Source organism: Embleya sp. NPDC020630, assembly GCF_044334985.1.
Classification (GTDB): Bacteria; Actinomycetota; Actinomycetes; order Streptomycetales; family Streptomycetaceae; genus Embleya.
This window is the reverse complement of record NZ_JBIRUB010000001.1, coordinates 57,672-115,342: the sequence shown is the minus strand read 5'-3', so window position 1 is coordinate 115,342 and position 57,671 is coordinate 57,672. Positions and strand designations below refer to the sequence as shown.

General features: G+C 72.0%; 44 protein-coding genes and 2 pseudogenes (1 of these 46 only partly in view). 14 read left to right on the top strand and 32 right to left on the bottom strand.

Annotated elements, in window-relative coordinates; all coding sequences use genetic code 11:
* Positions 1-40: 40 nt before the first annotated feature.
* Both ACH4XV_RS00465 and ACH4XV_RS00460 read right to left on the bottom strand, forming a co-directional pair.
* A complete protein-coding gene (locus ACH4XV_RS00465) occupies positions 41-718 on the bottom strand; it encodes a hypothetical protein (RefSeq protein ID WP_395785675.1) in 678 nt (225 codons plus the stop codon).
* A gap of 165 nt (positions 719-883) precedes the next feature.
* Positions 884-1,741, bottom strand: a complete 858-nt coding sequence (locus ACH4XV_RS00460; RefSeq protein WP_395785673.1) for an SDR family oxidoreductase — start codon at positions 1,739-1,741, stop codon at positions 884-886.
* A 135-nt stretch (positions 1,742-1,876) separates the two neighbouring features.
* Here ACH4XV_RS00460 and ACH4XV_RS00455 point away from each other — a divergent pair, with 135 nt between their 5' ends.
* A complete protein-coding gene (locus tag ACH4XV_RS00455) occupies positions 1,877-2,626 on the top strand; it encodes a TetR/AcrR family transcriptional regulator (RefSeq protein ID WP_395785671.1) in 750 nt (249 codons plus the stop codon).
* Positions 2,627-2,674: 48 nt separating this feature from the next.
* Here ACH4XV_RS00455 and ACH4XV_RS00450 read toward each other — a convergent pair whose 3' ends face one another.
* Together ACH4XV_RS00450 and ACH4XV_RS00445 are read right to left on the bottom strand one after the other, a co-directional pair.
* The gene (locus tag ACH4XV_RS00450) at positions 2,675-3,004 is read right to left on the bottom strand and encodes a helix-turn-helix domain-containing protein (RefSeq protein WP_380008390.1); all 330 of its coding nucleotides are present in this window, start codon (positions 3,002-3,004) and stop codon (positions 2,675-2,677) included.
* Positions 3,001-3,372 (bottom strand): type II toxin-antitoxin system RelE/ParE family toxin, encoded by a 372-nt coding sequence (locus ACH4XV_RS00445; protein ID WP_380008393.1) that lies wholly within the window; start codon positions 3,370-3,372, stop codon positions 3,001-3,003. The genes ACH4XV_RS00450 and ACH4XV_RS00445 overlap by 4 nt, the downstream gene beginning before the upstream one ends.
* Positions 3,373-3,514: 142 nt before the next feature.
* Between ACH4XV_RS00445 and ACH4XV_RS00440 the strand changes: the two genes are divergently transcribed.
* Entirely contained in the window at positions 3,515-4,828 is a 1,314-nt protein-coding gene (locus ACH4XV_RS00440; protein WP_395785668.1) for a DUF445 domain-containing protein, read from the top strand.
* A 30-nt stretch (positions 4,829-4,858) separates the two neighbouring features.
* Here ACH4XV_RS00440 and ACH4XV_RS00435 read toward each other — a convergent pair whose 3' ends face one another.
* On the bottom strand, positions 4,859-6,481 hold the full coding sequence (locus ACH4XV_RS00435) for an acyl-CoA synthetase (protein ID WP_395785666.1): 1,623 nt from the start codon (positions 6,479-6,481) through the stop codon (positions 4,859-4,861).
* 198 nt (positions 6,482-6,679) lie between these two features.
* Between ACH4XV_RS00435 and ACH4XV_RS00430 the strand changes: the two are divergent.
* A pseudogene (locus ACH4XV_RS00430) lies at positions 6,680-7,339 on the top strand (serine/threonine-protein kinase); the annotation flags it as partial.
* Positions 7,340-7,640: 301 nt separating this feature from the next.
* Positions 7,641-8,174 carry a hypothetical protein gene (locus ACH4XV_RS00425; protein ID WP_395787082.1) on the top strand — a complete coding sequence of 178 codons (534 nt, stop codon included), beginning with the start codon at positions 7,641-7,643 and terminating at the stop codon, positions 8,172-8,174.
* Between the two features lie 92 nt (positions 8,175-8,266).
* On the opposite strand, the gene ACH4XV_RS00420 is transcribed toward ACH4XV_RS00425, so the two are convergent.
* The 5 genes from ACH4XV_RS00420 to ACH4XV_RS00400 all read right to left on the bottom strand — a co-directional run bounded on the left by ACH4XV_RS00420 (position 8,267) and on the right by ACH4XV_RS00400 (position 14,469).
* Complete coding sequence (locus ACH4XV_RS00420; RefSeq protein ID WP_380008408.1) at positions 8,267-9,067, bottom strand: crotonase/enoyl-CoA hydratase family protein; 801 nt, start codon at positions 9,065-9,067, stop codon at positions 8,267-8,269.
* A gap of 85 nt (positions 9,068-9,152) precedes the next feature.
* Positions 9,153-10,283, bottom strand: coding sequence for an acyl-CoA dehydrogenase family protein (locus tag ACH4XV_RS00415; RefSeq protein WP_395785664.1), 1,131 nt, complete (start codon positions 10,281-10,283; stop codon positions 9,153-9,155).
* A 33-nt stretch (positions 10,284-10,316) separates the two neighbouring features.
* Positions 10,317-11,507 (bottom strand): acyl-CoA dehydrogenase family protein, encoded by a 1,191-nt coding sequence (locus ACH4XV_RS00410; RefSeq protein WP_380008414.1) that lies wholly within the window; start codon positions 11,505-11,507, stop codon positions 10,317-10,319.
* Between the two features lie 110 nt (positions 11,508-11,617).
* Positions 11,618-13,843, bottom strand: a complete 2,226-nt coding sequence (locus ACH4XV_RS00405) for an acyl-CoA dehydrogenase (protein ID WP_395785662.1) — start codon at positions 13,841-13,843, stop codon at positions 11,618-11,620.
* Between the two features lie 131 nt (positions 13,844-13,974).
* Entirely contained in the window at positions 13,975-14,469 is a 495-nt protein-coding gene (locus ACH4XV_RS00400) for a pyridoxamine 5'-phosphate oxidase family protein (protein WP_395785660.1), read from the bottom strand.
* A gap of 143 nt (positions 14,470-14,612) precedes the next feature.
* Here ACH4XV_RS00400 and ACH4XV_RS00395 point away from each other — a divergent pair, with 143 nt between their 5' ends.
* The 4 genes from ACH4XV_RS00395 to ACH4XV_RS00380 all read left to right on the top strand — a co-directional run bounded on the left by ACH4XV_RS00395 (position 14,613) and on the right by ACH4XV_RS00380 (position 17,156).
* On the top strand, positions 14,613-15,428 hold the full coding sequence (locus ACH4XV_RS00395; RefSeq protein ID WP_395785658.1) for an SDR family NAD(P)-dependent oxidoreductase: 816 nt from the start codon (positions 14,613-14,615) through the stop codon (positions 15,426-15,428).
* A 166-nt stretch (positions 15,429-15,594) separates the two neighbouring features.
* Complete coding sequence (locus tag ACH4XV_RS00390; RefSeq protein WP_395785656.1) at positions 15,595-15,828, top strand: type II toxin-antitoxin system VapB family antitoxin; 234 nt, start codon at positions 15,595-15,597, stop codon at positions 15,826-15,828.
* A complete protein-coding gene (locus tag ACH4XV_RS00385) occupies positions 15,825-16,235 on the top strand; it encodes a PIN domain-containing protein (RefSeq protein WP_395785654.1) in 411 nt (136 codons plus the stop codon). Before ACH4XV_RS00390 ends, ACH4XV_RS00385 begins: the two co-directional genes overlap by 4 nt.
* A gap of 63 nt (positions 16,236-16,298) precedes the next feature.
* Positions 16,299-17,156, top strand: coding sequence for a 3-hydroxybutyryl-CoA dehydrogenase (locus ACH4XV_RS00380; RefSeq protein ID WP_380008426.1), 858 nt, complete (start codon positions 16,299-16,301; stop codon positions 17,154-17,156).
* 67 nt (positions 17,157-17,223) lie between these two features.
* Here ACH4XV_RS00380 and ACH4XV_RS00375 read toward each other — a convergent pair whose 3' ends face one another.
* Complete coding sequence (locus tag ACH4XV_RS00375) at positions 17,224-18,855, bottom strand: MDR family MFS transporter (RefSeq protein WP_395785652.1); 1,632 nt, start codon at positions 18,853-18,855, stop codon at positions 17,224-17,226.
* Between the two features lie 171 nt (positions 18,856-19,026).
* Here ACH4XV_RS00375 and ACH4XV_RS00370 point away from each other — a divergent pair, with 171 nt between their 5' ends.
* Complete coding sequence (locus ACH4XV_RS00370; RefSeq protein ID WP_395785650.1) at positions 19,027-19,263, top strand: LapA family protein; 237 nt, start codon at positions 19,027-19,029, stop codon at positions 19,261-19,263.
* 22 nt (positions 19,264-19,285) lie between these two features.
* Positions 19,286-20,419, top strand: coding sequence for a hypothetical protein (locus tag ACH4XV_RS00365; RefSeq protein ID WP_395785648.1), 1,134 nt, complete (start codon positions 19,286-19,288; stop codon positions 20,417-20,419).
* A gap of 108 nt (positions 20,420-20,527) precedes the next feature.
* Here the strand turns inward: ACH4XV_RS00365 and ACH4XV_RS00360 are convergent, their stop codons facing one another.
* Complete coding sequence (locus ACH4XV_RS00360; protein WP_395785646.1) at positions 20,528-22,432, bottom strand: ABC transporter permease/substrate binding protein; 1,905 nt, start codon at positions 22,430-22,432, stop codon at positions 20,528-20,530.
* A gap of 250 nt (positions 22,433-22,682) precedes the next feature.
* Positions 22,683-23,888: pseudogene (locus ACH4XV_RS00355) on the bottom strand (glycine betaine/L-proline ABC transporter ATP-binding protein); the annotation flags it as partial.
* A gap of 622 nt (positions 23,889-24,510) precedes the next feature.
* Between ACH4XV_RS00355 and ACH4XV_RS00350 the strand changes: the two are divergent.
* The 3 genes from ACH4XV_RS00350 (at position 24,511) to ACH4XV_RS00340 (ending at position 27,672) form a co-directional block, all read left to right on the top strand.
* Positions 24,511-25,290 carry a hypothetical protein gene (locus ACH4XV_RS00350; protein ID WP_380008441.1) on the top strand — a complete coding sequence of 260 codons (780 nt, stop codon included), beginning with the start codon at positions 24,511-24,513 and terminating at the stop codon, positions 25,288-25,290.
* Between the two features lie 93 nt (positions 25,291-25,383).
* The gene (bioA, locus tag ACH4XV_RS00345; RefSeq protein WP_395785644.1) at positions 25,384-26,685 is read left to right on the top strand and encodes an adenosylmethionine--8-amino-7-oxononanoate transaminase; all 1,302 of its coding nucleotides are present in this window, start codon (positions 25,384-25,386) and stop codon (positions 26,683-26,685) included.
* Positions 26,686-27,309: 624 nt separating this feature from the next.
* Positions 27,310-27,672 (top strand): hypothetical protein, encoded by a 363-nt coding sequence (locus ACH4XV_RS00340; protein ID WP_395785642.1) that lies wholly within the window; start codon positions 27,310-27,312, stop codon positions 27,670-27,672.
* A 122-nt stretch (positions 27,673-27,794) separates the two neighbouring features.
* On the opposite strand, the gene der is transcribed toward ACH4XV_RS00340, so the two are convergent.
* Genes der through cmk form a run of 3 tightly spaced genes read right to left on the bottom strand, consistent with a single transcriptional unit; the run spans position 27,795 to position 30,693 of the window.
* On the bottom strand, positions 27,795-29,261 hold the full coding sequence (der, locus tag ACH4XV_RS00335) for a ribosome biogenesis GTPase Der (protein WP_078977813.1): 1,467 nt from the start codon (positions 29,259-29,261) through the stop codon (positions 27,795-27,797).
* Positions 29,262-29,314: 53 nt separating this feature from the next.
* On the bottom strand, positions 29,315-30,010 hold the full coding sequence (locus ACH4XV_RS00330) for a lysophospholipid acyltransferase family protein (RefSeq protein WP_395785640.1): 696 nt from the start codon (positions 30,008-30,010) through the stop codon (positions 29,315-29,317).
* Complete coding sequence (gene cmk, locus ACH4XV_RS00325) at positions 30,007-30,693, bottom strand: (d)CMP kinase (protein ID WP_395785638.1); 687 nt, start codon at positions 30,691-30,693, stop codon at positions 30,007-30,009. The genes ACH4XV_RS00330 and cmk overlap by 4 nt, the downstream gene beginning before the upstream one ends.
* Positions 30,694-30,871: 178 nt before the next feature.
* Between cmk and ACH4XV_RS00320 the strand changes: the two genes are divergently transcribed.
* A complete protein-coding gene (locus ACH4XV_RS00320; protein WP_395785636.1) occupies positions 30,872-31,957 on the top strand; it encodes a prephenate dehydrogenase in 1,086 nt (361 codons plus the stop codon).
* 536 nt (positions 31,958-32,493) lie between these two features.
* Here ACH4XV_RS00320 and ACH4XV_RS00315 read toward each other — a convergent pair.
* From ACH4XV_RS00315 to ald, 16 genes are all read right to left on the bottom strand, one after another.
* On the bottom strand, positions 32,494-33,633 hold the full coding sequence (locus ACH4XV_RS00315) for an RNA polymerase sigma factor (protein ID WP_395787028.1): 1,140 nt from the start codon (positions 33,631-33,633) through the stop codon (positions 32,494-32,496).
* Between the two features lie 13 nt (positions 33,634-33,646).
* On the bottom strand, positions 33,647-34,057 hold the full coding sequence (locus ACH4XV_RS00310) for a YciI family protein (protein WP_395785634.1): 411 nt from the start codon (positions 34,055-34,057) through the stop codon (positions 33,647-33,649).
* A 140-nt stretch (positions 34,058-34,197) separates the two neighbouring features.
* Positions 34,198-36,333, bottom strand: a complete 2,136-nt coding sequence (locus tag ACH4XV_RS00305; protein ID WP_395785632.1) for a hypothetical protein — start codon at positions 36,331-36,333, stop codon at positions 34,198-34,200.
* A gap of 2 nt (positions 36,334-36,335) precedes the next feature.
* Entirely contained in the window at positions 36,336-38,426 is a 2,091-nt protein-coding gene (locus ACH4XV_RS00300) for a hypothetical protein (protein WP_395785630.1), read from the bottom strand.
* A gap of 1 nt (position 38,427) precedes the next feature.
* Entirely contained in the window at positions 38,428-40,608 is a 2,181-nt protein-coding gene (locus ACH4XV_RS00295) for a hypothetical protein (protein ID WP_395785628.1), read from the bottom strand.
* Between the two features lie 67 nt (positions 40,609-40,675).
* Positions 40,676-41,755 carry a hypothetical protein gene (locus ACH4XV_RS00290; RefSeq protein WP_395785626.1) on the bottom strand — a complete coding sequence of 360 codons (1,080 nt, stop codon included), beginning with the start codon at positions 41,753-41,755 and terminating at the stop codon, positions 40,676-40,678.
* Positions 41,752-44,331: a hypothetical protein gene (locus ACH4XV_RS00285; protein WP_395785624.1), complete on the bottom strand. Its 2,580-nt coding sequence runs from the start codon at positions 44,329-44,331 to the stop codon at positions 41,752-41,754. The genes ACH4XV_RS00290 and ACH4XV_RS00285 overlap by 4 nt, the downstream gene beginning before the upstream one ends.
* Positions 44,328-48,434 carry a tubulin-like doman-containing protein gene (locus ACH4XV_RS00280; RefSeq protein ID WP_395785622.1) on the bottom strand — a complete coding sequence of 1,369 codons (4,107 nt, stop codon included), beginning with the start codon at positions 48,432-48,434 and terminating at the stop codon, positions 44,328-44,330. The genes ACH4XV_RS00285 and ACH4XV_RS00280 overlap by 4 nt, the downstream gene beginning before the upstream one ends.
* A 61-nt stretch (positions 48,435-48,495) precedes the next feature.
* Positions 48,496-50,838 (bottom strand): VWA domain-containing protein, encoded by a 2,343-nt coding sequence (locus ACH4XV_RS00275; RefSeq protein WP_395785620.1) that lies wholly within the window; start codon positions 50,836-50,838, stop codon positions 48,496-48,498.
* 400 nt (positions 50,839-51,238) lie between these two features.
* Positions 51,239-52,225 carry a pseudouridine synthase gene (locus ACH4XV_RS00270; protein WP_380008482.1) on the bottom strand — a complete coding sequence of 329 codons (987 nt, stop codon included), beginning with the start codon at positions 52,223-52,225 and terminating at the stop codon, positions 51,239-51,241.
* Complete coding sequence (gene scpB, locus ACH4XV_RS00265; protein WP_395787027.1) at positions 52,225-52,848, bottom strand: SMC-Scp complex subunit ScpB; 624 nt, start codon at positions 52,846-52,848, stop codon at positions 52,225-52,227. Before scpB ends, ACH4XV_RS00270 begins: the two co-directional genes overlap by 1 nt.
* A gap of 227 nt (positions 52,849-53,075) precedes the next feature.
* Entirely contained in the window at positions 53,076-54,128 is a 1,053-nt protein-coding gene (locus tag ACH4XV_RS00260) for a segregation and condensation protein A (protein ID WP_395785618.1), read from the bottom strand.
* 140 nt (positions 54,129-54,268) lie between these two features.
* On the bottom strand, positions 54,269-54,829 hold the full coding sequence (locus ACH4XV_RS00255) for a hypothetical protein (protein ID WP_395785616.1): 561 nt from the start codon (positions 54,827-54,829) through the stop codon (positions 54,269-54,271).
* Positions 54,814-55,788 carry a ParA family protein gene (locus tag ACH4XV_RS00250; protein WP_020555592.1) on the bottom strand — a complete coding sequence of 325 codons (975 nt, stop codon included), beginning with the start codon at positions 55,786-55,788 and terminating at the stop codon, positions 54,814-54,816. Before ACH4XV_RS00250 ends, ACH4XV_RS00255 begins: the two co-directional genes overlap by 16 nt.
* A 381-nt stretch (positions 55,789-56,169) precedes the next feature.
* Entirely contained in the window at positions 56,170-57,060 is an 891-nt protein-coding gene (locus tag ACH4XV_RS00245; RefSeq protein ID WP_395785614.1) for a tyrosine-type recombinase/integrase, read from the bottom strand.
* A gap of 312 nt (positions 57,061-57,372) precedes the next feature.
* Positions 57,373-57,671, bottom strand: the 3' portion of a protein-coding gene (gene ald, locus ACH4XV_RS00240; RefSeq protein ID WP_078977799.1) for an alanine dehydrogenase. It continues 820 nt past the right edge of the window; the window shows 299 of its 1,119 coding nt (coding positions 821-1,119); its start codon lies beyond the right edge, outside the window — the gene reads right to left on this strand; it ends in the stop codon at positions 57,373-57,375.

The window sequence follows — 57,671 nt, the reverse complement described above, 5'->3', positions numbered from 1 at the left end:
GGTTGCCGCTCCGGGCCCGCGGCGACCGTACCGCCACGCCCTACAGGCGGTCGTACCAGCCCGGGTGGCTGTTGTGCAGGGCCGCGAGGGCCAGGAGTATCCGGCAGTCGACGTGGCCCGGCGGCAACTCGTAGGAGTCGGTGGTACCGACGCTGCCCAGGTATTCGAAGACGCGCCTGCCGTCGTGACGCCAGATGGTGCGCAGCGGCAACCTCGGTGCCTTGCCGCCCAGTACGGCCACCGCCATCATCAGCCCCCACAACGGGGACAAGGCCCACCACGCGATCCAGCCGAACGTGGTGCCCTTGGCCGCGTGCAGCGTCGGTCCCTCGGCCGGGCGGATCGTCCAGGACGTGCGGCGCAGTCGGCGGATGCTGCCCTGCTCGCGATGCACCGTCGCCAGGTGCTCCCCGGCCGGTCCGGTGATGCTGTAGACCGCGTAGTCGGATGCGGCGGAGTAGGTGCCCACCGCGGCGATCCGCTGTCGGCGGGCGCGGTCGGCCCACAGGACCAGATGCCGCGAGGGGGAACTGCCCATGCCGTCGGTGGGCGCCGCGTCGATGTACGCGACGTCCTCGTAGTGCCGTTCGCCCTGCGGGCGGACCCGGACGATCGGGCCGACCCACGTATGGGCGGGCACGTCCCTGGCTTCATCAGCCTGGAGTGCGCGGCGTACCTCGATTGCGGCACCCGCGCCGGTGTGAAGCGCGACGGTCATGTGCGTCCAGAGTTCGGTAAACGGCCGGTCTGGACAGCAGGGTAGACAGCGCGGAGGCCCTGTGGGGAACGTGGGAGCGAGAACCCCACCAAAGCGTGCACCGGTCGGGCGGAATGTCCGTCCGACCGGTGGGTTTGTACCCATGTCGGGCTCTGCGCAGGCGACTTACCCGCGCGGGACGGCGAGTACGGCGAAGTCCTCGCGGTGGTCCAGGACCCAGGTGCGGAAGCTGCGCCCGGGCCGGCCGGTGATCGCCTCGGTGGCGCCGGAGACGGGCTCGGGGTCGACGGCGTGCTGCCACAGGTCGAGAAGGGCCTCGGCGTAGCCCTCGTTCATGTGCCGGGTCAGGCCCGCCAGCGCCTCCTCGCGGCTCACCTCGGCGAACGGGAGCGTGTGGCCGAGGACATCGGACAGGATCGCGATCTGCTCGGCGAAGGACATCGATTCGGGGCCGTTGAGGTCGATCGTCTCGCCGAGGCGGTCGCCGGCGAGCAGCACGGCGGCGGCGACGTCGGCGATGTCGTCCTCGTGGATCGGGGCCAGCTGGGCGTCGGGGTACGGGAGTTGAATGCTGCCGGCGCCGAGGATCTGGTACTTCCAGCCGATCGTGTTGCCGGCGAACGCACCGGGGCGCAACACCGTGTACGGGAGGCCGGATTCGGCGACGGCGACCTCGACCGCGTGGTGGCTCGCGGCGAGCGGGTTGGCGGCGGGGTCGGGCGCGGCGGCGGCGGCCGAGGACAGCAGCACGATGTGCCGGACCCCGGCGGTACGCGCGACCGCCAGGAAGTCGGCGATGCCGGCGGCCTCGGCGTAGAGGAAGACGTTGTGCACGTCGCGCAGCGCGGCGGCGGCGTCGGCGCCGGGCTCGCGCAGCGACAGCCGGACGGCTTGGACGCCGGGGGCCGGATCGAGGGCGGTCGGGTCGCTGCTCGCGATCCGCACGTCGCGGCCGGCGGCGAGGAGGCGGGTGACGACGCCGCGGGCAACACTGCCGCGAGCGCCGGTGACGAGGGTGGTCATGGTGATCGATGTCCTTGCGTATGCATGGGGCCGCCGTGGCGCATCGGCCGGGGGCCGTGCACTCCGAACGAACGACGTTCGTCACGAACAACGTACGTTTCGAACAGTGTTCCGTCAAGGCGTTATGCTCGGACCATGTCGAACCCTCCCGGCGCACCTCGACGGTCCGCCCCCGCCGCCCCGGTCAGCCGCCGCACCCGCCCGGCCAAGGCCGCGCTCAGCGCCGACGCACTCGTGTCCGCCGCGCTCGCGATCCTGGACGCGGACGGGCTGGAGGCGGTGACCATGCGGCGGGTCGCCCAGGCGCTCGACACGGGCGCGGCGTCGCTGTACGTCTATGTGGCGAACCGGGACGAACTCCTGGCGCTGGTCCACGACCGGGTGGTGGGCGAGATCCCGCTGCCCGCCGTCGGTCCGGTCGGCGCGCCGGTGCCGCACTGGCGGGCGGAGCTGACCACGCTGATCGGCAACGCCGTCACCGTCCTCGGCAACCGGCGCGGCATCGCGTCGGTTGCCCTGGGCGACGTCCCGACCGGCCCCAACGCACTGGCCCTCGCCGACACGATCCTGGCCCTGCTGGCCGGCGCGGAGATCGACGACCTCACCCGCTCGCTCGCGCTGGACCTGATCAACCTGTACATCACCGCCGCCGCGACGGAAGAGTCCGCCTACGCCGCCAAGGGCGAACAGGGCCAAACCGAGGAGAGCGCGGTGGCCGAGATGAACGAAACCTTCGCCCGCCTGTCCGCGACCGAATACCCCCACCTGGTCGCCATGCGCCCCACCCTCACCGAAGGCTCCGGCGACGAACGCGACGCCTGGGCCATCGAGGTCTTGCTCAACGGCATCCTCACCACCCCCGCCCACGCACCCCGATCCCCCTGACCCCAACCCCCACCGCGGGCCGATCCCCGGCAGGGCCGGCGTCGTCGTTCAGGCCACCCGAAACGACATGTCGCCGATGTTGACGGTGACGTCGAGCCGCCCACCCAGCGCGGCCGCATACGAGCGCAACGTCTCCAGTTCCATGGCCTCCAGGTCACCGGTCTCGATCTGGGACACGCGCGCCTGGGAAACCCCGAGGACCGCCGCCACCTCGGCCTGCGTTCGTCCCAGGGACTTGCGGAGTTCCTTCAGGTGGAAGCCGACGACATAGGCGTCCAGTTCCGCCCGGGCCCGCGACCGCACCCCGGGATCGGCCAGGTCCGGGTTGACGCGGTGGGCATCGGCCTTGACGTCCTGCCAGCGCCGTGCGGGACTCATGATCGCTGCTCCTTCTGCTCCTCGCGGTACTCCTGATACCGAGCCTCCGCGAGCGGGATCGCTTCCTCGTACCACCGTGACCACTGACCGGCCTTGTCGCCGGCCACGAGGAAGATCGCCTGCCGATCGGGATCGAAAACAAACAGTATGCGAATCTCGGTGCGCCGCCGGGAAGCCGGGCGCAACTCCTTGAGGTTCGGCAGGCGACTGCCCTGCAAGGTGTCGACGAGCGGACGGCCCAGCGTCGGCCCACGCTGCGCCAACAGATCGATGGCTTCCACGATGAGGGCTGCCGAATCCGCGTCGGTCTCGCACAGCTTCAGGAACCAACTCTCCACGGGTTCAAGAAGGCAGATCTCCCATGACACGCGTCGAATATAACATGTGGCTTATATTTTTCGAGGTGAAGCGCTTGACCATGGAGGTCTTACCGGGGGGCGTGAGGAGGGCCACCTGACTGGGTGGTGTCGTGGCGGCTATTCGGGTGGGCAGATCATCACAATGACCCTCATGGAAGATCTGGCCGAACCCGTGGCCCCGGCTCCACGTTCTCGACCCGTCGGCGGCGCCGATCGCACTGCCGCCGAGGTGGAGAAGTTGCGTGGGGTGCGGCGGATGAAGGTGATCGCCACCGGCTTTTTGGTTTTCGCCGTGGTGTTGTTCGTGCTGGCGCGGTGGGCCGAGGCTCGGGGGGCCGGGGCGTGGGCCGGGTACGTCCAGGCGGCGGCGGAGGCCGGGATGGTCGGCGCGATGGCCGACTGGTTCGCGGTGACCGCGCTGTTCCGGCGCCCGCTCGGGTTGCCGATCCCGCACACCGCGATCATCCCGACCCGCAAGGACGCCCTCGGGCGCAACCTCGGCGAGTTCGTCGGCGAGAACTTCCTCTCCGACGCGGTGGTGCGGCAACGCCTGGCCCGCATGGATGTCTCCCGACGCGCCGGCACCTGGCTGGCCGCCCCCGGGCACGCCGAACGGGTCACCGAGCAGCTGGGCGCGCTGGCCCGTGCCGCGCTGACCGTGCTGCGCGACGAGGACGTGCAGAACGTGTTCGGCCAGGCGATCACCCGTCGGATCTCCGCCCAGGCCGTGGCCCAGCCGATCGGCGAACTGCTCGACCGGCTCGTGCGCGACGGCGCCCACCACGGCCTGGTCGACCTGGTGGCGTCCAAGGCGCACGACTGGCTGGAGACGCATCGCGAGGCCGTACTGCGCGTGGTCAGCGAGGAGTCCCCCGGCTGGTCCCCGCGTTTCCTGGATCGGCAGATCGCCAACAAGGTGCACCGCGAACTCGTGCGCTTCGCGGGCGCGGTGCGCGACGACCCGGAGCACACGGCCCGACTCGCCGTGGACACCTTCCTCGCCGACGTGGCCCGCGACCTCCAGCACGACCCGGCGATGATCGCCCAGATAGAGCGCCTGCGCGACCGCACCATCGCGCACCCGGCCGTGCAGGACCTGATCGCGTCGGTGTGGGGCGCCGCGCGCGCGATGCTCGTCGAGGCCACCGAGGACCCCGACAGCGCGCTGCGCAACCGGGCCGGCGACGCGATCCGCTCGCTGGCGACCCGGCTCGCCGAGGACCCGCGCGTGCGCGGCAAGGCCGACCGCTGGATCGAGCAGGCCGCCGCCTATGTGGTGACCACCTACCGCGACGAGATCACCGCGCTGATCACCGACACCGTCGGCGCCTGGGATCCCCAGGAGACCAGCCGCAAGATCGAGATCAACGTCGGCCGCGACCTCCAGTTCATCCGGATCAACGGCACCGTCGTCGGCGCGCTGGTCGGCCTGCTGATCCACACCCTCACCCAGGTGCTCGGCTGAACCGACCCGGCCCCGACGACGCCGCCGCGCTCAGCTGCTCGGCCGCGCCGACTCCGACAGCTCCTCCGCCCGCGCCTTGGCCGCCCGCAGGTCCACCTTGCCCGCCGCCGTGCGCGGGATCGACTCGACGAAGTGGATGCGCTTGGGCGTCTTGTAGCCGGCGATCCGGGTCCGGGCGTGCGCGGTGATCGCCTCCGCCCCCGGGTCGGCGCCCTCGCGCAGCACCACGAGCGCGGTGACCGCCTGGCCGAAGCGCGGGTCGGGGACACCGACCACGACCGCGTCGAACACGTCCGCGTGCGACTTCAGCGCGTCCTCGACCTCGTCCGGGTACACCTTCTCGCCACCGGTGTTGATGGTCGCGCTGCCCCGCCCGAGCAGCAGGATGCCGCCGTCCTTGTCCAATTGCGCGTAGTCGCCCGGCAACACCCAGCGCCGCCCGTTCGCGTCCCGCACGAACGTGGCGCGCGTCTTCTCGTCGTCGCCGTGATACCCGAGCGGGATGTGCCCGCCGACGGCCAGTCGGCCCACGTCGCCCGAGCCCGGCTCGACCGGCACCAGGCGATCGTCCAGGACCGTCGTGGTCTCCGAGGAGGCGAACCGGGTGGCCGTGCCCGGCGCGCCGGTCTGCCGCATGGCGGCGCCGGTCTCCGACGCGCCGAAGCTGTCGATCACGAACATCCCGGCCTGTTCGAGCGCGGTCCGCACCGCCGCGCTCATCGGCGCCCCGCCGTTGCTGATCGCCTTGAGCGCGGACAGGTCGTAGGTGTCGGGGTTGGCCGCCAGCCAGTCCGCGAGGGGCCGGCCCATGCCGTCGCCGACCACGGCCATCGACAGCGCCTTCTCCCGCGACGCCAGCGCCATCACCGCGTCCGCCTCGAAGGCGCGCCCGGTCCACATCAGGAACGTGTTGCCCATGTAGAAGGTGTTCCACATCGACCACTGCCCGCCGCCGTGCATCATCGGCGCCAGGCCGAGCGTGGTCATTCCGGCCGACTCGCGCACCGTCTCCGCGAGTTCGCCCGGCGTGCGCAGCTTCGGCCGGGCGCCGCGCCCGGCCTGGAGGGCGGCGAAGAAGATGTCCTCGCCACGCCACAACACACACTTGGGCATCCCGGTGGTGCCGCCGGTGTACAGCCCGTACAGGTCGTCGGCGCTGCGCGCGCCGAAGCCACGCGCGGGCAAGGCCGCGGCGAGTGCGTCCTCGTAGCCCACGGTGTCCTCGGCCGGCTCGGTCGAGCCGTCCTCCAGGATCACCACGTGCCGCAGCGTCGGGAAGTCGGCCCGGATCGCCGCGGTCGCGCCGGCGAACGAGCGCTCGGCGATCACCGCGACCATGCCCGAGTTCTCGTACAGGTAGCGCAGCTCGGCCTCGACGTAGCGGTAGTTGATGTTGATCGGCACCGCCCGCGCCTTGTGGCAGCCGATCATCGCCTCGACCCACTCCGCGCGGTTCCACGCGTGGATCCCGACGAAGTCCCCGGGCTCGATCCCGGCCCCGAGCAGGTGGTGCGCGACCCGGTTGGCCCGCTCGTCCAGTTGACGGTATGTCAGGCGTACCTCGCCCGCGATCATCGCGGTGCGGTCGGGGATCGCGTCCACCACGATCTCGAACAGGTCGGCGAGGTTGAACGACGGGCTGACGGGCGTCATGGTCGGCTCCCACGGCGGATGTACGGATGCTCCCGACGCCGGGGATCCGGGGCCGAGGCGGGGATCCCATCCGGTCGGAAGCAGGGTCGGGCCAACTTACCCTTGACTCGATCAAAAGAATAGCCGCGCCATGATCCGGCAAAGCACTGTCGGAACCCGCCCGCGCGGCGGTACTTTCTCGCCACGAAGGCCCGGCATATGTCCCCGAACAGTCGGTTGCTCCACACTTGCGCGGCCACGCCCGACCCACGACCGAACTCCGGGGCAGACATGCGCGTTCTGGGTGGCAGATACGAATTGCTGGAGTCGGTCGGGCACGGCGGGATGGGCGTGGTCCGGCGCGGCGTGGACCGTGAGCTGGGCCGCACCGTCGCGGTCAAGGTGTTGCCCGTCGAGCTGACCCGGCAGCAGGAGTTCCGAGACCGGTTCCGGCGCGAGGCGCGCACCGTCGCCGGGTTGTCCCACCCGGGCGTCGCGACGCTGTACGACGTCGGCGAGGACACCACCGGCGCCGAGCCGATCCCGTTCCTGGTGATGGAGTTCGTCGACGGTCGCACGCCGGCCGAGACCCTGCGCGAGGGCCCGCTGCCGATCGGCCGCACCGTCTCGATCGCACACGACGTCGCCGACGCGCTCGTGCACAGTCACGGCCACGGCATGGTGCACCGCGACCTGAAGCCCGCCAACATCATGCTCACCTCGACGGGCGGGGTGAAGGTGCTCGCCGAGACCACCACCCGGCTGACCGCGACCGGGATGACCGTGGGCACTCCCGCGTACCTGTCCCCGGAGCAGATCGAGGGGCGCGACGTCGACGCCCGCACCGACCTGTACTCGCTCGGCGCGCTCGTCTACGAACTGCTCACCGGCCGGCCGCCGTTCCTGGCCGATTCGCCGTTCGCGGTGATGCACCAGCACCTGTCCAGGCCGCCGACCCCGCCGTCGGCGATGCGCCCGCAGGTGCCCGAGGAGCTGGACGCGGCCGACCCAGGTTCGGCCGCCCGACCCGGGCCCGCCGCCCCCGTTCGACTTCGGGCCGCCGCCGTGGCGGCCCGGTCTCCCGCCGGCCGTCGGCTCCGCACCGCAGCGCTCCGGCGGCCCCTGGGCGGTCCGCTTCCGGCTCGGCGCCGACGGCCTGCTCGCCGTCGCGGGCGGCGCGATGCTCGCGGCCGGGTGGCTGAGCACCCGGCCCGAGGGGTTCAAGGGGTTCAACTACCTGTGTCTGGCCTCGGCGGTGCTCGCCGCCGTCGCGCTGCTGTGGTCGGCGCGGCTGGCGGTGGTACTGGTGTGGGGACCGCTCGCGGTGTTGGCCGCCGCCCTGTTCGCGCCGGCCTACCGCCGAAGCTATCGACGGCAGCCGTTCCTCCCCTACCGCGACTCCGACAGTTGGAACGCGAACGACCTCACCGGCGACGAGTTCACCGCCATCGTGCCGTTCGCGCTGCTCGCCCTGGTCTTCCTGGTCGCGTTCCTTCGGCGCCGGGACGCCCCCGCCCTCTACATCGCGGCGTTCTGGCTGTTCGCGGCCCTGGCCGGCTGGTCGTGCACGTCGCTGAGCGACGGCACGTTGATGATCACCCTGTGGGTCGTGCTCACCCTGCCGGCCTCGATCGAAGTGGCTCGCGAGGTGCGCTCGCGGCGTCCGGCCGCGACATCGCCGAAATTTTCCGGTCGATCGACGCAACCCGCGTGACCGCACACGCGTCGAGATGATGAGGACCCGCCGGGGGATTGCCGTCCCTGACCCGGCGGGCCCGTTTCATGCCGAAGTTTTCCGATGGCACATCACGTGCCCTTGAACTCCGGGGTCTTCTTCTCCGCGAAGGCTCGCGGACCGATCTTGGCGTCGTCGCTCATGAATACCCGCATTCCGATCTGCGACTCCAGCTTGAACGCATCTTCCTCGGTCAACTGGTCGGTTTCACGCAGAACGCGCAGGACCGCCTGAACGGCGAGCGGACCGTTGGCGGCGATCTGGTGGGCGATCTCCTTCGCCTTCTCCAACGCGCCGCCATCGGGTACGACATGCCCGATCAGACCGAGCTCCTTGGCTTCGGGCGCCTTGATGTGGCGGCCCGTCAACAGCAGGTCGGCGGCGACAGTGTACGGAATCTGCCGGCGCAGGCGCACCGCCGACCCACCGAGCGGGAAAAGACCCCAGCGCACCTCGGAAACCCCGAAGCGGGCCGACTCGCCGGCCACCCGGATGTCCGTGGCCTGGAGGATCTCGGTGCCGCCCGCGATGGCCGGGCCCTCGATGGCGGCGATCAACGGCTTGGTGAGGGTGAAGCCCTTGAGACACCACTTCATCACGGACATGTCCATGGCCGGCCTGCCCTCGCCGCCCTTGAACGCGTCGCCGGGCGCGCGCCGGCTCATCGCCTTCAGGTCGGCGCCCGCGCAGAACGCGCCGCCGGCGCCGGTGAGGATGGCCACCCGGATCTCGGGGTTGGCGTTCACCTCGTCCCAGGCGGCCTCCAGGATCTCGACCATCTCACCGGTGACCGCGTTGCGGGCCTCGGGGCGGTTCATCGTGATGACCAGGACGGGGCCGTCCCGCTCGACCAGGGCGTGCGGTTCGCTCATGTCTGTTCGTCTCCAGAAGATCCGGGAATCACGGGATGCGGCGCCGGCGCGACCGCACCTGGGGTGGGCTGCTCGGTCGAGCCGGTCAGGCGAACTCCCCCGCCGGCGTGGCCGCGAAGCCGGCGCCGATCCGCAGCGCCTGCTCGGTGGCGCCGCCGAGGGAGAGTTCGAGCTGCTTGGCGTGGTTGAAGTAGCGGTGCACGAAGTGCTCCTCGGCCACGCCCATCCCGCCGTGCACATGCACCGCGGCGTGCGCGACGCGGTGGCCGCCGTCGGCCGCCCAGAACTTCGCGGTCGCGATCGCCTCGGCGGGATCCAGGCCCTCGGCCACCCGCCAGGCCGCCTGCCAGGTGGTCAGCCGGATCGCCTCGACGTCGATGTACGCGTCGGCGAGCCGGTGCCCCACCGCCTGGAAGGAGCCGATCGGCCGCTTGAACTGGACCCGCTCGCTCGCGTACTTCGCGGTCTCGCGCATCGCCTTCTCGGTCACCCCGAGCTGGGTCGCGCACAGCGCGAGTGTGGCCAGCTCGCGCAGGTTCACCGCCGCGTCGGGGCCGCCGAGCGCGGTCCCGACGGCCCGCTCCAGGGTGACCAGGCCCGCGACCTCCTTGGCCGTGGTCAGCTGGGCCTCGATCCGCACGCCGGGCGCCTTCGGGTCGACCAGGAACACCCCCGCGTGGCCGTCGCCGAGGTCCGCGGACACGAGGATCAGGTCGGCGACGGTCGCCGCCGGCACCCCGGTCTTGACCCCGTCGAGGTGCCAGACCCCGTCCGTGCACACCGCCTTCGTCGCGGGCGCGGCGCCGTCCCGGCCGTACGGCTCGGCGAGCGCGTAGGTCAGGATCCGCGAACCGTCCACCGCGCCCGGCAGCCAGGCCGCCTTCTGCTCGTCGGTGCCCATCCGACTCAGCAGCGACGCGGCGACCATGATCGAGGGCCCGAACGGCACCGGTGCGAGCGTGCGGCCGATCTGTTCCAGGATCAGACACTGCTCGAACACGCCGTAGCCGGAGCCGCCGAACTCCTCCGGCAGGCCGATCCCGAGGAGGTTGGCCTTGGCCAGCTCCGCCCACAACTCGCGGTCCAGGCGCGGCGCGCCGTCCTGCTCGACCCGCTTGTCCAGCGCGGTCAGCGCCTCGTGGGTGACCCGCTCGCCGAGGATTCGCCCCGCCAGGCCCACCAGGTCCTGCTGTTCTTCCGTGTAACCGAAGTCCATTTCACCTGTCCTTGTCAGCGTGGTGACGGCGGGTCAGCGCGGCGGCCGGGGCAGCCCGAGGCCCAGCATCGCGATCATGTCGCGCTGCACCTCGTTGGTGCCGCCACCGAAGGTGAGGATGAGCGCCGTGCGGTGCATCTTCTCCAGCCGGCCGCGCAACACCGCGCCCGGCGAGTCCTGCTGGAGGTAGGCGTCCTCGCCCAGGCACTCCATCAGCAACCGGTAGGCCTCGGTGGCGAATTCAGTACCGAAGATCTTGGTCGCCGAGGCGTCCGACGGGCCGACCTTGGCACCGTGGTCGACCGCCCAGGCGATCTTCCAGTTGATCAGCTTGAGGAACTCCACCTTGGCGTGCACCCGGCCGAGGTTGGCCTGGACGTGCTCCCGGTCGATCACGCGCGAGCCGTCCGGCAGCACCGCCCGCTCGGCCCAGCGCCGGGTCTCGTGCAGCGCGAGCTGGATGCCCGCGGCCGAACACAGCGCCACCCGCTCGCGGTTGAGCTGCCCGGTGATCAGCTTCCAGCCGCCGTTGAGTTCGCCGACCATGGCCGACGCGGGCACCCGGACGTTCTCGTAGAAGGTCTGCGAGGTGGTCTGGCCGCCCATGGTCTTGATCGGGGTCCAGGAGAAACCCTCGGCGTCGGTGGGCACCAGGAACATGGTCAGCCCCTTGTGCCGGGGCGCGTCCGGGTCGGTACGCGCGGCCAGCCACACGTAGTCGGCGACGTGGATCAGCGAGGTCCACATCTTCTGGCCGTTGATGATCCAGTCGTCGCCGTCGCGGACCGCCTTGGTGGTCAGCGCGGCGAGGTCGGTGCCGGCGCCCGGCTCGGAGTAGCCGATCGAGAAGTGCATGTCGCCGGCGAGAATCTTCGGCAGGAAGAAGTCGCGCTGCTCCTGCGTGCCGTACTCCATCAGGGTCGGGCCGACCGTGTTGATGGTCAGGAACGGCACCGCGGCGCCGGCCAGGGTCGCCTCGTCGGTGAAGATCAACTGTTCGAGCATGGTGCGGTCCTGGCCGCCGTACTCCTTGGGCCAGCCGATGCCCAGCCAGCCGTCCTCGCCCATGCGCTTGACGACGCGGCAGTACGCGCCGTCCTTGCCCATCAGGCTGGTCTCGCCCGCGGCCTGCTCGGCCCGGATCTCGGGCGTCATGATCCGCGCGAAGTATTCGCGCAGTTCCCGTCGCAGGTCCTCCTGCTCGGGTGTGTAGGCGATGTGCACGTGGTCTCCCTGATAGCCGTGGACCTGGTTGGCCGTGGACCTTGCCGGCCGTGGACGCTGTCTGTCGGTCGCGGGACGCGGGGTCGAGGACCCCCGGGCGGTCGCCGGGTTCACCCCCGGGGCAGGCCCAGGATGCGTTCGGCGACGACGTTGAGCTGGATCTCCCGGGTGCCGCCGCCGAGCAGGACCGCGGGCAGCGAGAGGTAGTCGGTGAGCGGTTCGCCGGCGGGGCCGTCGAAGTGTGTGCCGCCGGGGCCGAACCGCTCCAGGCGCGCGGTGACCACGGCCCGCTGGTGCTCGGTGACCGCGAGCTTGAGCACGCTGGAGGCGGCGCCCGGGTTGAGCCCGGACAGGCGCTGGAGGGTCGAGCGCAGGGTGAGGGCGCGCAGCGCGAAGTTCTCCGCCGCGAAGGCGCCGAGCCGGGCGAGCAGCGCGGGGTCGGCAGCGGGGGCGTCGGCGGCGGAGGCGTCTCCCGCGAGGTCGGCGACCAGCTTGCCGAACGCCTGCATGCCCGGACCGCCGGCGATCATCACCCGCTCGTTGGCCAGCGTCGTGCGGGCGATCCGCCAGCCGCCGTTCACCGCGCCGACCACGTGGTCGTCGGGGACGAACACGTCGTCCAGGTAGACCTCGTTGAACTCGGACCGGCCGTTGGCCTGTTTGAGCGGCCGCACGTCGATCCCGGGCGTGGCCATGTCCACCACGAAGTACGTGATGCCCTTGTGCTTGGCCGCGTCCGGGTCGGTCCGGGCCAGGCAGATGCCGAAGTGCGCCTCGTGCGCCTTGGAGTTCCACACCTTCTGGCCGTTCAGCCGCCAGCCGCCGTCGACCTTGGTGGCGCGGGTGGCCAGCGCCGCGAGATCGGAGCCGGCGCCCGGTTCGCTGAACAGCTGGCACCAGACGATGTCGCCGCGCAGGGTGGCCGGCACGTACGCGTCGCGCTGCGCCTCGGTGCCGTGCGCCATGATCGTGGGCAACGCGAACTCACCGATGATCGTGCTCGGCGGGGTCAGCCCGATGCGGGCGAACTCCTGCTGGATGACCACCTGTTGGGCCGGGTCGGCGGCGATCCCGTACGGCCTGGGGTAGTGCGGCGAGACGTAGCCGAGTTCGGCGAGGCGCTGCCGGCGGGCGGGCTCGGGCAGCACGTGTGCCGCCGCCAGGTTCGCCGCCACCTCGGTCCGGAAGGCCCCCGTGTCGCCCTCGTCGAGTTCGAGGTCGAAGCGCCGGGTGGGGCCGCCTGCGAGCGCGGCGCGGCCGAGCCGTGCGGTCCACTCCCCCGCCGGGCCGAGCCACTGGCCGAGGAAGATCGCCCGGCGCCAGTACAGGTGGATGTCGTGTTCCCAGGTGAAGCCGATGCCGCCGAGCATGGTGATGCAGTCGAGCGCCACCTCGCGGGCCAGGGGCAGGCAGAGCACGGCGGCCTCGGCGGCGGCCAGGGCCAGTTGTTCGTCGGCGTCCGGGGCGGTGTCGTCGGCGGCCCGGGCCGCGTCCCAGGCGGCGGCGCCCGCAAGTTCGAGCCGGGTGAACAGGGTGGCGGCCTTGTGCTTGATCGCCTGGAACGAGCCGACCGCGACGCCGAACTGCTCGCGGATCTTGACGTAGGCCAGCGCGGTCTCGAAGCACCAGCGGGCCACCCCGACGGCCTCGGCGGCGGCCAGCACGGCGGCGAGTTCGCGCACCCGGGCGGTGGTGACGCCGGGCAGCACCCGGGACGCGGTGATCTCCAGGCCGTTCGCGCGCACCCGGGCCACGCCGCGGGCCAGGTCGAGCGGGCCGAGCGCGGTGACCTCGACGGCCGCGCCGGGCTCGGCCACGAACCAGATCTCCTCGGCCCGCGCCGGGTCGGCGTCGGTGCGGGCGCCGAGCAGGAGGTAGGTCGCACCGATCGCGCCCGGGACCGGCTCGACGGTGCCGTGGATCTCCCAGCCGACCTTGGTGGCGCGCGCGGTCAGGCCCGGTACGACGGCGACCGCGCCGCGGGCGCCCTCGGCGAACGCGGGCAGAAGCGCCTTGGCCGGTTCGGGGCCGGCGTGGCGGGCCAGCACGGCGCTGGTGAGCACGCTGGGCAGGTACGGGCCGGGCAGCAGGCCGCGGCCGGTCTCCTCGACGGCGACGGCCAGTTCGAGCAGCCCGGCGCCCGCGCCGCCGTACTCCTCGGGCAGGTGCACGGCGGTCAGGCCCTGGCCGACCAGCGCGGTCCAGCAGTCCGGCAGCGCGCCGGCGGACAGGTGCTCGGCGGCGCGGCGGGTGCTCTCGATCGAGGCGTGGCGAGCGACGAAACCGGCTACCGATTCCGCGAACGCCTGATGCTCGGTGGCGAATCCGATCGGCACTGTGTACTCCCTCACCAATACTTGTCTCGATCAAGTAAGCAGACAGGCTACCTGACCGGATCCTGGGTGGCCAGATCCGCGCGGCCGGCCGGCCGGCGGTGCGTGGCGGGTGGGCGCGGGTGCGCCGGGGTTCAGCTCGGGCGGGTGGACGGCAGGCCCAGCTTGCGGTGGTCCCAGGAGACGATCCGGTCCGGGACGACCTTGATCACCACCCGCTTGTTCAGCATCATCTCCACGGCCGGGCGCAGCTCCTCGGTGTACGGCGCCGCGTAGCGGCTGAACACGCTCACCCCCAGCTCCCAGATCCGCTCCGGCTCCTCGACCACCTCGGCCCTGCCGACGATGGACACCCCGCGCAGTTCCTCGTAGTACTCGCCGGCCTCGACCAGGCAGGTGATCGTCGGATTGCGGCGCACGTTCAGCACCTTCTGCGCGCGGGCCTTGCTCTCCAGGGCGACGTCGCCCTCCAGGAAGCCGTACCACATGCCGATCGAGTGGATGCTGCCGTCGGCGTTGAGCGTGGACATCGTCATCGAGTGCCGCCCGGCCAGGAACGCGGCGACCTCCTCGTCCGTCATCCGGACCCGGTCCCGCTGCTTGACGCCGTGGCCCATGTGCTCGCCCATACCGCACTCCCCTTTTGATTGCCTGGGTCAACCATTTGTACACTGCCACGCCCGGAGCTCGATTGACAGACCGTCAGTTTTGGCATCACGCAGGCCCGGAACGATGATTGACACTGCGTCAGGTCCTGCCTAGCGTCGGCGCCATGACCCGAACCGACGACTCCGAGGTCCCCGACTACCCGGCCCGACTCCGGCTCGACGGGCGCGGCGTCGTGCTGCTCGGGGCGGGCCAGGGCATCGGCCGGCAGACCGCACACGCGCTCGCCCAGTGCGGGGCCCGGGTGTTCGCCGTGGACCGCGACCCGGACCTGGCCGCCGACATCGCCGGCGAGATCGACGGCATCGCCTGGTCCGGCGACGCGACCTCCCGCGCCGACGCCACGCGCCTGTGGGGCGACGTCGAGGCGCGCCTGGGCCGGGCCCACGCGATCGTCGACATCATCGGCATGAGCCGCTACGCCGACCTGCTCTCGATCACCGACGAGGACTGGACCTGGCACCAGGACGTGGTGCTGCGCCACGCCCTGCTCGCCCTGCAACTGGGCGGCGCCCACCTGGCCGCGCACGGCGGCGGCGCGATCACCTTCGTCGCCTCGGTGTCCGGCCTCACCGGCGCCCCGATGCACGCGGCCTACGGCGCCGCCAAGGCGGGCCTGATCTCCCTGGTCCGCTCCGCCGCCGTCGAACTGGGCCCACACGGCGTCCGCGTCAACGCGGTGGCCCCAGGCGTCGTCTGGACCCCGAGGGTCTCCGCCTACCTGGGCGAACCGGGCCGCAAGGCCAACACCGCCAACGCCCCCCTCGACGACGTGGCCCTCCCCGCCGACATAGCCGGCCCCCTGCTCTTCCTCACCACCGACCTGTCCCGCTACCTCAGCGGCCAGGTCCTCACCGTCGACGGCGCGGTAAGCGCCAAATTCCCCTACCCATTGCCCGACATGGACACCGCCCCGCACTGAAAACGGCCAACAGGATCGCTCATTCGGGTGAACCCAGCCGCCCTTTCCCAGCGAATTTGCGCTGGTCAGCGGAACGTAGGTCCATTCGACCCGCCGGCTCGGCATCGGGTCTCCACCAGGTGGATATATCCTATTTCGGAAACGAATATATTCCTGAGGAGCCACCATGTCCAAGACCTTGATCGACGTCGATGACGACGCGCTGGCTGTGGCCGCGCGGATACTGGGAACCACAACGAAGCGCGACACCATCAACTCGGCTCTGCGCCGGGTCGCGGGCCGTGAGGGTCGTGCGGCAGCCATCAAGCGCATGCAGGAACTGGTCGCCCAGGAGGGTGTCCAGGACCTGACGGTACTTGAATTGCCTGAGGAGTACGGGCCCAAGCCGGGGACCCCGTGACCGAGGATCTATATCTGGCGGACACCTCGGCTCTCGTCCGCTTCTACCGGCAACAAACCGCCGAGCCATGGAACGAACCCTTCTTGGCCGGACGAGTCAGTCTGTGCGAACCGGTCAGGCTGGAGTATCTGCGCTCGGTCGGCGGACAGGCGGTGTACTACGAGCTCGACGAGATCATGAACGAGACGCTGCCCTACTGCCACGTTCCGGAGTCCGTATGGACCGAATCCGCAGCTCTGCAACACCGTCTCTGGGAGAAGTCGCAACACGAGTGTGCAAGCGTCGTGGACCTCGTGGTCTCGGTCACTGCGGCCCATCACAACCTCGTCCTCCTCCACGCCGATCGCGACTTCGAGGTCATCGCCAAGGTCACCGGGCAGCCGGTTCGGCGCATCGACGCCCGCTGAGTCGTACCTGAGAGGATGCGGGGAGGTGAAAACGGTAGTGAGTCGTGGAGCGAGGAGTACGTGGTGAGCGATGTACGGCGCGTAGGGGTGGTCGGGGCCGGGCTGATGGGGTCCGGGATCGTCGAGGTGTGTGCGAAGGCCGGGCTCGACGTGCTGGTGGCGGAGACCAATGCGGCGGCGGCCGAGGCCGGGCGTGCCCGGGTGACCAAGTCGATCGATCGTGGGGTGAAGGCGGGCAAGCTCGCCGAGGCCGATCGTGACGCCGCGCTGGCGCGGGTGACCTACACCACCGATCTGGGCGAGTTCGCCGATCGGGACCTGGTGATCGAGGCGGTGGCCGAGATCGAGGAGGTCAAGACGCAGATCTTCGCCACCTTGGACAAGGTCGTGACGCGCGAGGACGCGATCCTGGCGTCCAACACGTCCTCGATCCCGATCATGAAGCTGGGCATGGCCACGTCCCGGCCGCAGCAGGTCGTCGGGATCCACTTCTTCAACCCCGTGCCGGTGCAGAAGCTGGTCGAGCTGGTGCCCTCGCTGCTCACCGACGAGAGCACGGCGGCGCGCGCCGAGGCGTTCGCGTCCGAGGTGCTGGGCAAGACGGTGATCCGCTCGCAGGACCGCGCCGGCTTCGTGGTCAACTCGCTCCTGGTGCCGTATCTGCTCTCCGCGATCCGGATGTTCGAGTCCGGCTTCGCCTCCGCCGAGGACATCGACAACGGCATGGTGCTCGGCTGCGCGCACCCGATGGGCCCGCTGCGGCTGACCGACCTGATCGGCCTGGACACGATCAAGGCGGTCGCGGACAGCCTCTACGACGAGTTCAAGGAGCAGCTCTACAGCTCCCCGCCGCTGCTGCTGCGCATGGTCGACGCGGGGCTGCTCGGCAAGAAGACCGGGCGCGGCTTCTACCAGTACTGAGTCCGGCCCCACACACGACGCGAGGGCGGTCCCGATCGGGGCCGCCCTCGCGTCGTGTGTGGTCGGACTACGGCGTGCGCGCCTCGACCTTGTCGATCCGTACCGGCTCGCGGCCCTGCGCCGGTACCGTCTCCACCCCCGGCGCCCGCTGATCGGCCTTGGCCACCACGACCGCCTGGCCCGTCTGCAGCGGGACCTCCTTGATCAGCAGCACCACGATCAGCGCGAGCAACCCGAACGGCGCGGCGAACAGGAAGATGTCGCCCACCGCGTGGCCGTAGGAGTTCTCCACGATGCCGCGCGCCGGCTCCCGCAGGTGGTGCACGTTCGGGATCCCGCCCCCGCCGCCGGCGCCCGACTTCAGCCCCGCGTCGGAGAGGTAGCCCGTGACCTTGGTCGCCATCACCGCGCCGAGCGCCGAGACGCCGACCGCACCACCCAGGCTGCGGAAGAACGCGACGACCGAACTGGCCGCGCCCAACTGGTGCACCGGCACCGCGTTCTGCACCGCGAGCACCAGGTTCTGCTGAAGAGCGCCGATGCCCATGCCGAGCAGGAACATGTACACCCCGAGCACCCACAGGTTCGTGTCCGCGCGGGTGGTGCTCATCAGGGTCAGCCCGATGGTCAGCGAGACGCCGCCCATCACCAGGTAGCGCTTCCAGAACCCGGTCGCGGTGATCAGCTTGCCGACCACCGTCGAGGCGATCACCAGGCCGCCGATCATCGGCAGCGTCATCAGGCCGGACACGGTCGGCGACTTGCCGCGGGCGATCTGGAAGTACTGGCTGAGGAAGACCGACGAGCCCATCATCGCCAGACCCACCGCGAGGCTTCCGAGCACGGCCAGCACGATGGTGCGCTGCTTGAACAACCACAGCGGGATGATCGGCTCCGCCGCCCGACCCTCGACCCGGATGGCCAGCGCGATCAGCAGCAGCGAGCCGAGCACCATGGCCGCGGTCTGCCACGAGACCCAGGCGTAGTTCTTGCCCGCCAGCGAGACCCACACGAGCAGCACCGACACACCGGCGCTGATCAGCGTCGCGCCCAGGTAGTCGATGCTGACCTCACGCTTGACCACCGGCAGCTTCAAGGTCTTCTGCAGGATGACGATCGCGGCCACCGCGAACGGTACGCCGACGTAGAAGCACCAGCGCCAGCCCAGCCACGGGGTATCCACGATCACGCCGCCGATCAGCGGCCCGCCGACGGTGGCCAGCGCGAAGGTGGCGCCGAGGTAGCCGCTGTAGCGGCCCCGCTCGCGCGGCGAGATCATCGCGGCCATGATCACCTGCGCCAGCGCGGTGAGACCGCCGACGCCGACGCCCTGGATGACCCGACAGCCGATCAACATGCCCGTGTTCTGCGACAGGCCGGCCAACGCGGAGCCCGCCACGTAGATCACCAGCGCGAGCTGGACCAGCAGCTTCTTGCTGGTCAGGTCGGCGAGCTTGCCCCAGATCGGGGTGGTCGCGGTCATCGCGAGCAGCGTCGCGGTGACCACCCAGGTGTAGGAGGTCTGGCTGCCGTGCAGGTCGGAGATGATCCGCGGCAGGGCGTTGGACACGATCGTGGACGACAGGATGGCCACGAACATGCCCAGGAGCAGCCCCGACAGGGCCTCCATGATCTGCCGGTGGGACATCGGCTCCGCCGATGTCTGCGCGGCCGATGCCGCGGCCGGTGCGTTGCTCATACCTACCCCTTCTACTGCGGATGCTCTGCGCCCGGACGCGGCTTCCCCACCCCCGACACTCGTTGCTTGGTACAACCATAGCAATCTTTGTTGCTGCAAGCAACTTTCAAGAGATGGTCAAGTCGGCGCGCCTCAAAGTGACCGAGCAACTACGCAGATAGGATCTGCGCCATGGCAAAAACCCCTCAATCGGGCACTTCGGGCGGCAATATCGGCGGTATCTCGTACCGCACGATCGGCATCGCGGTCATCGTCGTCCTGAGCGTCTGGTTCGTGCTGGCCAACACCGGCTCGGTGAGCATCCGATTCTGGATCCCGACGCTGGCGGCGCCGCTGTGGATCGTCCTGGTCGGGACGTTCGCCGTGGGCATGTTGACCGGGTGGTGGGTGAGGGCCAACCGGCGCTGAGCCGCCGGATATCCTGGGCCGCATGCTTCGCTCCAGGCTGCGTCCGGCCGTACACGTGGCGAGCCTGTTGACCGCCGGCGTACTCGTGGCCGGCTGTTCGAGCTCCGCCTCCCCCTCCGCCGAACCCTCCGCGATCACACCCACGGGGTCGGAGACCACGCCCGTCGGCAACACGGTCTGCGCGGGACTGCTGCCCACGTCTGCGGTCACCGCATTGCTCCCGGCGGCGCCCGCGTTCACCGGCAAGGACCATGAGCCCCTGCCGCACTACCCCGTGCTGCGCTGCCAGGTGACGGCGGGCGAGCGCTCGTTCGTCGGCTCGGCATACCTGTTCAACATGGCCGGCGCCGAGCGGGTGCAGTTGCCGGGGCTGACCACCACGGGGTCGGCGCCGCTGGGCAACGGCGACAACAAGCTGTACGGCATGGCCGGTGCGGACGACGCCTGGCTGGTGCAGAACTGCAAGGTGCAAAACGTCGAGCAGCCGGTGCCGATGCTGGTCCGGGCCCGCACCCTCGCCCCGGCCGGCACGCCGAACCAGCCGGACCAGCGGCAGCAGTTGGCCGACCTCGCGGTGGACCTGGCCAACGGCGTGGCCAAGGCGGCCGGCTGCGAGTCGGACCCGGCCCCCCGGCCGGACAGGATCAAGCCCGCGAGCGAACCCAAGCCGATCACCGACGCCCCCGTCTGCGGCATGCTCGACCCCGCCGCGCTCGGCCCCCAGGCGGCCGGCGATCAGCGCGCGCGATGGACGGCCGCCGCGACGCCGGAGGGACCGGGTGCGATCCAGGGCTGCGATCTGTTCCTGGACAACCGGCGGGTGCTCTCCTTCGCGATCGTGCACGGCTACCTGGCCCCCGGCGCCGAGGCCCCGGGCGAACGCGCCGTCCTGTCGGAGCGGCTGCCCACCGGCGGCATCGCCAACGACGCGCAACTCGCGGGCACCGTCGAGGGCAAGGTCCTCGGCCTGTGCGACGGTCACACGGTGGCCTACCAACTCAGCCGCCACAACGGCGAGGACCCCCCGGGCCGAACCCTGGGCCAACCCACCGAACAGTTCTTCCGCGCCTTCGCCGACGGCGCCTCGAAGTGGGGCCTCCGGTGCGAACCGATCCACCCCAAGACCGCCGAGGACAGCTGGAAGTTCCGTTCCTGACCCGACGCGCGCCGGCAGCGCGAAGGAGGGCGCCGCGCGAACCTCGCGCGACGCCCTCCCCGGGCGGTGGCATCAGCCGACCGCGTCACCCACGTGGGTGACCGGCCGTCAGGACACCTCCGCCCGCTCCCGCGTTGCCGCCGGCAGCGACTGCGGCTGGGCGCTCCGCCCGTCCCCGCCGCCGTCGTGCTTCGGCTCGTCGGTGCCACCTGTCCCGGATGTGCCGCCCGCGGGCGGCAGTTCACTGAGGAACTTCTTCTCCACGTCCGGGTTTTCCTTCAGGTACGCCTTCACGCCCTCGGCCGCCGCGTTCGGCTTGCCCGCGTAGTCGACGAAGACCTTCTTCTCCAACGGACCGAGCACCGAGTCGTCCAGCTTCAGGTTCCTCACCCACGTGTTGACGTCGGGGAAGTCCTTCGCGAAGCCCTTGCGGCCGATCGAGCTGATCCACCCCGGCGCGCCGTACGACTGCTTCGGATCGGCCAACGGCTTGATGTCGTACTTCGTGTACGCCCAGTGCGGACGCCACATCGTCACCACGATCGGCTTGCCGGCCGCCATCTGCCGGTCCAGCTCCGCGATCATCGCGGGTGTGCTGCTCTTGACCAGATCGAAGTCGAGCCCGTACTCCGGGATCAGCTTCTTCTCGGTCAGGTCCATGATGTTCGCGCCCGGCTCGATCCCGACGATCCGGCCGCCGAACTCCTGCTCGTGGCCCTTGAGATCCTCGACCGACTCGTACGGCAGGTTCTTCGGGATCGCGAGCTGCACGTCCACGTTGTTGTACCAGCGCCCGATCTCCTCGAGCTTGGACCCGTACTCGTCCAGGTACTTCTTGTGCAGCGTGGGCAACCACGCGTCCAGGAACAGGTCGATGTCGCCGCGCGCCAGGCCCTGGAACAGCGGGCCCACGTCGAGCTGCTTCATCGTGACGTCGTAGCCGCGCTTCTCCAACAGCTGCTTGTACATGTTGGTGACCACGACGTCCTCCTCCCACGGGATCCAGCCGACCGTGATCTTCTTGCGACCACCGTCGGAGGCACCGAGGCCGAAGCCGCCGAGCAGCCCCGCGACCAGTGCGACGGTCACCACGCCGCCGACCGCCACGACCGGGCGCGGACGCCAGTCGAGCAGCCACTTCGGCGTGAAGCCCTCGGCGCCGCGCACGGCCTTGGCGCGCTTGGCCCGCGCCTCGGCCCGCTGTCCGGCCGCACCGACCGTACGGTCCAGGTAGATCGCGAGCACGACCACCGCGACACCGGCCTCGACGCCCAGGCCCACGTTGTTGTTCGACAACGCGCCGAACACCTCGCTGCCCAGGCCGCCCGCGCCGACGATGCCGGCGGTGACCACCATCGACAGCGACAACATGATGACCTGGTTGACCCCGGCCATGATGGTCGGCAACGCGAGCGGGAACTGCACGTCCTTGAGGATCCGCCACTCGCTCGTGCCGAACGCCTCGGCCGCCTCGACCATTTCGGCGTCGACGCTGCGGATGCCCAATTCGGTCATCCGCACCCCGGGCGGCAGCGCGAAGACCACGGTGGCCACGACGCCCGGCACCTCACCGATGCCGAAGAACGTGATGGCCGGGATCAGGTACACGAACGCAGGCATCGTCTGCATGAAGTCGAGCACCGGCCGCAACACCGCGCCGACCGCACGACTGCGCGCGGTCAAGATGCCCAACGGGATGGCGACCAGCAGTGCGATCGCCGCCGAGACCAGCACCAGGGCCAGCGTGGACATGGCCGGCTTCCACATGTCCAGGCCGTCGATCAGCAGGAACCCCGCCGCCGCGACCAGCGCGAACACCGGCCCGCGTACGGCCCAGCCGATCAGCGCGAACAGCACCACCACGACCGGCAGCGGCGAATCCGTCAGCCAGTCGGCCAGGTGGGTGACCGCGCCGCCGACCACGCTCCTGATGAAGTCGAACAACCAGGAGAAGTGGTCGCGCATGAAGTCGACCAGGCTCTCGGCCCAGTCGCCCAGATGGATCCTAGGCATCGTCGCGCACCTCGCCCTCGACCCCGAGCCGCTCCACGACCGACTCCGGCGCCGGCGCCGGTATCCGCACCTCGACCGCGTCGACCGGCGCCGCCGCGCCGGAACCGGTCACACCGTCCGCACCGGCCGTACCGCCCGTGCCGGTCGGGAGCAACTTCTCTCCCGATCCGACCGGCACCAACTTCCCGCCCGGGCCCGCGGGCACCAGCATCTTCACGCTCCCGGTGTCGGTGACGCCGAGCGTGCCGCCGTCGGCCTCGCCCGACCCCCCGGCGGTGTTGCCGAGCGCGGCCAGCAGGCTGACCCGGGGCACCACGCCCACCAGTCGCATGCCCTCGTCCACCACCGCGAGCGGCAGCCTGCTCTCCGCGCACGGCGCGAACAACTCGGCCACCGGCGTCTGCGGTGTCACTGTGACCACGTCGAGACCCGGGTCCGGCCGGACGGTGCGCTCACCGGTCCGCGCCGCCTCGGTGACGGCCGCGTCGGTGACCGCGCCGAGCAGCCGGCGGCCGTTCTCGCGCGTGTCCACCACGAAGGCCGCCGTGGTCTGCGCCTCGCGCATCGTGCGCATCGCGACGCGGGGCCCTTCTCCGCTGGTCACCGTGGCACGCGAGTCCTCCATGATGGAGCCCGCGGTCAACACCCGGGTGCGATCCACGTCCGCGACGAAGGACGCCACGTAGTCGTTGGCGGGGTCGGTCAGGATGTCCTCGGCGGTGCCGATCTGCACCACCCGGCCGTCGCGCATCACCGCGATGCGATCACCGAGCCGCATCGCCTCGTTGAGGTCGTGCGTGATGAACACGATGGTCTTGCGCAACTTCTCCTGGAGTTCCAGGAGTTGGTCCTGCATCTCGCGGCGGATCAGCGGGTCGAGCGCGCTGAACGACTCGTCCATCAGCAGGATGTCGGCGTCGGTGGCGAGCGCGCGGGCCAGGCCGACCCGCTGCTGCATGCCGCCGGACAACTCGCTCGGCGCGGACTCCTCCCAGCCGGCCAGGCCGACCAGGGCAAGCGCCTCCCGGGCCCTCCGGTCGCGCTCGGCGGCCGGCACCCCCTGGACCGACAGGCCGTAGCCGGCGTTCTCCAGCACCGTGCGGTGCGGGAACAGCGCGAAGTGCTGGAAGACCATGCTGATGCGCCGGGCACGCACGTCGCGCAACTCCCTGGCGGGCAACGAGGTCAGGTCCCGGTCGTCGATGTAGACGGCGCCGGCGGTGGCGTCCAGGAGACCGTTGAGCATCCTCAGCAGGGTCGATTTGCCGGAGCCGGACAGGCCCATCACGACGAAGATCTCGCCTTCGGCGACCTCGAAGGAGACGTCGATGACGGCGGGGACGGTGTTGCCCCCTCGTACGTCGTCCCGGCTTGCGCCGGCACGCAGCCGGTCGAGCGCGTCGTCGGCTCGACGGCCGAAAATCTTGTACAGGCCTTCGGCCCGGAGTCTGGACACGGATACCTCGTTGTTCGGGCCGCGGAGGAACGGAACCGTTGATACCGGTTCCGGGCCGGAGCACCGCCGTGATGAGGGCGCCGGCGCCGCGGGCTGCTGGATGCGGGAGTACGGCCGACGCAGAAACGTCACGGCAGCGGCGCACGTCCGGGGTCGAACGCCTTTCCCGAGTCCCCTCGGAAAAGTTGTATCCCGCATTTGTTACCGGGCGTGACTTGCCCGAGTGATTCCAACGGGAAACATATGGAGATCCACGTCTCATTAACGCGCTGCCATATGTCCGAATTCATCCACTAATTACCGCATTCGACCCACCCCTTTCATCGTAATCTCTCAGTGATCATCGGGTGATCCCGGCGTAATGGCATGGCCATATCCATAACCCTCGGTCATCGCATGACCACTCGATGGCGCATTCCGCACCTCAACCGCCGCGCACGGGCGTGCACTCCGGCGCCGTCGCCCGAATGGCCGTGGCGCGGGCGGGGCGCACATGCCCCATAGGGGTGACGTTCCCGCATTCTCCAGGTGACACAACGTCACCAGGCGGTAACGTCCCGGCGCGAGAACGCAGGCGGCGATCCCTCACTGTCGCACACCCCCCCAACCGATGGAGCCTTCCGTGTCACGCTTGCTCGACGTCAGCCCCGAGGTCCGCGCCGAGATCGGCGACGACGAGGCCGCCCGCCTGGTGGCGGGGGAGACCGGCCCCCAGACCTACGCGTGCGCCTCGTGCCGCGGTGAGGGCGACACCACCTCCGTGGAGACCAGCGCGCTGTTGTACCTGGCCGAGGAGACCGCGGTACTCGCGTTCGCGCACACCCGCTGCATCCCCTCCCAGGTGATCCCGGTGTCCGAGGCCGCGGTCGAGCCGCTGCTCGCGGCGCAGGCCAACCCCGGGCTCGCGGTGCAGACCGTGGTGCCGGGCGGTCCGGTGCCGATCTCGATCACCGGCAGCATGGTGGTGTGCGCGGGCGTGACCTACGCGGCGCTCGTGGTCGAGCCCGGGGCGGCCGTGGCCCGTCCGGGCACGCCCGGCGCGCAGGACGAGTTCCTGTCGCTGCTCGGCGAGCGCGGGTTCGCGCCGATCGCCTCCCCCGAGGAGACGCTGCCGCCGCTGCTCGGCGGCTGGTCGGTACAGATGACCGACGGCTACCTGACCGCGGTGCTGTTCCCGGGCGCGGGCGGGCGTACCGAGGCGTGGTGGCAGGCGCAGACCCCGGCCGAGGTGCCCGAGGCGTGGTTGAACGCGGCCAAGACGCACAGCGTCGTGCTGCTGTTCGCCGCCCCGGTCGGCACCATCGGCATCCACACCGGCAACGACGAGTTGGCCGCCGCGCTGAGCGAGGCGGGTCGGCGCAACCTGCTCGCGGCCGGATCGGTCCCGGTCAGCGGCATCTGACCGGGCCGCGCGCCGGCCTCGACCGCGCGCGGCCCACGCCGGGAGGCGACCTGTACCGGGTCGTCTCCCGACGCTCCGATAGCGTGCCCAGCCATGGAGCACTACGACGCGGCCTACGGCGACGAGCTGGTTTCCCAGGACCGGCGGCACATCTGGCACCCGTACGCGAGCACCGAGGGCGACGCGCCGCTGTTCCCCGTGGTCGGCGCCGACGGGGTCCGGCTCCGGCTCGCCGACGGGCGTGAGCTGGTCGACGGGATGTCGTCCTGGTGGGCCGCGATCCACGGCTACAACCACCCGGTCCTGAACGCCGCCGCGCACGCGCAGGTGGACACGATGGCCCATGTGATGTTCGGCGGGCTGACCCATCCGCCGGCCGTGCGGCTGGCCCGGCGCCTGGTGGAGATCACCCCCGAGCCGCTGACCAAGGTGTTCTTCGCCGACTCCGGTTCGGTCGCGGTCGAGGTGGCGCTGAAGATGGCGCTCCAGTACCAGCGCGGACGCGGCCGGCCCGAGCGCACCCGGCTGTTGACCGTGCGCGGCGGCTATCACGGCGACACGTTCGGCGCGATGTCGGTGTGCGACCCGGTCGGCGGCATGCACCACCTCTTCTCCGGGGTCCTGCCCACGCACCTGTTCGCGCCGATCCCGCCCGCGGGCTTCGACACCCCGCTGCGCGCCGAGGACACCGCCGAAATCGAGGAGTTGCTGGAGCGACACGGCTCGACGGTGGCGGCCGTCGTCCTCGAACCGATCGTGCAGGGCGCGGGCGGAATGCGCTTCCACTCCCCCGCCTACCTGCGCCGGATCCGCGAACTGTGCTCACGACACGAGGTGTTGCTGATCGCGGACGAGATCGCCACCGGATTCGGCCGAACCGGCGAGCTGTTCGCGTGCGACCACGCGGGCATCGCGCCCGACATCATGTGCCTGGGCAAGGCCCTGACCGGCGGCTACCTGACCATGGCCGCGACGCTCTGCACCGACGAGGTGGCCCGAACCATCTCACGCGGCGAGGGCGGCGCCTTCATGCACGGCCCGACCTTCATGGCCAACCCACTGGCCGCCGCGATCGCCGCAGCCAGCATCGACCTGCTCCTCTCCGAGCCCTGGCGCGACCGCATCACCGCCCTGAGCAACGGCCTCCGCACGGGCCTGGCCCCGGCCCGCGCCCTGCCCGGCGTGATCGACGTCCGAGTCCTCGGCGCGATCGGCGTCATCGAACTCGCCACCCCGGTGGACATGGCAAAGATCCAACCCGCCTTCGTCGAACACGGCGTCTGGATCCGCCCCTTCGGCCGCCTCGTCTACACGATGCCCCCCTACATCACACCCCCGAACGACCTGACCACGATCACCACGGCCATGGTCGAGGCAGTCCGCACCCACACCTGACCCCGCCCCCGCAGGCGGCCCATCGACACACCCATGCCCCCGCCCCGGAACGCGGCTCGCCCACCCCACACACAAGCACGGCCACCCCGCGCACCCAACGCGCACTCCCGTGGCGCGTCAGCGCCCCCGACCCGGGCCGCCCGCGTGATCGACGCGCGCAGCGCGGAGAGCGGCGGAGCCGCAAAGTTTGGGCTGGGTGACCCGGAGCGAAGCGGAGGGGCACCCAGCCCCGAGCGAGGGGCCGCTCTTCTGCGGAGGAGCGAAGCGGGGGAGCAGAAAAGCGGTGCCTCGCGAGCCGGCGCGAAGCGCCCAAAAAGAAGCACGCCGCCGACCCGACTGCGGCCCCCCGCCCCGCTCACGTCGCGACTCCGCCTCCCCGCCCCGCTCACCCCACGCCCCACGCCCCACGCCCCAGGCCCCAGGTCCCGCCACCCAGCCGGCGCGACCCACTCCCCGCACCCCAGCCCCGCGCGACCCACTCCCCGCACCCCAGCCCCGCGCGACCCAGCCCCCGCACCCCACCCCACCACAACCCCCGAAACACCCAGTAGCAACCCACCTACCATCAGTGACACTTCCCCCTCGCCCCCACAACCCCCACAGCCCTCGATCGTTGGACCTGATGTGTTCACTTTCGACGACTCCATCAGCAGCCGAGCCCTAGGCCATCCCGCCCTCTCCGTAGGCGTCCCGGCCCCGCCCGCTCACGACGTCCTGACCCCGATCTACAACGCGCTGGAAACCGAGTGGCGGCGGATGTTCCGCGCCGTCCCGCACGAGCGTACGAACGAGGACTACGCCGCGAGCCGACCTTCGTACGGCGCGCCCGCCGCGATCAGCCACTCCTACGCGCAGGACCCCCCGTTCCCGAACTTCTCGCTGCCCACCCAAGGCGGCTACACCACATACGGCCGGCACCGGGGCGCGTCCCTGGTCCCCGCCCAACCGTCGCGGGTCAAGGGCCCACACGGCCACCTGCCGCTGTAGCCCGAGGGTGCGCGCGCGAGGATCTCGAGACGACGCAGACAACGCGAACAACGCAAACGACGAAGGGCCCGGACGCACACGGCGTCCGGGCCCTTCGTCGTCGTTCGCGCGGTCGGCCGCGGTCAGCGACCGGTCTTGCGACCGCGCTTCTCCCTGACCTTCATCCGGATCTCGATCGGTGTGCCCGGGAAGCCGAACTCCTCACGCAGCCGGCGCTCGATGAAGCGACGGTAGCCGGCCTCCAGGAAGCCGCTGGTGAACAGCACGAACCGGGGCGGCTTGGTGCCCGCCTGGGTGCCGAACAGGATGCGGGGCTGCTTGCCGCCGCGGATCGGGTGCGGGTGCGAGGCCACCAGCGTGCCCAGGAACGCGTTCAGCTGCCCGGTGGGGATGCGCTTCTCCCAGCTGGCCAGCGCCGTCTCGATGGCCGGGACCAGCTTCTCCATGTGCCGCCCGGTCAGCGCCGAGACGTTCACCCGGGGCGCCCAGGTGACCTGGACCAGGTCCTGCTCGATCTCGCGTTCGAGGTAGTAGCGGCGCTCCTCGTCCATGAGGTCCCACTTGTTGTACGCGATCACGATCGCGCGCCCCGCCTCGACCGCGAGCGAGATGATCCGGGTGTCCTGCTCGGTCAGCCGCTCGCTGGCGTCGATCAGGATCACCCCGACCTCGGCCTTCTCCAGCGCGGCCGTGGTGCGCAGCGACGCGTAGAAGTCGGCGCCCTGGGTCAGGTGCACCCTGCGGCGGATGCCCGCGGTGTCGATGAACTTCCAGGTCTTGCCACCGAGCTGGATCAGCTCGTCGACCGGGTCGCGGGTGGTGCCCGCGATCTTGTCCACGACCACCCGGTTCTCGCCGGCGACCTTGTTCAGCATGCTCGACTTGCCCACGTTCGGGCGGCCGAGCAGGGCGACCCGGCGCGGGCCGCCCTCGGTGACGCCGAAGCGCTGCGCGGGGGCCTCCGGCAGGATCGCGAGCGCCGCGTCGAGCAGGTCGCCGCTGCCGCGCCCGTGCACGGCCGAGACCGGCCAGGGCTGGCCCAGGCCGAGCGACCACAGCGCGGCGGCGTCCGCCTCCTGGGCCATGTTGTCGACCTTGTTGGCGGCCAGCACGACCGGCTTGCCGGCCTTGCGCAGCACCCGGACCACGGCCTCGTCGCTGTCGGTGGGGCCGACGATGGCGTCGACCACGAACATCACCGCGTCCGCCGACTCGATTGCGTACTCGGCCTGGACCGCCACCGACAGGTCGATGCCGACCACGTCGCGCTCCCAGCCGCCGGTGTCCACGACGGTGAAGCGGCGGCCGTTCCAGGTGGCCTCGTAGTAGACCCGGTCGCGGGTCACCCCGGGGGTGTCCTCCACGACCGCCTCGCGGCGCCCGATGATCCGGTTGACCAGCGTGGACTTGCCCACGTTGGGTCGCCCGACGACGGCCAGCACCGGCAGCGGTCCGGACGCCTCCCCGTCGTGCCCGCCGCGGGCGGGGGCGTCCCCTTCGACGTCGACCCACTCGTCGGGGTCGTAGCCCGCCTCCCACGCCTCCGGGTCGAAGGCGCCCTCGGTCGTGGCGTCGGCGTGCTGCTCCATGGGGGTGTTCCTCGTTCGGGTAGCGGTTCGGGTGAGCTCGGACGGGGTCCTGGTCAGCCGGCGCGACCGGTCATCCGCTCGGCCTCGCGCAGGTGCGCGGTGAGCCGTTCGACGATGCGGTCGGACGCGGCCTGGACGGCCTTGCGGGTGGCCCGGCGGTCGGCGTTCTCGACGGCCCGGAAGGGCTTGCCGTAGACCACGTCGATCCGGGAGCGCAGACCCGGCAATGCACCGATCGAGGATCCCCGCGCACCGGTGCCGAGGCACGCCACCGGGACGATGGGTGACCCGGAGCGCAATGCCAGATATGCAAGTCCATTGTGCACTGCCGAGAAGTCGGCCTGTCCCCGCGTGCCCTCGGGGAAGACCCCGAGCGCGCCGCCGGCGGCCAGTACGTCGAGCGAATCGGTGATCATCCGGCGGTCCGCGACGCCGCGCTGGACCGGGATGTGGCCGATCCCGCGCAGTATCGGGCCGAGCGCGCCGGCGAACATCTCGCGCTTGACCAGCACCTGTGTGGGTCGCGGGGCGAATGCGAAGAGCATCGGCCCGTCGACGAAGTTGGCGTGGTTGCCCGCCAGGATCACCGGGCCGCTCGTCGGTACGTGCCAGGTGCCCAGCGCGCGGACCTTCCAGAAACTGCGCAGCAGCGGCTCGCCGATGAAGTGCGCGGCGCCGGCGAGCGGGGGCCTGGGGGGTGTGGGCTTGGCGGGCGTGGGCTTGGCGGTGGCGCCGAGGGTCGCGGTCACCGCACGTGTTCCGCGACCAGGGCGAGCAGGTGGTCGACCACCTGTTCGCGGTTCAGCTCGGTGGTGTCGACCAGGATCGCCCCCTCGGCCATCCCGGCGGGGGCGACCGCGCGGCCCGAGTCCAGCGCGTCCCGGCGGGCCAGGTCGGCCCGGGTGTCCTCGACGCTGGTGGCCTGCGTACCGGTCAGCTCGGCGTTGCGGCGCGCGGCGCGGGCCGCCTCGGAGGCGGTCAGGTACACCTTGACCGGCGCGTCGGGGGCCACCACGCTCGCGATGTCGCGGCCCTCGACCACGATGCCGCCCGCGCCGATCACCGCCCGCTGGAGGTCGACCAGGCGGGTGCGCACCTCGGGCACGGCGCTGACCGCGCTGACCGCCTTGGTCACCTCGTCGGTACGGATCGGGCCGGCCGCGTCCCGGCCGTCGACGGTGATGGTGGGCCCGTCCGGCGCGGTCCCGGAGACGATCTGCGGCTTGTCGGCGGCCGAGGCCACCGCGGCCGGGTCGTGGATGTCGACGCCGTTGGTGAGCATCCACCACGTCATCGCCCGGTACATCGCGCCCGTGTCCAGGTAGCGCAGGCCCAGGCGGGCGGCGACCGCCCGCGAGACGCTGGACTTTCCGGAACCGGACGGGCCGTCGATGGCGACCACGGCGGTCGCGAGCGGCGTACGGGCTTCCACGGTCGCCGACCTTTCACTTGTCTGGCTGCTTGCCGGCCCGGGGGCCGTCACGGGTATTGCCGAACCGGGCGGCGCTGCGGAGGCCGCGGGGCGATAGGACACCGCCCGAGGGTACCGTCACGGATAGCCTTGATCGGTTCCCCCATTATTCCGTCACCCGCCCCTTGGAGTTCCCGTCGTGCGTACCGCCGCCGTGGTCGGCACCGGACTGATCGGCACATCCGTCGCGCTCGCGCTGACCTCGCGCGGGGTCACGGTGTATCTGCGCGATCACGACAGGACCGCGGTGCAGACGGCGGCGGCGATGGGCGCGGGCCTGGACGCGGTGCCGGCCGAGCCGGTGGACCTGGCGGTTCTCGCGGTGCCGCCGGGGCGGATCGCGGAAACCCTGCGGCAGGTACAGGAGTCGCGGCTGGCGCTGAGCTACACCGACGTGGCGAGCGTGAAGGAGCAGCCGCTGGCCGAGATCGCCGCACTGGGCTGCGACCTCGGGCGCTACATCGGCGGGCATCCGCTCGCCGGGCGGGAGCGCTCCGGGCCGCTGGCGGCGCGCGGCGACCTGTTCGAGGGCCGGCCGTGGGTACTCACGCCCTCGCGGGAGACCGACACCGAGACGCTCAACCGGGCACTGGAGATGGTGTCGCTGTGTCGCGGCGTGCCGGTGGTGATGAAGCCGCGCGACCACGACCACGCGGTGGCGCTGGTGTCGCACGCGCCGCACCTGGTGTCCGCGCTGATGGCGGCGCGGCTGGAACACGCGCAGGACACCGACACCCGGCTCGCGGGGCAGGGCGTGCGGGACGTGACCCGGATCGCGGGCTCCGACCCGCGGCTGTGGATCGACATCCTGGGCGCCAACGCCGACGCGGTGGCCGATGTGCTGGCGGGCCTCGCCGGGGATCTGGACGCCGTGGTGGGCGCGTTGCGGTCGCTGGCGGCCGAGGACGCGGCCAAGCGCGAGGCGGGCACGCGCGGCATCGAGGCCCTGCTGCGGCGCGGCAACGCCGGCCACGCACGGATCCCGGGCAAGCACGGCGAACCGGCCGCCGTGTACGAGGCGATCCCAGTGGTAATCCCCGACCGCCCGGGCGAGCTGGCCCGCCTGTTCGCCGACGTCGGCCGCGCAGAGGTCAACATCGAAGACATCCGCATCGACCACGCCCAGGGCCGCCCAGCCGGCCTGGCCGAACTCCAGGTAGCCCCCCAACACGCCGAAGCCCTAACCCAAGCCCTACGCAACAGCGGCTGGACCGTCCAACGCTGACCCACCCAAAGCACCCCCAACGGGACCGACCACACGAGCGCTCGAGAAAACCCGGCCACCGAACCAAGCCCAACCGGAGCCAAACCAAAAAACACCCGGCCGAAGGCCGAACCGAACCAAGCCCAGCCGGGGCCAAACCAAGAACGCCCGGCCCACAAAACCCAGCCCGTCCGGCGCTTGAGGACACCCGGCCGAAGGCCGAACGGAACCCGGCCGGGGCCGGACCGAAAAACGCCCGGCCCGCAAATCCCAGCCCGTCCGGCGCTTGAGGACCGGCGGGCCGCAGGCCGGCGGCACGCTGCCCGCCCGGTATCGGGCACAAGCGAGCCCACACCCCAGCCCGTCCGGCGCCTGAGGACCGGCGGCACGCTACCCGCCCGGCATCGGGCACAGGCGAGCCCACACCCCAGCCCGTCCGACGCCTGAGGACCGGCGGCACGCTACCCGCCCGGCATCGGGCACAGGCGAGCCCACACCCCAGCCCGTCCGACGCCTGAGGACCGGCGGGCCGCAGGCCGGCCGCGCCCGCTCCGCGGTCAGCGGCCGGCGTGGAGGCGCGCGGCCTGGCGGGTCAGGTGGTTGCGTTCGGCGAGGTTGCCGGCCTGGTGGGCCGCCTCGGCGTACAGGCGGGCCGCCGCCGTCGCGTCACCGTCGCGTTCGTGGAGGTACGCCGCCACCGCCGTGTGGCGCGGCAGCGATTCGTCCAGCGTCGCGAGGACCGCCAGCCCGGCCCGCGGCCCGTCGGCCTCGCCCACGGCCACCGCACGGTTGAGCCGGACGACGGGGTTGTCGGTCAGGCGCACCAGTTCGTCGTACCACTCGACGATCTGCACCCAGTCGGTCTCCTCGGCGGTCGGCGCGTCGGCGTGCAGCGCCGCGATCGCGGCCTGGGCCTGGAACTCGCCGAGCCGGTCACGGGCCAGCGCCGCCTGCAGGATCACCACGCCCTCGGCGATCATCCCGGTGTCCCACCGGCCCCGGTCCTGCTCGGCGAGCGGCACCAGGCCGCCATCCGGCGCGGTCCGCGCACCGCGCCGCGCATGGTGGAGCAGCATCAGCGCGAGCAGGCCCGCGACCTCCGGGTGGTCGATCCCGGCGGCAAGCTGCCGGGTGAGCCGGATGGCCTCGGCGGCCAGGTCCACGTCGCCGGAGTACCCCTCGTTGAAGACCAGGTACAACACCCGCAGCACGGTGGCCACGTCGCCGGGCCGGTCGAACCGCACGCCGGAGACCGTGCGCTTGGCCCGGCTGATGCGCTGCGCCATGGTCGCCTCGGGCACCAGGTATGCCTGGGCGATCTGGCGCGTGGTCAGCCCGCCGACGGCGCGCAGCGTGAGCGCGACGGCCGAGGACGGCGTCAGCGACGGGTGGGCGCACAGGAAGTACAGCCGGAGCGTGTCGTCCGCCGCGGGGGTGGGCCCGGGCGCCGGCTCCTCGTCGACGAGGTCCTCACGCCGGCGCCGGGCCGCGTCCGCGCGGGTCGCGTCGAGGAACTTGCGCCAGGCCGCGGTGACCAGCCAGCCCTTCGGGTCCCGCGGCGGGTCGGTCGGCCAGACGCGGATCGCCTCGACCAGCGCGTCCTGTACGGCGTCCTCGGCCGCCGCGAAGTCGGCTCCGCGGCGGACGAGGATCCCGAGCACGCTCGGCGTGAGGCCGCGCAGCAGTGCCTCGTTCATGCCGGTGGTCACGTCACTCCGCGATGGTGTGCTGCGAGGCGCTCATGAACGGGCGTACCTCCAGCCACTCGTGGATCGGCTTGCCGCCCGCGCCGGGGGCGGCCGACAGTTCCCCGGCCAGTTCGACGGCACGCTCATAGGTGTCGACGTCGATGATCATCCAGCCGGCGATCAGGTCCTTGGTCTCGGCGAACGGGCCGTCGGTGACCGGCGGGCGCCCCTCGCCGTCGTACCGGACCCACGCCCCCTGCGGGGTCAGCGCCTGACTGTCGACGAACTCGCCGGTCTCCTTCAGCCGGTCCGCGAAGTCGTTCATGTAGCCCACATGCGCCGTGATCTCCTCCGGCGTCCAACGGTCCATCGGCACGTCGTTGACCGAGGCCGGAGCGCCGCGGTAGTGCTTGAGCAGCAGGTACTTGGCCATGATCGTTCTCCTCGGTGCTGGTGCGCCCATTGTGGTCGCGCTCACCCCGGGGACGAAGCCGGCCACACGATCTCGACACCACCGACCGAATTTTTTTCCGAACCTGCCCCCCGCCACCCCGCCCCCGTCGCCGGCAGGCTTCAGCGGGGCGGGTTTTGTTCGGACCAGCGGCGGCCGAGTTCGGTGCGGAAGTCTTCGCCCCATTGGCTGTTGAGGAGGATTTCCTCGATCAACGGGTTCGGGGACCGGTCCCGGCGGTCGGAGAGTACGCAGATCGCGATCTGGCGCAGCACCCCCTTCGTGTCGGTCTTGGGGGCCAGCACCACCACGAGGAGTTGTTCGAGCAGCTTGCGGGTGCGCTTCTCGCCCGCGCCGGCCGCCTCCAGGCGGTCCCCGAACTGTTCCGCGTCCAGCACCGTTTCCCGCATCGCCCGCATGTCGTCCGGGTTCCACGCCTCGGGGGCGAGCTGGCGGCGGCGCTGTTCCAGGCGCGTGGTCAGCCGGTCCGCGATCACCGGCAACACCCGCAGGTCGGCCAACCGCAGCGCGACCGCGAGGGTGACGATGTTGTCGATCGTGGCGACCTCGGTCTTGGCCGCTCCGCCGCCGAGTGCCCGTTCGCGTAGCGTCGGCTTGTCCGGAAGGCGCTTGACCGCGCGCCGTATCTTGTTCACCTCGGTATCCGGAATGCCGAATTCCGCCCACACGCTCCACGGCGCGTTCCCGGCGCTGATCGGCGGCGCGCCCGGGGTCGGCGGGCTCTCCGGTCCGCCGACCGCGCCCGGCTCGGCGCCCGGCTCGGCCTCCGGGACCGCGTCGAGGTCGTCGTCGGTGTGCGGCAGCGCGGGTATCGGCAGTTCGCCGCGCTCCTCCTCGAAGCCCGGCCACGGCCCGGTGAAGGCGTCCTCGATCTCCTCGAACACCGCACCGTCGTCGGCGTACCAGGTCACATCCGCGGGCTCCGCGCTCGCGGCGGCCGGAGCCGAGTACGGCAGCGACGGCCGGGGCGGCGACACGGTCGACGCGGCCCGGGGGGCCGAAGGCTCCGCCGGGTAGGGAAACGCCGGCTCCTCCTCGGCCGTGGACACCGTCACCACCCGGGGCTCCCGCTCGACCCGCGCCGCCGCGCCGTCCCGCCGTACCCGCTCCGCCGCGGCCACCAGCGCCTTCTCGGTCGCCAGCCCCCGATCCCGAACCGGCGCGGGCGCGGCGGCGCGCGGCGGCGCGGGCACCGACACCGGCGCAGGCTCGAACGACAGCGCACGCGCGGGCGCGGGCGGCATCGGCGCGCCGACCGACGCACCCGACCCGGACCCGGAACCGGAGCCCCGCCGTCCCAACCGGGCGCAGATCTCCCGCGACCGCTCCTCGGCCCGCTCGTGCGGCAGCGGTCGCAGGTCGCGCATGCCCTCCAGGAGCCGGTGGATCCCCGCCCAGTCGGTGTCGGTGTAGCGGCTCACCAGCAGCGCCGCCGCATGCGCGTGCACGTCCGAACCGGCCTTGGGCTCCTCCCCCACCACCAACCGGTAGCGGCCCGCCCACGGCTGCGCGTCGCGCGGCCGGCGCGGCAGCACCACGAACCTCGGCTTGCCCGAGTGGTCCAGCGTCTCGAAGGTGGAGAACGTGAAGGACACCGGCACCAGCCACAGCAGCAGGTCGGACAATCCCCACAACATCGGCACCGGATCGATCCCCACGTCCGCCTGCCGGAACGAAAAGAACCGACCCGGATGCCGCAGCACGGCGGCGACCGCGACCTCCAGCAGGTAGGCCTGCTCACGCGCCCGGCCGCGCAGCCGCTCGGCGTGCCCGTCCAGCGCGGTGGCCACGAAGTCCGGGGCCAGCGGCGCGAGTCCGTAGCCGCGCGGGATGTCCTCCAGGGCCGTCTCCCCAGCCCACACGGCCTCCTGGGTGAGTACCAGCGCGGCATGCGGCCCCAGATCGCGGCCGGGGTCGAGCAACACGCGCGCGTTGTTCCCGTCGACCACGTACTCGCGCCGGACCACCGCCGCGCCGCGACCGGTGTGCACCAGCGCGACGCTGGTCACCGGCGCCCCCCGGTCCTCCGCGTCGACCGCCACATGCTCGCGCAACTCGTCGTGCCAGCCCAGCAGTTCGTCCCGGGACACGGAGGAGGCGATCGGCCCCAGGCCGCGCCCGCCGAGCAGGCTGTCGTCCTGGCGCCGGTAGACGATCTGGCGGAACCCGTCCGCCTCGGCCCCGGTCGGCGGCTGGTTCCCTCCCGGCTGCGCCGTGCGTGCCGTGCGTGCCGTCATGGCTACGGTCCCGTCCTGTGCGGCATGGTCTGGAAGCTCTCCACGGTCAGTCGCCCCATCTCGAGCAGAAACGGCTCGCGATAGCGGGAGGAACACAGCACGTCCACGAGCACGTTCTGATAATCCGCCCACACCCGCAAAGACGTCCGAAGGGCCCAGACCGTGCCCGCGACGTCGACGGCCAGCGTGGACAGCACGTCGGCGCCGAATCTGGGCCGCTTGACCTCGGCCACGGTGATCCGGGCCAGCATCTCCACCAGCCGACACAGCGTCTGCCTCGGGGCGCCGCAGGTGTCGAGGGTGTTGATGTCCTCGTGCAGCCGGCCGAGCACCGTCGCATACGTCTGCCTGGTGTGCCGCTCCGGCCGGCCGCCGTCGCCGTAGGCGGGATGCAGGAGCCGATCCAGCCGGTACACCACCGGGGCCAGCAGCGGCGGCCGGGCGAGCAGCAGAGCGACCGCGAGCGAGGCGGGGTCGACCTGGGTGAGTACGTCGCGGAACTCGTTCGTCTCGTGTCCGTTGCTCCGGGTCAGCAGCCCGTCGGCCACCCCCAGCGCGGTGTAGCCGTTGCGGGAGGCGCCCAGACGTTCCCACTCCCCCCGGTCCCACGTGCCGCGCGCGAGGCGGTCCGTCGGGCCGGTCGGGGGCAACACCGGACGGCTGCCCGAGCCGGACTCGGGGCGGGGGGACGCCCCCGGCGCGGGGGCGAGCCGATCCGGGCGGGGCGGGACCGGCGCGTCGCCGCCCACCGTCGGGCGGTACGCCGGCATCGGCCCGGCCCGGTTCGCCTCGTCGCCCACCCGCCACGCGTCGGCCTGCCCGGACCGCCCGAACCCCGGCGGCGCCGAACCCGACTGCCCGGCCCCGGGCGGCGATTGGCCCGGCCGCGCGTATCCCGGCGCGGCGCCCCGGCCGTACCGATCCTGCTCGGTGTAGCCACCGGGCTCGCCCGCGGAGTCCGGCTCGTCGTCCTCGCTTCCGTTGATCCAGGTCTCCGTGTAGCCGTTCTCCCAACGCTCGGCATCCGCCTGAGACACGGGCGGCACGGGCGGCTCGGGCGGCGCCTGCGGCGCCCGCGGCGTCTGCGCGGCCCGCGGCGGCTCCGGCGCCCGGCTCTCCCGCGGCGCGACGGCGACCGCCGGGGTCAGCCTGGTCGCGTCCGATTCGAGCGCCAGCACCAGGTCCGCGACCTCCCGATACGACGCCCCTTCGGCGCCGATCGCCGTCTCGATCCGGGCCAGCAGCCCATCCACCTCGGCCCACGGGCGCGTGCAGTACAGCTGCACCAGCAGCCCGGCGGCATCGCGGAACACGTCCTGCCCCGGCTGCGGTTCGGCGCGCGGGTCGATCCGCAGCCGGTTGGCCGGCTCCGGCGCGTTCGGCCAGCGCGGGACCAGGACGAAGCGCGGCTTCAGCGCCGCGTCGCTGGTCTCGTAGGTGGAGAAGGTCCACATCCCGGGCGCGATCGGCTGCGCCAGATCGAACACGCCCCACAGCAGCGGCACCATGTCCGCGCCGACGTCGTGCTGATGCAGGGTGAAGGTGCGGTGGTGGTCGCGCAGCACGGCCGCGAGCACGACCTCGAGGAGTTCCGGCCGGGCTCGGGCCCGCTCGCGCAGTTGCCCGCGGATGGCCGGGTCGAACGCCTCCGGGCGGATCGTGGTACCGCGCAGCGGTACGTTCTCGGGCACCTCGGCGAGCGGGGTCCTGGACCCGGTGAGCCCGCCGCCGCGCTCCTCGTGCAGCCACGCGGTGGCCAGCATCGTGTGGGCTCCGACGCTGAGTTCGGGGTCCACCAGGACGTGCGCGCTGGTTCCCGGTCGGTTGCCGGCGTGGACCGCGGCCTCGCGCAGCACCAGCGCGTGCCGGTTCTCCAGGCGTACCCGGCAAAAGCTCCAGGCGGGGGTCTCCGGCAGCGAGCGGTCCATCGAAACGTGCTGCTCCAAGCCGCCGTGCCAGTCCCGGAGTTCGTTCAGACCCAGGGACGTGGCGACCGGACCCATGCCGCGACCGCCCAGGAGGTGGTCGTAGCTCCAGCGATAGACGATCTCGTCCAGTCGATCCTCTGTGGCGCCCACACCGTCCGATGCCATCTCACACCCCCACCCGCTCGATGTCGGCCTGATCGAGCATGCCGCACATCGCGAGGATGGACACCACCGGTTCCAGAACCCGGCGCGGCCGGATGCCGCCGGGGAAGTGCCCGTCCCGCTCACGCGCGCCGGTCGCCGAGACGAAGTGCATGGTGCAGCGCCGGAATTCCTCGAACGGGCTGAGCCAGGCGCCGGCGTCGTGCGCGTACAGGAACGAGTACACGTCGCGGCTCTCCGCGTCCGTGCGCGCCGGGTCCACCACCCCGGGTCGGGGCGGCTGCGAGCCCAACCAGGCGTCCACGGGCGGCTCGAAGCGGATCAGGTCGGACTTGGTGACCGCGACGGCGACCGGTTGGTCGAGCAGCGCGGCCGTACGCGGCAGCCGGTCCATCACCGCGGCGAAGGTGCGGTCGCCCCGGCGCAGGCCCGCGGTGTCCTCGCCGTCGCGGGTCAGCCGGCGCAACTCCGGCAGGTCGACCGCGACCACCGGGTCCACCACGAACACGAACGCGTCGGCGGCGGCCAGGAATTGCATCTCCCGGCCGCCCCGGGCCAGGTCCTCGCCACTGACGTCGAAGAAGGCGATCGGCCGGGTCCGCCCGCCCGCGCGCAGCAGCAGCGCGTCGGCGAACTGCACGAGGTTGCCCTGGTGGTTGACCGTGGTCCCGAGCATCTGTCCGCGCTGCAACAGGTCGACCCGGTCCCGCAGGTATTCCTGGTGGTGGCCGGCGTCCACCGGCACGTGTGTCACCCCGTACTGCCGCAGCCCGCCCGCGTCGATCTCGGCGATCATCGCGGCCAACAGGTGGGTCTTGCCGGAGAGGCCGTCACCGATCAGCCCGACCACCAGCGGCGGTTCGTGGATCATGTAGTTGGTCGGCAGGAAGTGCTCGCGCTCCTCGTCGCCCGTGGGGTTGGGGCAACGCATGAAGGTGGTGATCATGCGGTCGTGCCGCTTGACCGGGTCGGTGACCGTGCTCAGGTCGACCCGTGCGTAGCGCAGCCGCGCGTCGCGCTCGTAGAGGTCGTTCTCGTTCCAGCGGACCAGGTCCAGGCAGAAGGGGCAGCGCACCACGGGTCGATTCGAGTCGATGGGATCGGCCGCCGGGGCGCCGGCGGACGGGGTGACGACGGTGATCGTCTCGCTCGCCCCGCGCGTCGGCTCGCGGGTGTCGCGCGGTGCGGTCCGGCCGGCGGTCCCGGGCGGGGCGCCGACCGGTCCGGGCGCCTGGCCCACCGGCGGCTCCTCGCGCGGTCGGGTGGTCCGGGCCTCCTGACGGGTGCCGAGCGCGTCCAGCCGCTGCCGGATCGCGTTCACCCGGTCCGCCTCGGGCAGCGTGTGCACCTCGGTGGGGACGTTGAGCAGCCGGTGGAAGCCCGCCCAGCCGGCGCTCACGTAGTGCCGGACGATCCGCCGGGCCAGTTCGCGGTGCGGGTCGAACGGCTCGCCGTGGCCGGTCAGATCCACCCGCACGCGCGGGCCGGGCGGACCGGACGGCACCCGGGGCAGCGCGATGAAGCGCGGCGCCCCGTTGGGGTCGTCGAGCGCGTCGTCGACCTCGAAGGTGGAGAACGTCCAGGGTCCCGGGAGCAGTGCGGTGAGCAGGTGTTGCAGGCCCCACAGCAGCACGGTGGCGTCCTCGGCGCCGGCCGGCAGCAGGGCCGGCCGGGCCCGGGGGCGGCGCAGCACGGCGGCGACGAGCACTTCGAGCGGGTCGGCCAGTCGCTGGGCCTGCTCGTGCAGGTCGCCGGCGGCGACCTCGAAGGCCGCGGCCAGCCGCTCGTCGGGCAGCGGTTTGAGGCCGTAGCCCGGCTGGACCCGGTCCAGGTCCAGCGCGCCGGGCGCGCGCCGCTCCAGCGAGCCCCACGCGAGCGCGTCGAACGGCGCGATCGAGTCCCGGGGACCGACCAGCACGTGGGCGGAGTTGTTCAGCCGCTGGCGGCGCGCGTCGGCGGAGAACTCCCGGCGGATCAGCGCCACTCCGAGCGGGGTGTCGAGCAGACACACGCTGGACGCCGGGCACGCGGGGTCGCCGTAGTCCATGGTGACCGCCTCGGCCAGCCCGGTGCGGGTGTGCCAACCGAACACCTCGTCGCGGCCCAGCGAGGTGGCGACCGGAACGATGCCGCGGCGCCCGAGCAGTCCGTCCGGGTCCCAGCGGTACACGATCTGATGCAACATCAGCCGACCTCACCTGCCATCGCGTTCGACTCATCCGATGCGCCCGGTTCGACCCGGCCCGTGGCGTTCACCCCATCCGGTCCTTCCCGAAGAGCCGAAACCGGCCGGTCCTCGGCGGCTCGGCGGACCTGCCCGGTGGCTCCGGGGGCCTGGGCGGCAGCACGGGCGGGGGTCGGTCCGGGGTGCCCGCCCGGTGCGCCGGCCGCGGTTGGCCGGGCAGCGGCATGCGCTGCCGTTTGCGCTCCATCGCCGCCTCGTAGCCGCGCCGCCCCTCGGCGAGCGGGTCGTACTGGGCGTGGCCCGCCACGTACGGGTCCGGTTCGCCGAGTCGGCGCAGCAGTTCGGCGGCGCCCGGGCGGCGCACCGCCTCCGCCTCGAACACGCCCTGGAACAGGTCGAGCAGCAGCCCCTGGGTCTCCACACCGACCGGGACACGGCCCTGGCGGATCGGGCGTCCGGTGGTGACGTGGTAGGCGACCTGCGCGGCCGACCAGACGTCGTCGCGCGGATCGGCCGGCCCGGGCCCGCGCAGCGGCCCCGGCGCGGCCCACATCGCGGTGCCCAGGCTGCTGCGCGGCTCGCCGGCCAACGCCGCGTGCCCGAAGTCGATTACCTGGAGCCGGCGCTGCTCACGCTGCCAGCGCACGCTGCTCGGGGTCAGGTCACCGTGCACGACGCCGGCCGACTCGAGGTAGCGCACGGTACGGAAGATCGCCCGGCGGAACGCGTCCTGCTCCTCGCTGAGCAGTTTGCCCACCACGTCCTCGGCGGGCGGGCAGGGGCTCGCCTCCAGGAGCAGGAAGGGCTCGACCCCGTCGAAGTCGTGTCCGGCCACCCGGACCAGCTCGCGCGGATACCCGGCGCCGCCGAAGGTGCGCACCAGCCGCAGCAGCACCCGGATCTCGGTCTCCAGGCTCGCCTCGGCGCCCACCCGGCGCCGCGGGTCCAGCCGCCCGAGCCGCTTCTGCACGAAGACGCTGCCGTCCTCCACGTCGCGCACGTCGCGGATCCGAAACGGCTGCCCGGGCGGGGCCGGCCGGTCCGGGCCGAACTCGACCCGGCGCTCCACCGAATAGCCCTCGGGGTCGGTGTAGCCGAGCTTGCCCTCGCCCGACGGCTCGCCCGCCTGCCCCGTCCCGCCGCTCACGGCGCCCATCCGCCGTCGTACCGGTCGTCACCCGCACCGGGTCGGTCGGCGCCGCCGGCGCTCTCCTCCCAGATCCGCGCGTCGTCCACCGAGCCGGGCAGCAGCGGCAGCAGGCGCAGCACACCGGCCATCCGGCCGCCGCCGGTCCACACCAGTTCGTGCTCGATCGCGTGCCCGGTGCGGCGCTCGCGCAACGCCTCGCGCACGGCGGGACGCACTCCGCGCGGGGCGAAGCGCACGCTGACGGTGTGCGTCGGCGCGTGGTCGAGCAGGACCAGCTGATCGCTCGCGCACAGTTGCAACATCGAGTGCGCCGCGGGCTGCCCGAGCAGTTCGGCGATGCGGTCCGCGTCGCCGCCGACCGCCTCGCCGACGTGCGGGCGGTCCTGGCCCTGCCGGCCGAACGACGGCGCGGCCTGCACTCCGTTGTGCGCGAGGTGGTCGGTGTACGCGCGCAGCACGGGCCGCAGTTCGGGCGCCGCGCCGCGCCGGGATGCCTCCGCCGGGTCCCGCTCCAGGAGCGGCCACAGCGGCTCGAACGCGGCGTGCAGCGCGTCCACGAGGTCGCCGAGGACGGTGTCGTACAGGCTCGCCCCGCCCGCGCCCGGCGGCGGTCCCGACGGCGGCGCGGGCCGGCCGGGCGTCGGATGGCCGCCGGTGCCGAACGACTCCGCGCCGGGATACGGCGATACCGGACGACCCGACGGCGGGTAGCCGCCGGTGCCGACGTTTCCCCCGCCGGGATACGACGGTGCGGGAGGGAAGCCCGGCATCGTGTGGCCACCGGTGCCGAAGTTCTCCGCGGCCGGATCCGGTCCGGCCGGCTCGCCGGCGAACTGCCGCTCCAGCGCGGCCGCGTCGTCGGTCAAAAGCGTGGCGCTCTCCTCCAGCAACGCGGCCAGCACGGTGGCCCGGTCCACCGCCTCGCGGCGCGGACCGGCCAGCGCCCAGTCGTTCCACACGGTGCGCACGAGCAACGCGTGCAGCCCGTGCAGCGCGCGAGTGGCCGCGCCCAGGCCGAGCACGCGCTCCCAGCGCCGTACCCGCAACCGCCAGTCCAGGCCGGGCAGCACGAGCAGTACGCCCAGGCCGAGCACCACGGCGAGCGGCCCGACGCCGGTCGGCGGATCCCACGCCCGCCCCGCGAGCACCCCGCAGACCGCGCCGACCAGCGCCACCAGGCCGGTGACGAGGATCATCGGCAGCGCCTCGGGCGGCAGCACGGCCCGGCCCTCGCGGTCCGGGCGCCGGGCGGTGATCAGGATCGACCCGAGCAGCGCGAGCACCACCGCGAGCCCCGCGCCGACCACGCCGAAGGCGGGCCACAGGGAGGTCAGGAACGCGCCGAGCAGCAGGCCGCCGACGATGCCGACATGGGCCGGGCCGAGCGGAAACGCGGCCGGGCGCAGGTAGCGGGTCAAAAAGCCGTCCGAGCAGCTCTGGTCCACCTCGTGGGCCCGGGCGGCGCCCGCCCCGGGGGTGATCCGGTCGGCGAGTTCGCGCAGCCGTTCGGCCAGCCCGCGCAGCCCCTCGGGGCGGTCGAACGCGGCGGCGGTACGGGTGTACAGAGCCGCGGCCACCGAGTTCGCGCCGAGCCCGGGCGGCTCCGGGATCACCACGCCGACCTGGTCCAGCCAGGCCCGCCCGTCCGCGTCGAATCCGGCCGCGCCCCGGCCCACGGTCTGCCGGACCAGGTCCCGGTAGTCGCGCAGCACGGTCGCCGCGTCGGCGATCTCGCCGTCGATCGAGCGCCCGCCGCGCCCGGCCGAGCCATAGAGCGCGACCGGCGCGGCCAGCACGGTCAGCCGCTGCTGGGCCCGCTTGAACCCCTGCTCGGCATGCGCCCACCGCACCCCGAGCGCACCGTCCGGACGCACACACTCGCGCACCCCGCCGGTGGTGGTGACCAACCCGGCGCCCTGCTCGTCGGCCAGCGCCGCCAGCGGCTCCGGCCAGGGTTCGTCGACCCCGCCCTCGGCGCCGGCCAGCCGCTGCACGGCGCGGATCCGGGCCCGCCGTACCGCGTCGTCCCGGATCCGGTGCACGAACACGTTCATCCCGGGGGCGGCGATCGAGCGGGGCATCTCGGTCACCCCGGCGAGCACCTGGTCGAACACCTCGGGCTGGCTCAGCACGTCGACCAGCGGGGCGAGCGCGTCCGCGTCGTCGGGGGTGAGCACCACGCCGGGTGCCCGCCCCGGCGCCCACTCGGTGCCCCGGACGTCGCCGACCCACAGCGTGGCCGCGTCGCTGCCGGCGAGCTGGCCGGGCCGGCGCAGCACGATCGAGCCGTCCACGGGCGCGCCGACCGCGACGCACACGACCTTGCTGTACATGCCGGCGAAGATCCGCTCGTACGCGTGCCGGTGTGCCGTCAACTCGTCGACGGAGTCGAGCACCAGCACCCGGTCGGCGTCCACGTTGCGGGTCCCGGCGGGCACCCGGGTGCGCGCGTAGGCGGTCTGCACGTCGGCGAAGGTCCGCGCCGCCATCACCGTGTCGTACTCGGTGCGCAGGTCGACCACGATCACCAGCGGGCGCGGGACGCCCGCGCCCGGAACGGCGGTGTCGGTCACCAGCCACCCCCGGGCAGTTCGCGCTCGTCGTGGTCCTCGGGCGGGTCGAGCCGCCGGGTGCGGTCGAGGCCGTCGAGGCGGATCGTGTCCGGATCCGGCTCGTCCGGGCCGGGCCGGTCGTGCGGGTCGTACGGATCCCGCGCGGCGTGCGGGTCGTACGCGTCCCGGACTCCGCGCGCGTCCCGATCGGCGCGCGGCAGCGCCGGCGGATACGGGTCGTAGGGTTCGTCCCGCTCGGTCCGCCCGCGGCGCTCCGAGGCATCGCGGTCGTCCCGGTCGTCGTGCCGCGGCGCCGGCTTGTCAAGGCTCGGTCGGGTCACCTCGGGCAAGTCCACATCGCGCCACGCGTCCCGGCCGCGCGGCTCCGGTACGTCCCGCCGCTCCCGGTCCTCCTTCTCGAACACCGGCCCACCCGGCTCCCGAAGGGGCCGCCGCTCGCGCTCCTGCTCCCGCAGGTCCGCACGATCCTCCCTGGGCCGACGCGCCTCGCGCCGCTCCCGCTCCCGGTCCTCGCGCACCCGGTCCCGCTCGTCCCGCACCTCGCGTGCCTCGCGCACGTCCCGAACATCGCGCGGATCGCGCTCGTCACGAGGACCCATATCACGCACGTCCCGCGCATCGGGCTCGTCCCGCCGGTCCCGCCGATCCCGGAGGCCGCGCCCCTCCCGCACATCCCGCACGTTCCGCTCGTCCCACGAATCCCGCTCGTCCCGCACCCGCTCGGGCCCGCGGCGCTCCCACTCCGCACCACGCTCGTCCCGGTCCCGGTCCCGGTCCCGGTCCCGTTCGCGTTTGCGCTCCCGAGCCCGCTCGTCCGCCTCCCGGACCCACGCGTCGTCGCGCTCGTCCCGCCGGCGGTCCCGCTCCCGGCCGCGCTCGTCCGCCGCGCGATCCCACCCGTCCCCACGCGCGTCGTCGTACCCCGCGCCCGGGTAGCCCCCGTCCTCCTCGTCCCGATACTCCAGCTCGCGCAACGAGTCCCGGTTCGCCCCCTGGTGCGAGAACGACAGGTCGAGCGCGGCGGGCAGGGTGACCTCCCACAACCGCAACAACTCCTCCGCCCAGCCCCGGCTGCGCTCGGGCAGCCGATTGCGCAGCTCGTGCAACGTGCGGACCTGGCGCGGGGCCACCTCGTGCACGAAGTGCCGGTACAGCGGCGCCGGTTCGCGTACCCGCGAGCCCAGCCCCTCGGGGTAGGTGAGCATCAGCTGCTTGGCGAACTCCCGCCGTACCGAGGCGTCGTCGGTCAGCGTCCACTCCTCGTAGGCGCGCAGCAGGCTGCCCCACGAGGAGGCCCGGTCGAACGGGCGCAGCGGCAGCTTCATCACCGTCGACCCGTGCGGCAGCCGGATGTCGACCACCTCGGGCGAGGACCGGTCCCCGCGCGCCACCTCGACCTGGCCGTTCCACATCGCGCACAACAGCCGGTGCAGGATGTAGGCCCGGTGGCCCTCGGTCGTGGCCAGCCAGTCGTAGGTGAAGCCGAGCCGCTGCCGCCACTTGAGGAAGTCGACCGGGTCCTGCCGGTCCAGCGAGCGCGACCACTGCGCGAGCACCTGGCGCACCTCGGGCACCTCGGTCAGGCTCATCGCGCTGCGGAAGAGCACCACCACGATCGACTCCTGCTCGACCGCGCGGAACTCGATCTTGCGGGACGGCTCGTTGGGGATGTTGAGCATCCGTTCCAGGTATTGCCGCACGTCCGCGTCGTGCGCGGTGCCGGGGTGCGCGATCAGCACCTTGAGTTCGCCGCTGCCCTCGGGCGAGAAGCCGTTGGGCAACATGCCCGCGAGCTTTTGCACGAACTGTTCCAGGTCCTCCTCGCCCACCGAGGCGCCGCGCTTGGTGGCGGCGCGGGTGAGCAGGTCGCGCACCGGCGGCAGCAGCGGCTGCGCGTTCAGCTCGCCGGCCTGTACGAACAGGGTCTTGACCTGCTGCTTGATCTGGTCGCGCACGTAGGTGACCGCGGCCGGGCCGCCCTCGCGCTCCTCGCCCATCTCGTAGGCGCGTTGCCAGATGCCCGTGCCGAGGAGCTTGCCGACGATCTGCGCGGCGCCGGACGTCTCGGGCAGCCGTTCGCGGTCCACGAAGCGGCGCAACACCTGGCGGTAGAACGACTCCAGGTTGCCCTGCGGCGGCAGCAGGTAGGACACGCCGGAGCGCTGTCGGTACAACTCGCGGGTGGCCCGGGAGAAGTTGGCCTCCTCGGTGTCGCGGTGGTCGTTGAACGCCTGGGCGAGACCGTCCACGACATGCCGCAGGTAGACCATCTTGCGGTCCCACACCTCGGCCTGGGCGCCCCACTGGGCATGCCAGTTGCGGCGCGAGCGCCACTCGAACCAGCGCTGCTGGGCGGCCAGCGCGCGCTGCACCTCGGGGTCGCCCCATTTGGCCTTGACCACCCCGCCCGCGCGGTCCTTGATCGCCGGTATGTGCGGCGCGTTGACGGTGATCCCGGGCGGTGGGGTGGGCTCGGTACTGCAGTGCGCGAGCAGACCGGCGACCCCGGGCCGATCCGCGTCGTGGTAGAGCCGCCGGTCGCCGAAGAGCACCCGGCGGGCGCGGAACAGGTCGCCTTCGGCCAGGAGTTGACGGATTCCGCGGGCGTGGTTGAACTCTTCGGCCAACTGCGCGGTATGCGTGCGCAGTTGCGCCTCCTGCTGACGCAACGCCTGTTCCATCGCCCGGGTTCGGGCGTTGAGCGCCTGCATGATGCCCGCGGCGCCCTTGGCCGGCGCGGGGTCGGCGACGTGCGGCGGTGCGCACAACCACAGTTCGCTCAGGCCCGCCACCGACATGAACGACTTGATCTGCTCCAGGTTGGCCTCGGCGGACACCCGCACGTCCGAGGTCAGATCGCGCACCGCCTGGGCGAGGAGGCGACCGGCCACGATGTCGGCGAGTTCGTCCACCGGCACGGTCATCGACGCGACCAGGCTGGTGGAGACCCCGCAGGCGCCGATCCCGCTGGGCGCGGGCACCTCGCGCCGCACACCCTCGTTGATGAAGCTGTCCGCGAACGACTGGTACAGGTCGCCCTGGACGACCGCGTTCTCCAACTCCGGCCCGCCGGCGTTGAGTCCGGTCCCGATCAGCGACATCACCAGCGAGACCACCGAGCGGTGCAGGTCCTCGCGCTCGATGCCGCTGGTGCGGCTGAACAGGAAGCCCGTCTGTACGGTGCCGGCCTTGAGCCGGGTCGACTCCAGACCGGGGTAGCGCACCGCGAGGTTGCCCGCCGGCGCGCCCAGGCCGGTGTCCAACTCCTCCTGCGCGTACTGCCCGTTCTGGTCGTCGACGAGCTGGAACAGGTCGAGCAGCGCACGTCCGGCGTTGAGCACGGCGGGCCGGCCGCCCCCGCGCTCCTCGTCGAACGCGGACGGCATCAGCACCAGCGGGTAGATCTTGATCCCGTCGTAGCCCTGCGAGAACGCCTCGCCGATCAGGTGCAGGTAGTCGTAGAAGATCCCGCACCCGGTGCCGCCGGCGATGGAGAAGGCGACGAACACGTCGCAGGTGTTGCGGTTGTTCTGACTGCCGCTGAGCGCCATCAGGTGGTCGTTGCCGTTGCTGATCAGTCCGACCGCACGGCGCAACGGGTCCATCGCGGGGGCGAGTCCGTGCCGGAAGGTCTCGAACAGGGCGGCGCGCCCGACGGTGGGCAACTGCCCGGCGCCGCGCCGCAGGGGGGTCACCCGGGGCTCGCCCTCGCGGGCGGGCAACCAGGGGATGGTCTCCTCCGCCGCGTTGATCCGCAGCGAACGGGCCACCTCCGGATAGGTGTTCAGCGGCGGCACCAGCTGAGTGGTCAGGTGCGCGTTGCGGTCGGCGGCGGCCCGATGGGCGGGCGGCGCGGCGCGCAACCGCTGCCGCTGCAACTCGTTCTCGTTCAGGTCGGCGTAGACGAACTGGATGCAGTTGGGCAGTTGGTACGGGGCGAGTTGGCCACCGAGCCGCTGCATCAGCCCCGTACCGTCCGCGCCGCACAACTCCTCACGCAGCCGTCGCTCGAGTTCGGCTCCGATCAGACATCCGGTACCGCCCAGGCCCACGAACAGCATCGACTGGTGGATGGACATGCCCCTGCGGCCTTGCGCTGCCACGGGCCCTCCTCGAAAAGTGCGTGACGTGCGAGTTCAGGTGCCTTCGACCCCGCGCCGGGGACTAACGCGGTGGTCCGTAGCCGAACGTGGTGTCGTCGGGGCCCGGGTTCGCCCCGGGACCCGAGCCGGGCTCCGCGGCCGGTCCCGAACCGTACGGGCCGTAGGGGTTGTACGGCCGTTCCGCGCCGTAGGCCCCCTCGCCGCCGTACGGTCGCGGCGGCGCGGCCGTGGGCGCGGCCGAGCCGTAGCCGCCGTAGGGATCGGCGGACCCCCCGCCGCCGCCGTACGGATCGGCGGGACCGCCCGCCCCGTCGGCCGGCCCGGCCTGCACCCGCTCGTCGGCGAAGCCGAGCGCCAGTCCGGGTTCGATCTCGGTGGGGCGGCCCATGTCCAACTGCAGACGTGTGCCGAGCGGGGTCTCCACGTCCAGGGTGCCGGTCGCGGCGGTCCGCCGCACGGTCCACGCGGTTCCGGGTTCGTGCTGGTACAGCGGGATCAACTGCGGCGGGAAGGCGGTGGTGTCGAGCTTGAACCACATCGCCTCGGCGCGCTCGTCCAGCGGCCGGGTCTCCACCCCGATCTGCTGCCCGTCGCGGTACAGGCGCAGCACGATCGGCCCGATCCGCCGGGCCCGCCCGCGCCGCTTGGCGAGGTAGCCGAGCAGGCCGAGCAGCAGCGCGATCAGCACGACGGCTCCGATCACCAACCACAGATACCGGTCCCAAAAGCCGGGCGGCGGCTCGACCGTGATGGTGCGCGTGGTGTCGGCGAGCACCTTGTCGCCGTCACTGGTGTCCACCACCCGGACCCGGCCGGTGTGGTCGCCCTTGGCGATGTTGTCGCCGAAGGTCAGCTTGAAGCCGAACGAATCGGAGCCGGCGCTCACCCGCTGCTCGCCGCCGGTGATCCGCATGCCGACCTTCGGCGGGAAGTCGGCGACCACCCGCAGGGTGTGCGGCTTGCCGTCGGTGACCTTCCACTGCACGGTGCCGGCGACGCTGCCGCCGGGTTCGATGGTGGTGTCGCCCCATTTGAGTTCGACGCCCACGGCCGCCGGGCCCTGGCCCAGGGTGACCGTCTTGACCTCCTGGGCGCCGGTCACACCGGGCGCGGTGATGGTGCCGGTGAAGCGCACATCGCCGGTGGTGCCGCCGGGGATGCGGTAGTCGCTGTAGAACTCGCCCTTGTCACCGGCCTTGAGCGGGATGTCGGCCTTGAGGCCGGCCCCCTCGACGTGCCCGGCCACCGTCACGCCCTTGAGCGCGGCGGGATCGGTGAGGTTCTTCTCCCGGGTCTGGAGGAAGACGCTGAACCGGACCGACTCGCCCACGCTCGGCTGCGGCGGGTTGAGTTGCACGTAGGACTTGACCACGCCCTGCCACAACGCCGCCGCGCTGACCGGCCCGGACGCGCCGGCGCGCGCCTTGAGGTGGATCCGCCACTTGCCGGCGATCGGGTCGGACACCCGCAACGTCTCGGTCCGCGAACCCTGTCCGCGCCGCTCGGTGCCGGGCGCGGCGTCGACCTGCTTGCCGTCGGGGTCGAAGAAGGTCGCGTCGATGTCCGGGTTGGCCTTCTGCACCTGGATGACCACGTCGGTGGCGATCGCGGGGATCGTCACCTCCAGGTCGGCCTCGCCGTCGACGTCGGTCGAGGCGGTCTGGGTCACCCCGGCGCAGCGCGCGCTGCCGAACGCCTTGCGCAGCGTCTGGACGACCTCGCCCGAGTCCTTGATCACCGATGCCTTCGGCGCGTCCTCGGGACGGGCCGAGCAGAACGACGGCGCCCCGCCGCCCGCGATCCGGTTCAGCTGCGCGGTGTCGATCCCGGCGCCGAAGCCCAGTGGCCAGATCTGTACGCCCGCCGCCTTGGCCTCGGCCAGCGCACTGGTCAGCGCCTTGTCCAACTCGCCCGGGATCCGCGCGGCGTCGGCGCCGTAGCCCTCGTTCGGCTGCACGGACATCGCGCCGTCGGTGGTGATGAACAAGACCTTGGGCTGCCCGGCCGGCGCGGAGCGGAGCATGCTCACGCCCTGCTTGATCGCGGCCGGGATGTCGGTGTTGTTGCCCTCCTGGTCGGTGCGCGGGCGCAGTTTGCCGGCGCACCCGGCCGCGGCCGGGTCGGACACCGGGATCATCGGGCAGACCACGTCCACCGCGGGCTTGGATCCGGCGCCGCTGCCGAAGCCGACCATGCCCACCCGGGAGTCGGGCGAGAGTTCGCCGATCGCGGCGAGGCCGGCGGCGTCCTTCTCCCGATCGAGGTCGGGGCCCTTGAGACTGCCGGACTCGTCGACCAGGACCACGTAGGAGATCGGCGCGACCTTGAGGTTGGGATCTCCCCCCGGCGGGTCGGCGGCGCGGGCGGCCCCGGGCAGGAGCGCGAGGGCGAGCGCGCCGAGCACGATCGCTCCGGCCGACCGTCGTGAACGCCGTGTGGAGGGCGCCGGCCGCGGCGCTCCCCGGCGGACAGGCAGCACCACTGTGGCGTCCCCCCTGCTGTCGGCCCCGCCGTGCGCGGGGCACACCTCGGGTGTTCGGCAACGTTCTAGCAGCTGTGCGGGGGGTCGCGGGCACCGTTCGCGATCACTGGAACACGCCCGGTTCCGAACCGTTATCGGCCACCATCCCCAGCGCGTGTCTTCGGAGACTCGCCAGACCCCCGTGCGGGCTTCCACGATGCACCATCCCACCGTCCGGCGGAACCGAATCGGCCAGATACGAACAACGGCCGCAGCGGTTCCACCCGGAAGTGGAACTGCCGCGGCCGTCAGGACAGTTGGCTGCCCGTGCCGATGGCGCCTGCTACAGGTCGACCTGGCGGAACAACAGCCCGATCTCGTCGTTGGACAACCGGCGGGTGCGGCCGGGCTTTTGGTCGCCGAGCTGGATCGGGCCGAACTGCGTGCGCACCAGGCGCTCGACGGGGAAGCCCAGTTCGGCCAGCATGCGCCGGACGATGTGCTTGCGGCCCTCGTGCAGGACCACCTCGACGAGGTAGTTGTTGCCGACGCTGTCCACGATCCGGAAGCTGTCGGCGCGCGCGACGCCGTCCTCCAGTTCGACCCCGTCCTTGAGCCGCTTGCCCAGGTCGCGCGGGATCGGGCCCTGGATCGAGGCGAGGTAGGTCTTGCGCACCTCGTAGCGGGGGTGGGTGAGCCGGTTGGACAGCTCGCCGTGGTTGGTGAGCAGGATCAGGCCCTCGGTCTCGGTGTCCAGCCGGCCGACGTGGAACAGGCGCTGCTCGAACTCGGTGATGTAGTCGGCGAGGGTGAACCGGCCGTCCGGGTCGTACATGGTGGAGACCACGCCGGTCGGCTTGTTGAACGCGATGTAGGTCTCGGCGGGGCGGGTCGGGATGCGCATCCCGTCGACCTTGATCTCCACCGTGTCCGGGTCGACGCGCATGCCCTGCTCGGTGACCCGCTCGTCGTTGACCTGGACCCGGCCCGCGTCGATCAGGTTCTCGCAGTGCCGGCGGCTGCCGATGCCCGCGTCGGCCATCACCTTCTGCAGCCGCACGCCCTCCTGCTTCTCCCGCTCGTTGCGCTCGGTGTTGCGCATCGTGGTGGGCCGGCGGTCGGGGCGACCGGTGCTCGCCGAGGGACGGCGGTCCTTGCCGCCCGCGGCGCCCGACTTCGGCTGCCCACCCGCGCCGCCGCGACGGTTGTCGTCGGCGACCCGCCGGGGCTGCGGAGTGTTGCTGCCGCGCCCGGTGCCCCCGCGCTTGTTCACCGAGCGTTCCTTGCCTCGGTCGTTGCCGCCGGAGCCTTGCCTGTTGGTGGGTGCCATCAATCTTCCGTAGTCGTCTCGCCGTCGTCGGGATCGGTGTGCACCGCCCCGGTATCCCTCCCAGTATCCCCGCTCCGCGCAAGCGGGTACGCCGCGCGGGTCGGCAGCAGCTCCGGACTGGCCCCGCCCTCGGCCTCCAGGGCCTCGATCTCGGGCAGGAAGGGGGCCAATTCCGGCAACTCGTCCAGCGACCGCAGGCCCATCCGCTCCAGAAAGTATTCGGTGGTGCGGTACAGCGTGGCCTGGGTCTCGTACTCGACCCCGTACTCCTCGACCAGCCCGCGCGCCAGCAGCGTGCGCATCACCCCGTCGCAATTGACCCCGCGCACCGCGGCGATCCGGCCGCGGCTGACCGGCTGGCGGTAGGCGACCACGGCCAGCGTCTCCAGCGCGGCCTGGGTGAGCCGGGACTGCTGCCCGTCCAGGACGAAGCGCTCGACCGCGGCGGCGTGCTCGGGACGGCTGTAGAAGCGCCAGCCGCCGGCCACCTCGCGCAGGTCGAAGCCGCGCCCCTGGGCGGTGTACTCCAGGGCCAGTGTGCGCAGCGTGGCGACCACCTCGGGCAGGGGGTGTTCCAGCACCTCGGCGAGCAGGTGTTCGGACACCGGCTCCTGGACCACCATCAGGACTGCCTCCAGGGCCGCCGGGAGCGGACTGTCGGACACCGGGAGGGTGGGGGGCGGGGTCTTGGCGCGCGCGGCCCGGGGAGCGGGCACCGCGGCCTCGACGGGTGCCGGCGGCGGGTCGTGCTCGGGGGCGGCCTCGGGTTCCACTCCGGGTCCGACCCGGGAGCCGACCAAGGGTTCACCCCCGGCTTCGAGTCCCGGTTCGCACCGGTGGCCGTCGTCGTTCACGTGCCCTCCTCCTCGTCCGCGTCCCGCACCACGGTGTCGAATTCGTCGAACTCCGCGCTCACCGCCACATCCTCGCCGGCGCCCGCGATCCACTTCACGGTCAGCTCCCCCAGCGCCTCGACCTGGTCGAACCCCACGGCCAACTCGCGGAAGAGTTCGAGCAGGACCAGGAACCGGGCCACCACGTGCAGCGTGTCCGGCGCGTCCGCGGCCAGTTCGGCGAAGGTCGCGCTGCCCATCCGGCGCAGCCGCTCGACCACTATCGCCGCCTGCTCGCGCACGCTCACCCGCTGTGCGTGGATGTGCTCGATGGACACCACCTTCGGCGCCTTCGGCGTCATCGCCTTGGCCGCCATCCGCGCGAACCGCTCCAGATCCGTGGTGATCACCACCTCCGGCAGCAGCCCCTGGTAGCGCGGTTCCAGCGGCACGTCGCGCGGATACCGGCGGGACTCCTCGGCCCACCGGTCCGCCAGGATGCCGGCGATCTGCTTGTACGCCCGGTATTGGAGCAGCCGGGCGAACAGGATGTCCCGGGCTTCGAGCAGGGCCAGGTCCTCCGCGTCCTCGACCTCGGCGGCGGGCAGCAGCCGGGCCGTCTTGAGGTCGAGCAGGGTGGCCGCGACCAGCAGGAACTCGGTGGCCTGGCCGAGGTCCCAGTCCGGTCCCTGGGCCCGGATGTGCGCGATGAACTCGTCGGTGACCCGGGACAGCGCCACCTCGGTGACGTCCAGCTTGTGCTTGGCGATCAGGCCGAGGAGCAGGTCGAACGGGCCCTCGAAGTTGTCCAGGCTGACCCGGAAGCCGGTGCCGTCGTCCGGTACCGGAACCGGAACCGGCGCCTCGGCGGGCGGAGGCGGGGCGGGCGCGGGGACGCGGACCGGGGCGGGCCCCGCCCCGGGATCGGCGGAGCCGGGGCCGGGTTCGGATCCGGCCCCGGCGGCGGACGTCGGCGGCGGCGACCCGTCCGGCCCGACCGGAGCGGCGGGCCGGCCCGGGCCGCGCCCGAGCGCGCGTCGGGGGCGGGCGGAACCGTGGGTGTCGGACATCGTGCGCTCAATGGTGCGGGCCGCGACTGCGGGAAACGGCACGGACCCGCCGGGCGGTGGTCCGAATTGGGCCACTCAGGGGACCGGCGGGTCCGTCGAGACTTCACCGAGCGGGCAACCGCTCGAATCGGGTTTGTCGCTTAAGAGCCACGCAGCCGGCGGACGAGGATACTCGCCTCGCCGCGCGCCTCCAGGTCGGCCAGGACCACCGCGACCGCCTCGCGCACTATCCGCCCGCGGTCCACGGCCAGGCCGTAGTCGCCGCGCAGGCTCAGCCGCGCGTGTTCGAGGTCCATCAGTTCCTCGGCGGAGACGTAGACGGTGATCTTCTCGTCGTGTCGCTCGCGCCCGCTCGGGCGGCGCTGCGCACGGGTGCGCCGATGGGCCGGACGCGCGTTCGGGTCGACCCCCGCGGCGGCGGCGGACATCGACGACGCCCCCGACGGCGTGGGCGCCTCGCGGCGACCGGGCACGGGATGTTGTACGGCGTGCTGTTCGGCCTCGCCGGATCCGCCGTCCGCACCGGACGACTCGTGTCGCTCGGTGCCGTCGGGTGTGGCCCCGACCGGTGGAGCCTGCGCGGGTACGGTGCCGCGCTGCTCTCCCGCGTCGCCGCCGGCGTTCTGCTGCTGTCGCAACATCGCGCCGCCGGTGGTGCGGAACAGCTCGTCGGCACCCGGGAGACTCACTCGGCGCGACACCGGGCGAGCACCTCCCTGGCGAGCTGACGGTAGGCGGCGGCGCCCACCGAGTTGGAGGCGTAGGTGGTGATCGGTTCGCCCGCGACGGTGGTCTCGGGGAACCTGACGGTGCGTCCGATCACCGTGTGGAAGACCTGGTCGCCGAACGCCTCGGTGACCCGGGCCAGGACCTCGCGGCCGTGCACGGTGCGGACGTCGTACATCGTCGCCAGGATGCCGTCGAGCACGAGGTCGGGGTTCAGCCGCTCGTGCACCTTCTCGATCGTCTCGGTCAGCAGCGCCACGCCGCGCAGCGCGAAGAACTCGCATTCCAGCGGCACGATGACGCTGTTCGCCGCGGTGAGCGCGTTGACCGTGAGCAGACCGAGCGAGGGCTGGCAGTCGATGATGATGTAGTCGTAGTCGTTGACCAGCGGCCGGATCGCGCGCGAGAGTGTGGTCTCCCGGGCGACCTCGGTGACCAGTTGCACCTCGGCGGCCGACAAGTCGATGTTGCTGGGCAACAGGTCCATGCCGGGGATGATCGTCTTCAGCAGCACGTCGTCCGCGCTGAGATGACTTTCCATCAGCAGGTTGTAGACCGTGAGTTCGAGCTCCATGGGGTTGACGCCCAGGCCCACCGAAAGCGCGCCCTGGGGGTCGAAGTCCACGAGCAGGACCCGGCGGCCGTATTCCGCCAGCGCGGCACCCAGGTTGATGGTCGACGTGGTCTTGCCGACGCCGCCCTTCTGGTTGCACATCGCGATGATCTTCGCCGGCCCGTGTTCGCTCACCGGCGCCGGGATCGGGAAGTAGGGAAGGGCGCGGCCGGTCGGGCCGACGCGCTCGCGCCGCTGCGTGGCGGCGTCGGGAGCGAGGGTCGCGGCGTATTCCGGATCCGGTTCGTAGTCCGCGTCGGGGTCGAACGGTCCGCCACGCAGTTCCTCGGCGTAGCGCAACTCGTCGTCGTAGTAGTACATATCGTAGGCGTACTCGTGCGCGTCCGGGCCATCGAGCCCGTCGGGCCCGGCCTGGCCGGCCGGGGCGGTGTGGCCCGCCTGGACGGCGGCGTCCGTGCGCGTCCCCTGCTGGTCCTGCGGGCCGTCGGCGGGCCCGTAGGAAGAGGTAGTCGGCGCTGCACGGCCCGGCGCCGCCCCTGGCTGGGCACCCCCGGGAGCAAATGTCGACTCGTTCACAAGTCGTCTTACCTCCTTGCCGACCAGGTCATTTCTTGCTTCGTCAGCCTGAGTCCTTGCCGACGGATCGCGACTCTATGGCGTTGCGGACGGTCGCAGCAAGGCGAACCGCCCGACGCATGCAACATGTGAGGTGATCCAGTCAAGCGCCCGAGGGTGGGATCCTCAGTACATCTGACGTGGTTCGTCGGGGGTTTGGCGCACGTAGACTCGGGTCGTGGACACCGAGGAATGACCCAGGAGTTCCTGGACGACCCGGACATCGGCCCCACCGTCGAGCAAATGTGTGGCGAACGAACTCCGAAGTGTACGTGGGGAGATGCCCCGCTCCGGAGCACTGCGGCCGGCGGCGTCGGCAAGCGCGGCCCATCCGCTCTGCCGCGACAGTCGGCCGCCTCGCGCGTTGAGAAAAACGGCGGCGCCACCGGATCCCGAAGCGGCCAGCTCCGGGCGCGCCCGCGTCAAGTACACATCGAGCGCCGCCAGGGCGCCCGCCCCCAACGGCACGACCCGCCGCCGCCCACCCGAACCGCGAAGCCCGATCGTCCCGGCCGCCAAATCGACATCGGCGAGGTCCACCCCCACCGCCTCCGACACCCGAGCCCCGCACCCGTACAACACCTCGACCAGGGCCCGATCCCGAAGCCCGAACACCCCGGAGGCGGCCGAGGCCGCAACAAACAACGCCTCCACCGCCTCCACCGACAGCACATCCCCGAGCCGCCGCCCCGAAACCACCGGATCCGGCGCCGCAACCCCACTCGCCACATCCACGGCAACCAACCCGACACTCACCGCAAACGCATGAACCCCGCGCACAGCCACAAGCGCCCGCGCCACGGAAGCCGGCGCCAACCCCTCATCCCGCAAGGCCCCACCAAACCCCCGCACATCCGCGGCCCGAACCCCGCCCAACCCCTCAATCCCAAGCCCACGCAAATAGAGGAGGTACCGCCCAAGATCCCGCCGATAAGCACCCACCGTATTGCGGGCCCACCCACGCCGAAGCCCCAAATCCCCCAAATACTCCTCAACGACAGTCTCCACGCCCCTCATTCTGACGCCCAAAACACCACATGCCGCACACCCACGTCATTGGGGGTGTACGGCATGCGCACGGCCTCAAGAGACCAACCAACCAACCCGAAGCCCTCAAGCCCCAGCCCAGCCAACTTCAGCCCGGCCGGCGCTTGAGGCCAAGCAGGCAACCCGCAGCCCCCAAGCCCCAGCCAAGCCAACTTCAGCCCGGCCGGCGCTTGAGGCCACCCAGCCTGGCCGGCGCTTGAGGCCAAGCAGGTAAACCGCAGCCCTCAAGCCCGGCCAAGCCAACCCCAGCCCGGCCGGCGCTTGAGGCCAATCGAAAGGGGGTCAGGAACCCAGGACCTCTTCGAGCGAAACGGCGTCAATCCCCAGCGCCTCGCCCACAGCCGCGTTCGTAAGCCGACCCTCATGCGTCGACAGACCCAGCGCCAGCGCCCGATCCGCCTTCGCCGCCTCACGCCACCCACGATTCGCCAACTGCACGATGTACGGCAGCGTCGCATTCGTCAGCGCATAGGTCGACGTGTGCGGCACCGCACCCGGCATGTTCGCCACGCAGTAGAAGATCGAGTTGTGCACCTTGTACACCGGGTCGTCGTGCGTCGTGGCGTGCGAGTCCTCGAAGC

Coding starts and splice junctions, on each gene's coding strand:
- ACH4XV_RS00465 (WP_395785675.1), bottom strand. CDS start 718: ATGACCGTCGCGCTTCACACCGGCGCGGGTGCCGCAATCGAGGTACGC.
- ACH4XV_RS00460 (WP_395785673.1), bottom strand. CDS start 1,741: ATGACCACCCTCGTCACCGGCGCTCGCGGCAGTGTTGCCCGCGGCGTC.
- ACH4XV_RS00455 (WP_395785671.1), top strand. CDS start 1,877: ATGTCGAACCCTCCCGGCGCACCTCGACGGTCCGCCCCCGCCGCCCCG.
- ACH4XV_RS00450 (WP_380008390.1), bottom strand. CDS start 3,004: ATGAGTCCCGCACGGCGCTGGCAGGACGTCAAGGCCGATGCCCACCGC.
- ACH4XV_RS00440 (WP_395785668.1), top strand. CDS start 3,515: ATGGAAGATCTGGCCGAACCCGTGGCCCCGGCTCCACGTTCTCGACCC.
- ACH4XV_RS00435 (WP_395785666.1), bottom strand. CDS start 6,481: ATGACGCCCGTCAGCCCGTCGTTCAACCTCGCCGACCTGTTCGAGATC.
- ACH4XV_RS00425 (WP_395787082.1), top strand. CDS start 7,641: ATGCTCGCGGCCGGGTGGCTGAGCACCCGGCCCGAGGGGTTCAAGGGG.
- ACH4XV_RS00420 (WP_380008408.1), bottom strand. CDS start 9,067: ATGAGCGAACCGCACGCCCTGGTCGAGCGGGACGGCCCCGTCCTGGTC.
- ACH4XV_RS00415 (WP_395785664.1), bottom strand. CDS start 10,283: ATGGACTTCGGTTACACGGAAGAACAGCAGGACCTGGTGGGCCTGGCG.
- ACH4XV_RS00400 (WP_395785660.1), bottom strand. CDS start 14,469: ATGGGCGAGCACATGGGCCACGGCGTCAAGCAGCGGGACCGGGTCCGG.
- ACH4XV_RS00395 (WP_395785658.1), top strand. CDS start 14,613: ATGACCCGAACCGACGACTCCGAGGTCCCCGACTACCCGGCCCGACTC.
- ACH4XV_RS00390 (WP_395785656.1), top strand. CDS start 15,595: ATGTCCAAGACCTTGATCGACGTCGATGACGACGCGCTGGCTGTGGCC.
- ACH4XV_RS00375 (WP_395785652.1), bottom strand. CDS start 18,855: ATGAGCAACGCACCGGCCGCGGCATCGGCCGCGCAGACATCGGCGGAG.
- ACH4XV_RS00370 (WP_395785650.1), top strand. CDS start 19,027: ATGGCAAAAACCCCTCAATCGGGCACTTCGGGCGGCAATATCGGCGGT.
- ACH4XV_RS00365 (WP_395785648.1), top strand. CDS start 19,286: ATGCTTCGCTCCAGGCTGCGTCCGGCCGTACACGTGGCGAGCCTGTTG.
- ACH4XV_RS00360 (WP_395785646.1), bottom strand. CDS start 22,432: ATGCCTAGGATCCATCTGGGCGACTGGGCCGAGAGCCTGGTCGACTTC.
- bioA (WP_395785644.1), top strand. CDS start 25,384: ATGGAGCACTACGACGCGGCCTACGGCGACGAGCTGGTTTCCCAGGAC.
- der (WP_078977813.1), bottom strand. CDS start 29,261: ATGGAGCAGCACGCCGACGCCACGACCGAGGGCGCCTTCGACCCGGAG.
- ACH4XV_RS00315 (WP_395787028.1), bottom strand. CDS start 33,633: ATGAACGAGGCACTGCTGCGCGGCCTCACGCCGAGCGTGCTCGGGATC.
- ACH4XV_RS00310 (WP_395785634.1), bottom strand. CDS start 34,057: ATGGCCAAGTACCTGCTGCTCAAGCACTACCGCGGCGCTCCGGCCTCG.
- ACH4XV_RS00305 (WP_395785632.1), bottom strand. CDS start 36,333: ATGACGGCACGCACGGCACGCACGGCGCAGCCGGGAGGGAACCAGCCG.
- ACH4XV_RS00300 (WP_395785630.1), bottom strand. CDS start 38,426: ATGGCATCGGACGGTGTGGGCGCCACAGAGGATCGACTGGACGAGATC.
- ACH4XV_RS00295 (WP_395785628.1), bottom strand. CDS start 40,608: ATGTTGCATCAGATCGTGTACCGCTGGGACCCGGACGGACTGCTCGGG.
- ACH4XV_RS00270 (WP_380008482.1), bottom strand. CDS start 52,225: ATGGCACCCACCAACAGGCAAGGCTCCGGCGGCAACGACCGAGGCAAG.
- scpB (WP_395787027.1), bottom strand. CDS start 52,848: ATGGTGGTCCAGGAGCCGGTGTCCGAACACCTGCTCGCCGAGGTGCTG.
- ACH4XV_RS00260 (WP_395785618.1), bottom strand. CDS start 54,128: ATGTCCGACACCCACGGTTCCGCCCGCCCCCGACGCGCGCTCGGGCGC.
- ACH4XV_RS00250 (WP_020555592.1), bottom strand. CDS start 55,788: ATGTACTACTACGACGACGAGTTGCGCTACGCCGAGGAACTGCGTGGC.
- ACH4XV_RS00245 (WP_395785614.1), bottom strand. CDS start 57,060: ATGAGGGGCGTGGAGACTGTCGTTGAGGAGTATTTGGGGGATTTGGGG.